A 57,671-nucleotide genomic window follows, 5' to 3' on the forward strand; every position below is an offset into this window, starting at 1 on the left:
GATCGCGCAACGACTCAACCGCAGACCACGCATGACACTGGGCTGGGACAACCCAGCCCAGCGCATGCATACGCTCCTGGCCCAGCATCGCTAGCCCACCGTGACGCAACAACCGCTAGAAACCACCTTGTCGTACACAGTGTTGGCCGTTGTGGGTACTCGGCGTCCATGTTAGAACACACGCTTACCTGACAAACGCCTGAGTCAGTTGGTTAGCGTCCCCCTTGTCATGTCGCCAGGGGGGAAATAAATGGATTTCAAATACAAGCGGGTGGGTGCGCTGGTGGTCGGTTTGGCTGCCGCCATCGCGGTAAGTGGCCAGCCGGCCTCCGCTGCGACCCCGCCAGGCGGGGCCCAGCGAGCGGGTAATCTCAAGACTTGTCAGGGCGGACTCGTTCCCGGCGGGCAAGGCGTGTCCACTCCGAATGTCGAACAGGCCACCTTCGCCAGGAAGGTCGCGGCCAAGACACGGACGGTGGCGGAGCTTGCCGTTGTCCGCCAGGAGTCCCCTGAACAGCTGATTGGCTCCTCGACGCTGTCCCTTGTCCGGAATGGTGGGAAGTCGGCCGTTCAGGTCGGCTTCCCTCAAGACGGCAACAGTCGGATCAATAGTGGCGGCGTGGTCGTGGAACTGGGCAGCGGCGCGGTCATTGTCGAGAAGTCCATGGTGGCGTCCACTTCGGAACAGGAGTTGCGCGCAGGACACGGCCAGGTCGACGTCAAGACCAACCGCACCGTGGTTGTGGTGTCTGGCGAGAAGATCGCACGGGAGTTGTCCAAGTTCGAACACGCCGTGTCCGGAGACATGGGTGGACAGGTCGTACTCTATGGTGGCGTGGACGATTTCCAATCATGTCTGGCTGCCGCCGGATTCACCATTGGTTGGATCGCGCTCATCGCGGCGGTTGTCGGCTGTGGGACCATCTGTGCTGCCATCATCTCCGGGGGTGTCACATCGGCGGCAGCGCCGTGGGTTTGCGCCGGATGTATCACGGTCGCCACCGGAGTTCCGGCGTACGTGATCACCGAGTGTATCAATAGATTCTGGAAATGAGTGTGATGCCAGGTTTCGCTCGTGAGTGAGATCGGTTGGATGGCGGTCATGTTCGAGCTGCTGGCCATCGCTGCGACAATCGCGCAATCGCGATCATTGGCCCGAACATTGCCCAGGACGCCTGCCCGCACGAAGGCTGTTCTGTGGCCGGGTGTCGGTATGTTCTGCTTCCTGAGCATGGCGAGTGCGGCATTGGTCGGTGCGGCCTGGTCTGTAGCCGTTGGTCTGGGCCTTTTCGCGCTGTGTCTGGCCGGTTTGCTGCTCGCGATAGTCATGGGCGGGTTGGCGGTGGTTTCCCGGCGGCGTCACCACGGTTGAGCCGGGCGTTCGCGTACGCCACGCTGGCCGCGGGCCGTCCGTAACGGCCAACGTGCCGTACGAGTTCGGCCAACACTCGGGGTGGGTTGGGTTGGGTTAGCCGACTGTGGCGTGGATGAAGCACCAGCGCCATTTTTCGCCGGGCTCGAAGCTGCGCATCACGGGGTGCTGGCTGTCGCGGAAGTGGGCGGTGGCGTGCTGGCTGGGGCTGGAGTCGCAGCAGGCGACGTGGCCGCAGGTCAGGCAGAGGCGGAGGTGGACCCAGTTGGTGGTGCCTTCGGCCAGGCAGTCCTCGCAGCCTTCCTCGCTGCCAGGGGGGACGTGGTACGGGGCGGACTTGAGGTGTTTGCAGACCAGCGTGCTGCTGGGGGCCTTGAGCCAGCCGGTGCCGGGGTCGGTGACCAGCTGCGTGGAGCGGTCCAGCATGGATTCCTCGATGGCGAGCATGTCCAGCACCCGGCGCAGCACGATGTCGTCCGCTGCCTTGCGGTCGCGTGCGTCCAGCAGAGTGTCCATTTCGGACTCCAGCATGGCGCGGCGGAGTCTGCGGTAGGCGAAGCTGGGGGTTTCCAGGTCGTCGTCGGGGCGGCCGAGGGTTTCCCAGGCGGCGTTGACCCGGTTGTTCAGGCGGGTGCGCAGGCGCTCCAGGACTTCGGGGGTGTCCTCGGGGCGGGTTTCCTTTTCCAGGCGCTCCAGTGCCGCGGTGGTCATGGCCTGGAGCAGGACCGCTTCCTGCAGGGCGTCCTGGGCTGGGTCGGGGGCGGGGAGTTTGAGTTTGCGCACCAGCCAGGGCAGGGAACCGCCTTGCAGCAGCAGGGTTCCGGCCACCACCACGAACGCGGCGAGCACCAGCACCGGGCGTTGGGGGGTGTTCTCGGGCAGGACGAACACCGCGGCCAGGGTCACCACGCCGCGCATGCCGGCCCAGGCGGTCACCGCCGAGTACCGCCAGCGCCAGGACTTGCGGCCGAAAGCCTTGCGCAGCAACGTGATGCCGACCATCCACAGGATCCGGGTGAGGATCGTGGCGGCCAGTACCAGGCCGCAGGCCAGGACCAGGGTGCCCAGGGACAGGTCGGTTTCGGCGACCTCGGTGAGGATGCGGCGCAGTTGCAGGCCGATGAGCAGGAAGACGACGTTTTCCAGCAGGAACTGGATGGTCTGCCAGTTGACCGTGCTGGCGATGCGGGCCGCGCCGTTGAGCATCCGGGGTTCCCGGTGGCCCAGCATCAGGCCGGCGATCACCACGGCGAGCACCCCGGAGCCGTGCACGGCCTCGGCCGCGACGTAGGCGGCGTAGGGCACGACCAGGGACACGCCGGTGTCGAACACCGGGTCCTGCAGCCGGGTGCGCAGGAATCCGGCCACGTAGCCGACGATCAGGCCGAGCAGCACCCCGGCGCCTGCGGCGAGCAGGAAGTTGCCGCCGACCTGCCAGAAGGTGACCGCCCCCGCCATGGCCGCGATCGCGGTGCGCAGCGCGACCAGCGCGGCCGCGTCGTTGACCAGGCTCTCGCCCTCCAGCACCCGCACGATCGTGCGCGGCAGGCCGACCCGCCGGGCCACCGCGGTCGCGGCCACCGCGTCGGGTGGGGCGACCACCGCGCCGAGGGCGAAGGCGGCGGCCAGGGGCACGCCGGGGATGGCGAGCCAGGCGACCGCGCCGACGCCGAGCGTGGTGAACACGACCAGGCCGACCGAGAGCAACCCGATCGGGCCCCGGTTGGCCCGGAAGTCGATCAGCGAGGTGCGGATCGCGGTGGCGTAGAGCAGCGGCGGCAGCAGGCCGATGAGCACCACGTCCGGGTTGAGCGCGTAGTCGGGCACCCCGGGGATGAAGGACACCGCGACGCCGACCACGATCAGGCACAGTGGCGCCGACAGGTTCAGCACCTTCGCCAGGAAGGTCACCGCGAGCACCGCGACGACCAGCCCGATGATCTCCAGCGCGATCTCCATGGCGCACAGCATCCCGCACGACTGGCCTGGTCACCGCATGAGCCACGGCTTTTGTCGGTGGGCGTGGCTAGGTTTGCGTACGTGCTCCGAACGCTCGCGATCGAGAACTACCGCTCCCTGCGTCACCTGGTGCTGCCGTTGCGCCAGCTCAACCTGGTCACCGGCGCCAACGGCAGTGGCAAGTCCAGCCTGTACCGGGCGTTACGGCTGCTCGCCGACGCCGCCCGCAACGGCGCGGTCACCGCGCTGGCCAGGGAGGGCGGGTTGCAGTCCACGTTGTGGGCGGGACCCGCGGTGATCGGCCGGGGTGTGCGCGAGGGCCGGTACGCGGTGCAGGGCACGGTGCGCAGGGAGCCGGTCGGGTTGCGGCTGGGCTTCGCCGGGGACGACTTCGGATACTCGCTGGATCTGGGCCTGCCGCAGCCGGGGGAGACCGCGTTCGCGCTGGACCCGGAGATCAAGGGCGAGGCGGTGTGGCGCGGGCCGGTGTACAAGCAGAACGGGCTGTTCGCCGAGCGGCGCAACGGCGCGGTGCTGCTGCGCGGGGCGAGCGGGGCCTGGGGCGAGGACACCTTCCGGATCCGGCCGTATGACAGCCTGCTCAGCGAGTTCACCGATCCGCGGGTGGCGCCGGAGGTGATGGTGCTGCGCGAGCGGATCCGGTCCTGGCGCTTCTACGACCACTTCCGCACCGACGCCGACGCCCCCGCCCGGCAGGCCCGCCTGGGCACCCGCACCCCGGTGCTCAGCCAGGACGGCGCGGACCTGGCCGCCGCGGTGCAGACGATCACCGAGATCGGCGACACCGACGCGCTGGATCTGGCCATCGAGGACGCCTTCCCCGGTTCCCAGGTGACGGTTGGGCATGCGGACGGGCGGTTCGAGCTGTCCCTGCGCCAGCACGGGTTGTTGCGGCCGTTGCGCGCGGCCGAGCTGTCCGACGGCACCCTGCGCTACCTGCTGTGGGTGGCCGCGCTGCTCAGCCCGCGCATCCCGGAGCTGTTCGTGCTCAACGAGCCCGAGACCAGCCTGCACCCCGATCTGCTGCCCTCGCTGGCCCGGCTGATCGTCACCGCGGCGAAGAACACCCAGGTCGTGGTGGTCTCGCACGCCCGCCCGCTGATCGCCGCGATCGAGGCGGGCGCGGCGGAGATGGGCACCGACCTCGGTGCGGTGCGGCTGGTCAAGGACCTGGGGGAGACCACGATCGAGGGACAGGGCCGCCTGGACCAGCCGTCCTGGCACTGGCCCAAGCGGTAGCCCGGTCACCAGCGGTCGGGCGTTCGTACCAGTTGGGCCAACTCGTACGCCCGTTTGGGCAAAACCGGCGTACCAGTTGGGCCAACTCGCCGGAAGAGGGGTGGGGCGGGGGTGTCTGGCGAGGTGGGGGTGGGTGGTGGACAGAATGGGGGCATGTCGACTTTGTTCTCCCGGATCATCGCCGGTGAGCTGCCTGGGCGGTTCGTGTGGCGCGAGGCCGGGGTCTCCGCGTTTCTGAGCATCGCGCCGTTGCGGCCGGGGCACACGCTCGTCGTGCCGCATGCCGAGATCGACCAGTGGACCCAGGCCGAGCCGGAACTGCTCGGTCGCTGTATGGCAATCGCACAGGTCATCGGGCAGGGTGTGCAGCGTGCGTGGGCGGCGCCGCGGGCCGGGCTGATCGTGGCCGGGTTCGAGGTGCCGCACCTGCACGTGCATGTGTCGCCGGTGTGGGACATGGACGACTTCGACTTCACGCGGGTAGAGATGGAACCGGACGGCGCGAAGTTGGACGACGCTCTGCACCGGCTGCGGGTGGCCCTGCGCGAGCTGGGTCACGAGGAACACGTGCCCGCCGACTAGGCGGGCGGACAGGGGGAACCCGGTGCGGCGGATGTTCTGGAAGCTGCTGCGTGGGAAGGCCGAGCGGGCGCGGACCCGGTCGGCCAAGCTGGTCACGGCCTCGGGCGCGCACGCGGAGTGGGCGGCCGGGTTCACCGACGCCGAGCTGACCGCGGCCGCCGCCGAGCACGTCGACGACCTGTTGAAGTTCCTGGCGCTCGCCCGCGAGGCCGCCGACCGCGCCCTGGGTGAGCGGCCCTTCGACGAACAACTGCTCGGCGCGGCCCGGCTGCTGGCCGGGGACGTGGTGGAGATGGCCACCGGTGAGGGCAAGACCCTGTCCGGGGCCATCGCCGCGGCCGCCTTCGCGCTGCGCGGCCGCACCGTGCACGTGGTCTCGGTCAACGACTACCTGGCCCGCCGCGACGCCGAGTGGATGGCGCCGCTCTACGCGCTCTTCGGCGTCACCGCGGGCTGGGTCGGATCGGTGTCCACCAAGGCCGAGCGCCGGGAGGCCTACGCCGCCCAGGTCACCTACGCGCCGGTCAGTGAGATCGGGTTCGACCTGTTGCGCGACCGGCTGGCCACCTCGGTGGCAGCCCTGGTCGCGCCGGAGAACGATGTCGCGATCGTGGACGAGGCCGACTCGGTGCTCGTCGACGAGGCCAGGGTGCCGCTGGTGCTGGCCGGCGCCGCCGAGGGCGTCGCGCCGTCGCGCTCGATCACCGAACTGGTCCGCACGCTGCGACCCGGGGTGGACTTCACCGGCGACCAGGAGGGTCGCAACGTCGCGCTCACCGATGTCGGCGCGGCCGTGGTCGAGGCCTCCCTGGAGATCGACCTCTACTCCGAGGAGCACATCTCGAGCACGCTGACCCTGGTCAACCTGGCGCTGCACGCCCGAGTGCTGCTGATCAAGGACGTGCACTACCTGGTCAAGGACGGCCAGGTGCACCTGATCAACGAGTCCCGCGGCCGGGTGGCCAACCTGCAGCGCTGGCCGGACGGCCTGCAGGCCGCGGTGGAGGCCAAGGAGGGCCTGGCGCCGAGTGAGTCCGGCGAGGTGCTGGACACCATGACCGTGCAGGGCCTGATCCGCCGGTACAAGACCGTCTGCGGCATGACCGGCACCGCCGTGGTCGCCGCCGAACAGCTCCAGACCTTCTACAACCTGGAAGTCGCCAAGATCCCGCCGCACCGGCCGTTCGTGCGGGTGGACGAGCCGGATCGCCTCTTCGACACCGTCGAGGAGAAGGAGACCGCGATCGTCGAGCACGTGCTCGAAGTGCACGCCACCGGCCAGCCGATCCTGCTCGGCACCCTGGACGTGGCCGAATCCGAGCGGCTGGCCGAACGGCTGCGCGCGGCGGGCGTGGAGTGCACCGTGCTCAACGCCAAGAACGACGCCAAGGAAGCCGCGATCATCGCCGAGGCAGGCACCTACGGCACGGTCACCGTGTCCACCCAGATGGCGGGGCGCGGCACCGACATCCGCCTGGGCGGCGCGGACCAGCACGACGCCGAACGAGTCCGGGAGACCGGCGGCCTCTACGTCATCGGCACCGGCCGCCAGCTCAGCCGCCGCCTGGACGACCAGCTCCGCGGCCGCGCCGGCAGGCAGGGCGACCCGGGTCGCTCGGTGTTCTTCGTCAGCCTCACCGACGAGCTGGTGCTGCGCTACGGCCCGGTGCGCAACCCCAGGATGATCGACCACCTGCAGCGGGTGGCCGACGCGGAGATGCTCACCACGCACAGCAACACCTGGCGCTACAACCAGCTCCTGGAACACCAGCGCGACCAGCTGGCCAAGGACCGCGACGAGGTGCTGCGCACCGACCGGGCGCTCAAGGACCTGGAAGAGCCCTGCGCCGAGCGGCTCAAGGAACTGCGTGCCGCGGACATCCCGGAGGACGTGCTGACCGAGGCGGCCCGCCGGGTCACCCTGCACCACATGGACCGCTGCTGGGCCGACCACCTCGCGCTGCTCGCCGAACTCCGCGAGACCATCCACCTGCGCGCGCTGGCCAGGGAGAACCCCCTCGACGAGTTCCACCGGGTGGCCATCCCGGCCTTCCGCCAGGAACTCCCGGCCGAACTGACCGCGCGCACCGTGGAGACCTTCGACGCGCTGCCGATCACCGCCGAGGGCGCCGACCTGCCAGCCGCCGGGATCATCCGCCCCACCTCCACCTGGACCTACATGGTGCAGGACAACCCCAGCGGCTCCGGGCTGAGCCGCACCATCGACGGCATCGCCAAGCTGGTGCGCCGTCGCTCCGGCGGGAAGGTCAGCGCACCGGCCGATACCTGAGCTGCACCACCCCGGACGCGCTGAACTCCCGGCTGCCCAGGAACTCCAGCGCCTCCGGGGCCGGCCGGAACACCGGCCGCCCCGCCCCCAGCAGCACCGGGTAGACCAGCAGCCGGTATTCGTCCACAAAGGACGCCAGCTCGCGTGCGGTCTCCGCTCCCGCGAAGACCGCGATATCCTTGCCCGACCCGGCTTTCAGCTCCCCGATCTCAGCCGCCAGGTCCGCGCCGATCCGCCGCGCGGGCGTCCAGTGCAGCTCGGGATCGCCGCGGGAGAGCACCAGCTTGGTGATCGAGTTCATCAGCCGGGTGTGCTCCCGGTCCACCGGCTTCCCGGTCGGCCCGTCCATCCAATACTCGGCCAGGTCCCGGTACGCGGTGTGCCCGAAGATCATCGCGTCGATCCCGCGCAACTGCTCGGCCATCAACTCGGCCATCTCCGGATCGTCCACCATGATCCAGTCCAGCTGACCGTCCGGCCCGGCCGCGAAGCCGTCCAGCGTCATCATGATCGACAGATACAGCTTCCGCATAAGTCCTCCTGATAGTTGTCCTCACCAGTTATGACTGTGATCGCGGGCAAAACTAATCGGTGCTACCATAACTTTTATTCTGGGGATGCATTGTCGCAGCTCAGAGGGCATGCGAAATAGACAATACGTGATTGGGGGAATTCCGTTGGCGACACAGATCGAGGCTTCAACCGAAATTCTGGAATACGTCCGCGCGGTCTCTTCGCGGGAGGATGACATCCTGCGGGAACTGCGCGAGGAGACCTCGGCCCTGCCTGGGGGCGGGGCTATGCAGGTGCTCGCGGAGGAGGGCCAGCTGCTCGGCCTGCTGGCCCGGCTGACCGGCGCGCGGGAGGTGCTGGAGATCGGCACCTTCACCGGCTACAGCACGCTGTGCCTGGCCAGGGCGCTGCCGCCGGGCGGGCGGGTGGTGACCCTGGACATCACCGACCGGTGGCCGAACTTCGGCGCGGCGTACTGGCGGCGGGCCGGGGTCGACGACCGGATCGAGCTGCGGGTGGGCCCGGCGGTGGACACGCTGGCCGGACTGCTCGCCGAACGCGGTCCGGGCACGGTGGACCTGGTGTTCATCGACGCCGACAAGGCCAGCTACGTGCGCTACTACGAGGCGGCGCTGGCGCTGGTCCGGCCCGGCGGGCTGATCCTGGTGGACAACACGCTGTTCTTCGGCCGGGTGCTCGACCCCGCGGCGCAGGACCCGGACACCGTGGCCATCCGGGAGCTGAACGAGTTGCTCCGGGACGACGAGCGGGTGGACATCTCGCTGCTGCCGGTGGCCGACGGGCTGACCCTGGCCCGCAAACGGGACTGAACCAGGCAGGTCGCCGGCGCCGCGATGGGAGGCGGCCGCCGGCGACCTGGTCCCGGCGACCAGCGGCCGGGGTTCAGGCGGTGCCGACACGGCCGGCCAGCTCCGGCGCCCGCAGTCGCATGGTGGCCGGGGCGGGCTGCCGGGCAGGCACCAGGTGCAGGCGTTGCAAACCGTCCAGTGTGGACGGTTCCACTGTGGACAGACAAACGCACGGGTCGGTGGTGAAACCGGCGAACCGATAGGCGATCTCCATCATCCGGTTGCGTTCGGTGCGCCGGAAATCGGCCACCAGGTGCACCCCGTTGCGCGCGGCCTGGTCGGCCAGCCAGTTCAGGATCACCGCGCCCGCGCCGAAGGAGACCACCCGGCAGGAGGTGGCCAGCAACTTGAGGTGCCAGGCCGCCGGACCGGTGCGCAGCAACAACACCCCGATCGCGCCGTGCGGGCCGAACCGGTCGGTCAGGGTGGCGGTGAGCACCTCGTGCCGCGGATCGGCGATCAGCCCGCGCAGGGTCTCATCGGAGTAGTGCACGCCGGTGGCGTTCATCTGGCTGGTGCGCAGGGTCAGCTCCTCCACCCTGGCCAGCTCGGCCGCGTCCGCCCGGCCGATGTCCATCCGCAGCTCCAGCGAGCGCAGGAAGTCCTGGTCTGAGCCGGCGAACTCGGCCTGCCCCGCCTCCCGTTTGAAGCCCGCGTCGTACATCTCGCGGCGGCGACGGGAGTCCGCGGTGATCGTGGCCGGGGTGAACTCGGGCAGCTCGGCCAGCCCCGTCGCGGCCTCGGCCGGGTAACAGCGCACCGTGGGCAGGTGGTGGTTGACCTCGGCGCGTTCGGTGGGCTGGTCGTCGATGAAGGCGATGGTGTCGTGGGCGAAGCGCAGCCGGTCGGCGATCTCGCGCACCGACACCGATTTGGCCTGCCAGCCGATCCGTGGCAGCAGGAAGTACCCGGCCAGGCCCAGCTCCTCGAGTTTGGCCCAGGCCAGGTCGTGGTCGTTCTTGCTGGCCACCGACTGCAGGATGCCGCGGGCGTCCAGGGTCTTGATCACGGTGCGGAGTTCCTCGGAGACTCCGACGTCGTCGCCCTCCAGCAGGGTGCCGTTCCAGAGTGTGTTGTCCAGGTCCCACACCAGGCACTTCACCGTCGACATCGGTCCTCCTCATGACACCGTGGCCAGCGCGTGGCCGGCCAGGATCAACTGGCAGATCTCGGTGCTGCCCTCGATCAGCTCCATCAGCTTCGCGTCGCGGTGCGCGCGCGCGACCACGTGCCCGTCCCTGGCCCCGGCCGAGGCCAGCACCTGCACCGCGGTGGCGGCGGCCTCGGCCGCCCTGGCCGCGCTGACGTGCTTGGCCAGCACGGTGGCGACCACCTGTTCCGGCGAGCCGCGGTCCCAGCAGTCGCTGGCGTGCTCACACGCCCTGGTCGCGATCTGCTCGGCCACCAGGAGTTCGGCCAGGTGCCGGGCCACCAGCTGGTGCTCGGCCAGCGGCACGCCGAACTGGACCCGGGTGCGGGCGTGCCGCACCGCGGCGTCCCGGCAGGCCCGCACGATCCCGGCGCAGCCCCAGGCCACCGACATCCGGCCGTAGGCCAGCGCGGTGGTCACCAGTAGCGACAACGGTTGCCCGCCGCCGCCGAGCAGATGGTCGGCGGGCAGCCGGACCTGGTCCAGGCGCACATCGGCGTGTCCGGCCGCGCGACAGCCCAGCGGATCGGCCACCAGCTCCACCGTGACGCCAGGCGCCGAGCGGGGCACCACGACCACGGCCCCGTCCTCCCCGAAGCGGCCGACGATCACCAGCAGGTCGGCGTAGGCGGCCGCGGTCATCCACACCTTCTGCCCGTCCAGCACCACCGAGTCCCCGTCCAGCCGGATCTCGGTGTCCATTGTGGACAGATCACTGCCCGCGCCAGGCTCGCTGAAGCCGACCGCCGCGCGGGCGCCCGCGGTCAGCCGGGGCAGGAAGTGCCGTCGTTGCGCGGCATCGCCGAGTCGCTGGACGGTCCAGGCGGCCATGCCCTGGGAGGTCATCACACTGCGCAGCGAACTGCACAGGCTGCCGGTGAACGCGGTCAGCTCACCGTTGTCCCGGCTGGAGAAACCCAGTCCGCCGTAGCCGGCGGGCACTTGCGCGCAGAGCAGGCCCCTGGCGCCCAGTTCGTCCAGGACCTTCTCCGGCAGTTCCCCGGCCAGGTCCCAGGCCTCGGCCTCGTCCCCGACCAGCCCGGCCACCCTGGCGCATTCCGCGGCCAGTTGCTCAGGCACGGTCGCTCACCGGCTCGGCCTGCCGCAACCGCAGCACCAGGCCGGTCATCCGGTCCACCGTGCGGAAGTTGTCCAGCTTCAGGTCGCCGCCGACGATGGCCACCCCGTAGGTCCCCTCCAGGTGCACCACCAGCTGCATGGCGAACATGGAGGAGACCAGCCCGGAGGCGAACAGGTCGTGGTCGGGGGCCACCGTGGTCTTCAGGGTGGCCGCCAGGTGCGCGGTCAGTTCCGCCGCGACGATCTCCGCGGTCTGCTCGGTGCTCACGGCTGCGCCTCTCCGTAGTCGTAGAATCCCTGGCCGCTCTTGCGGCCCAGTCGTCCCGCGCGCACGTGCGCGAGCAGGGTCTCGCAGGGCTGGTAGCCCGGGTTGCCGGTGCGCTCGGCCAGCACGGTGAGCGCGTCGGCGAGGTTGTCCAGGCCGATCAGGTCCGCGGTGCGCAGCGGACCGGTCGGATGACCGAGGCAGCCCTGCATCAGCGTGTCCACGTCCTCGGCCGAGGCAGTGCCCGCGCCGACGATCCGGGCCGCGTCGTTGATCATCGGGTGCAACAGGCGGCTGGTGACGAAGCCGGGGGAGTCCCCGACCACGACCGTGCGCCTGCCCAGCACCGACAGCAGCGTCTGCACCTTGGCCAGCACCTCGGGTGCGGTGCGTGGGCCGCGCACCACCTCGGCCATGCCGATCAGGTACGGCGGGTTCATGAAGTGGGTGCCGACCAGCTCGCCCGGCCGCAGCGCCGCACCGGCCAGCTCGTCGATCGGGATGCCGGAGGTGTTGGACACCAACGGGGTGCCGGGCCGGGTCAGCGCGGAGACCTCGGTGAGCACCTTGGCCTTGACCGCGGGGTCCTCGGTGATCGCCTCGATGACCACCCCGGCATCGGCCGTCGAGTCCAGGGTCAGGCTGGTGCGCAGTTCGGCGGTGGCGCGTCCGGTTGGCAGCGCGTCCATCAGCCGGGCCAGCCGCAGCTGGTGCCCGATGCTCGCCCTGGCCCGGTCGAGCACCGTCGCCGAGACGTCGACCAGGGTGACCGGGACGCCGTGCCCGATCGCCAGCGCGCTGATGCCCGCGCCCATAGTGCCTGCCCCGAGCACGGTGAGCCGGGTGGCGGATGTGGTTGTGGCCAAAGCGGGTTCCTCCGTGCGGTCCGGGTGCGCACAACCTCGCGTGCCGACCCCGCGCGGCAACACGACGTTGGCGCGACGTTGTCCCCACGCTGCGCCGCGCATCCGGCGAACGTGGGTCAAACGTCGAATCGGCGACCTGTCCCGCTCGGGTCTCCGGCGGCCACGCTCTGCCCGACCCGCTTGACATCCGGCACGGAGAGGACCCCTGCCATGACCGCGTTTCGCACCGTCTGGGTGCTCGGCCTGGGCACGGTCGGCGCCGAGCTGGCCGCCCTGTTCGCCCAGCACGGGCACCAGGTGATCGGCATCGAGGCCGACCCGGTCGCACTGGCCCACGCGGTGGAGCGGATGCCGGCCGTGGACGGGAACCTCGGCCTCACCGTCGAGCCGGCCGGCGCGCCGCCGCCGGACCTGGTGATCGAGGCGTTGCCCGAGCAGGCCGAGCTGAAACTCGCGATGTTGCGGCGGGTCAACGAACTCTGCGGCCCGGACACCGTCTTCGCCACCACCACCGCCGGGTTCTCGGTCACCGAGCTGGCCCTGGAGAGCGGGCGGCTGACCCGCACCGTCGGCCTGCAACCCGGGGCCGAGGTGCTGGAACTGGTGTGCACCCCGGTCACCGAGGAATCCGTGCGCCAGGCCATGCGCGCGCTGATCACCTCGCTCGGCCGGACCCCGGTGCTGGTCAGCGATCACCCCGGCTTCATCGGCAGTTCGCTGCTGCTGCGCTACCTCAACCGCTCGGCCGCGCTGTGCGAGGAGGGCTACGCCAGCCCCGCCGACGTCGACGTGGCGATGACCCTGGGCTGTGGCCTGAAAATCGGCCCGATGGCCCAGCTGGACCGGATGGGCCTGGACGTGGCCGCGGCCGGTCTGCGCGCGCTGGCCGAGCGCACCGGCGACCGGTCCTACCTGCCGGCCCCGATCCTGGACCGCCTGGTGGCGCAGGGCAGGCTGGGCCGCAAGTCCGGCAGCGGCTTCCACAACTACGAGTCCACAGTGGACGACGCCCCGCCGCCGCTCGCCGCGCGGGCTCGCCCGGTGCGGCGGATCGGTGTGGTCGGCTCGGGCACGATGGCCACCGGCGTGGCCGAGGTGAGCGCGGCCGCGGGGTATGACACCGTGCTCATCGCCCGCACCGACCTGCGTGCCAAACAGGTCACCGCGGCCGTGGAACGCTCGCTGGACCGCCGGGTGCGCAAGGGAAAGCTCACCGCGGAACAGCTCTCCGCCATCATGGACAGGCTGGTCTGCGGCACCGAGATGGACGCGCTGGCCGACTGCGATCTGGTGGTCGAGGCGGTCGCCGAGGACCTCGCGGTCAAACAGGCCGTCTTCGCCGAACTGGACCGGGTGGCCCGGCCCGGCGCGGTGCTGGCCACCATCACCTCCAGCCTGTCGGTGACCGACTGCGCCGCCGCCACCAGCCGCCCGCAGGACGTGATCGGCCTGCACTTCTTCAACCCGGCGCCGGTGATGCGCCTGGTCGAGGTGGTGCACACCAATCTCAGCGCGCCCGATGCGGTGGCCACCGGGATCAGCCTGGCCACCGCGCTGGGCAAGCGCCCGGTGTGCTGCGGGGACCGGGCCGGGTTCGTGGTGAACCGATTGTTGTTGCCCTACCTCAACGACGCGGTCGCGCTGGCACACCGGCAGCACCTGGCCATCGCCGACGTCGACCGGGTCATGGCCGGTGCACACGGTTTCCCGCTGGGCCCGTTCCAGTTGCAGGACATGATCGGCCTGGATGTCTGCCTGGCCACCGTGATCCGGCTGCACGAGGTCTTCCGCGACCCCGGCCTGACCCCCGCCGAACCGCTGCGCCAGCTGGTCGCGGCCGGTCACCTCGGCCGCAAGACCGGCCGGGGCTTCTATCCGCACGAGTCCGCCTGACCGCACCCGATTCGAAACAGCTTGGGGGACAACAGCATGACCTCCGTCCACACCGAGGACCTGCCCGAGCAGGACATCCCGGAGCACTACACCGCGGCCCATCTGCGCGCCGAGGACGTCGGCATGTTCGCCGGCCAGCCGGACAAGGACGTGCGCCGCTCGCTGCGGGTCGGCCAGGTGCCGATGCCCGAACTGGCGCCGGATGAGGTGCTGGTGGCCATGATGGCCAGCGCCATCAACTACAACACCCTGTGGTCGGCGACCTTCGAGCCCGTCTCCACCTTCGGGTTCCTGCAGAAGTACGCCAAACAGGGCCGCTGGGAGAGCAGGCACGACCAGCCCTACCAGGTGGTCGGTTCCGACGGCGCGGGCGTGATCGTCAAAGTGGGTGACGGGGTGCGGCGCTGGCAGCGCGGCAACCACGTGCTGATCAGCCCGGTCCAGGCCGACGACCAGGACCCGGTCACGCACGCCGACGCGATGATCAGCGGGCAGCAGCGGGTGTGGGGCTTCGAGACCAACTTCGGCGGACTGGCCGAGTACGCGGTGGTCCGGGCCTCTCAGCTGATCCCCAAGCCGGGGCACCTGTCCTGGGAGGAGGCCGCGAGCATGCCGCTGTGCAACAGCACCGCCTACCGGATGCTGGTCAGCGAGCGCGGCGCCCGGATGAAGCAGGGCGATGTGGTGCTGGTGTGGGGCGCGGCGGGCGGCCTTGGCGTGCACGCGGTACAGATGGTCAAGAACGGTGGTGGCATCGCGGTCGCGGTGGTCGGCTCGGCGCGCAAGGCCGAGGTGGTGCGCAAGCTCGGCGCCGATGTGGTGATCGACCGGACGGAGATCGGTCTCGGCGAGGGCGACGGGCACGACCCGGCCGCGGTGCTGGCCGCGGGCAAGCGACTGGGCGGGTTGATCCGCAAGCACACCGGCGAGGACCCGCACATCGCCTTCGACTACGTCGGCCAGGCCACCTTCGGCACCTCGGTGTTCGTGGTGCGCCGCGGTGGCGTGGTGGTCACCTGCGGCTCCAGCACCGGGTACCAGCACCAGTACGACAACCGCTACCTGTGGATGAAGCTCAATCGGGTCATCGGCAGCCACGGCGCGAACCTGCAGGAGCAGTGGGAGGCCAACCGGCTGGCCGAACTGGGCCAGGTGGTGCCGGTGCTCAGCGGGGTCTACCCGCTCGGCGAGGTCGGCGAGGCGGCCCGGCTGGTGCAGCGCAACCAGCACATCGGCAAGGTCGGCGTGCTCTGCCAGGCAACGGAACCAGGGCAGGGGATCACCGATCCGGCGGCCAGGGCACGCATCGGCGAGGCGCGGCTGCGGCCGCTGGAGGGCTGAGCCGTGACCGCGGCCGGCATTCTCTCGATGGGCGCCTGCGTGCCCAAGGACGAGATCCGCAACGAGGACATCGCGGATCGGTTCGGCGTCACCCCGGACTGGTTCGTCCAGCGCACCGGCGTGCGCACCCGGCGCTACGCGGCCCCGGACGAGGCGGTCTCGGACCTGTCCATCCGCGCCGCCGAACAGGCCCTGGAACGTGCCGGGGTGGCCGCGGACCGGGTGACCCACCTGATCATGGCCACCTCCACCCCGGACGCCCCGTTGCCGCCGACCTCCAGCCTGGTGCAGGACGCGATCGGCGCGCGTAACACCGCGGCCTTCGACCTCAACGCCTCCTGCAATGGGTTCCTGCACGGTGTGGCGCTGGCCCGCAATCTGGTGCGCGGCAACCCGGACGAGCTGGTGCTGGTGATCGGCGCGGACATCTACTCCCGGTTCATCGACCCCAACCACCGCGGCACGGTGGCCCTGTTCGGCGACGGCGCGGGCGCGGCTCTCATCGGCGCGGTGCCCGACGGTCTCGGGTTGCAGGACATCGAACTGCGCAGCCACGGCGAGGCGGCGTCCATCCTGGGTATCGACGCAGGCGGCAGCAGGCTGCCAGCCACCCCGGCCACCCTGATCGGCCGCAAGCACTTCGTGCGGATGGACGGCAAGGCGGTGGCCCAGTTCGTGCTCGGCGAGGTCCCCGGCCTGGTCGCCAGGGTGCTCGACCAGGCGGGCGTCGACCCGGCCACCATCGACCATTTTGTGCCGCACCAGGCCAATGGCGTGGTGATCGAGGAGCTGGTGCGGCAGGTCGGCTTCACCGGGCAGACCCACCTGACCCTGGACCGCTACGGCAACCTCGGCAGCGGTTCGATGCCGGTGACCCTGGAGGACGCCTGGCGGCGCGGCGCCTTCGCCGTGGGCGATCTGGTGCTGCTGGCCGGTTTCGGCAGCGGCATGAACCTCGGCGCGGGCCTGTTGCGCTGGAGCGCGCCCCCGATCGGCGTTGCCGAGACCAGCGATCCCAAGGAGATCAGATGACCGAGACCATCCACCTGGGCAACGGATTGCCCACCGCCAGGGACACCCCGCTGGATCCGCCCGAGGTGATCAGCAGGCTGCGCGCGCAGGCGCCGATCGCCCGGTTCACCTACCCGGACGGGCACGAGGGCTGGATCGTCACCGGCCACGCCCAGGCGCGGGCGATCCTGGCCGATCCGCGGTTCAGCTCCCGGCTGGAGTACGTGCACGCGCCGGTGGCCGGGGACCGGGCGGCCAACTTCAACCCGGCCGATGTGCCGCCGGGCATGTTCAACAAGATGGACGCGCCCGAGCACACCCGCTTCCGCAAGCAGCTGGCAGGCCAGTTCACCGCCCGCCGGATGAACCAGCTCACCGAGCGCGTCACCGAGATCGCCGAGGAACACGCCAAGGCCATGCTCGCGCAGGGCCCGCCTGCCGATCTGGTCAGCGGGTACGCGCTGCCGATCCCGTCGCTGGTGATCTGCGAGCTGCTCGGGATTCCTTACGGCGACCGGGAAACCTTCCAGGCCGACATCTCCAAGTTGATGGACATGGAGAACGGCCACGAGGAGGCGATGGCCGCGGTCGGCCGCACCTGGGGCTACGTGGCCGGACTGGTGCACCGGCGCAAGAGCGAACCGGCCGGCGACCTGCTCAGCGACCTGGTCGCCGCGGGCGACCTGACCGACCCGGAACTGACCGGGGCGGCCATCGCGCTGCTCATCGCCGGGTACGAGACCAGCTCGAACATGATCGCGCTGGGCACCTACACCCTGCTCACCCAGCCCGACCAGCTGGCCGCGCTGCGCGCTGATCCGTCCCTTGTGGACGGTGCGGTGGAGGAGCTGCTGCGCTACCTCACCGTGCTCCAGGTCGGTACCGAACGCGCGCCGCTGGAGGACGTGGAGATCGACGGGGTGCTGATGAAGGCGGGGGAGACCGCGCTGATCCACCTGCCCGCGGCCAACCGGGACCCGGCTCGCTTCGCCGACCCGGACCGGCTGGACATCACCAGGACCGACGCGGGCGGGCACCTCGCACTCGGCCACGGCATCCACCAGTGCCTGGGCCACCAGCTGGCCCGGATCGAGCTGCGCATCGCCTACTCGACCCTGCTGAGCCACTTCCCCGACCTGCGGCTGGCCGTGCCGGCCGAGGAGATCGAACTGCGACCGGGCGCGGGCGTCTACGGCGCGGTTCGCCTGCCCATCACCTGGTAGCACAAGGAGAATCCCATGACCGAGACCATCCACCTGGGCAACGGGCTGCCCCCGACCCGGGAACGCCCGCTGGACCCCTCCGACGTGCTGGCCCGGATCAGGGCGCAGGCGCCGATCGCGCCGTTCACCTTCGCCGACGGGCATGCCGGCTGGCTCGTCACCGGCTACGCCCAGGCCAAGGCGATCCTGACCGACCCGAGGTTCAGCGCGCGCGCCGAGTACTCGCACCCGGCCATCGCCGGTGAGCGCGCGCAGAGCTTCAACCCCGCGGACTACCCGCCCGGCATGTTCAGCAAGATGGACGGCGAGGAGCACTCCCGCTTCCGCAAGCTCTTCGCCGGGCAGTTCACCGCCCGCCGGATCAACGAGCTGACCGACCGGATCACCGAGGTGGCCGAGTCACACGCCAAGGCCATGCTCGCCGCGGGCCCGCCGGCCGACCTGACCACGGACTTCGCGGTGCCGGTGTCCTCCATGGTGATCTGTGAGCTGCTTGGCGTGCCGTATGCGGACCGGGACCGGTTCGAGCAGGACACCGCCACCTTCCTCAACCACGCCAGCAGTTACGAGGACAGCAAGACCGCCATCGGCAGCATCTACATGTTCCTGGCCGAACTGGTGCAGCGGCGCGCGGCCGACCCGGCCGACGATGTGCTCAGCGCGGTGGTGGCCAGTGGCGAACTGTCCGCGCCGGAGGTGATCGGGGCCTGTCTGGGCATGCTGATCGCCGGGTTCGAGGGCTCGGCGAGTCAGCTGGCACTGGGCATGTACGCGCTGCTGACCAACCCCGAGCAGCTGGCCGTGCTGCGCGCGGACGAGTCCATTATGGACAACGCGGTGGAGGAGCTGCTGCGGTATCTGAGCGTGGTCAAGGACGGCACCCAGCGTTGTCCGGTGGAGGACCTGGAGATCGACGGGGTGCTGCTCAAGCAGGGTGAGACCGCGCTGGTGCACGTGGCCGCGGCCAACCGGGATCCAGCCCGCTTCGCCGATCCGGACCGGCTGGACCTGCGCCGGACCGACGCCGCCGGACATCTCGCGCTGGGCTACGGGCCGCACATCTGCCTGGGCCAGCAGCTGGCCAGGGTGCAGATGCGGGTCGGTTACGGCACGCTGCTGCGCACCTTCCCCGATCTGCGGCTGGCCAAGCCGGTCGCGGAGATCCCGGTCGGCGTCGGCATGGCGTTGCAGGGTGTGCGCAACCTGCCGGTCACCTGGGGGCGGTGATGGGGCGTGGTGAGGTGATCGCCGGGCTGCGCGCGGAGTACGCCGAAGCGTTGGCCGGTGGCACCGCTCGGTTCTTCGAGCCACGCAGGCGGGAGTGCCCGTGGTGCGATTCGCCCAAGCTGACCACCCGGTTGCGCACGCCGGATCTCATGCAGCACAAGCCAGGCCGGTTCCTGCTGGATGAGTGCGGTGGCTGCGGGCACGTGTTCCAGAACCCGCGGCTGACCGAGGAGGGCCTGGACTTCTACTACCGCGACTTCTACGACCGGCTGGGGGAGAAGGCCACCGCCGGCCGCTTCCGCAGCCAGCAGGGCGCGTACAAGGACCGGGCCGGGATGGTGCGGCCGCACACCGAACCCAAAGCTTGGCTGGACGTGGGCACCGGTCACGGCCACTTCTGCGGCACGGCGGCCAAGCTGTTCCCGCACACCGATTTCGACGGTGTGGACATGACCGACGGGGTGCTGCTGGCCGAGGGTGAGGGCCGGATCCGGCAGGCGCACCAGGGCCGGTTCACGGCGTTGTCGGGTGGGCTGGCCGGGCAGTACGACGTGGTCAGCATGTTCCACTACCTGGAGCACAGCGTGGAACCGCGCGAGGAGATCGCCGCGGCCAGGGAAACCCTGCGCTCCGGCGGACATCTGGTGATCGAGGTGCCTGATCCGGAGTGCAGACTGGCCAAGGTGCTCGGCCGGTACTGGCTGTCCTGGTTGCAGCCACAGCACCTGAACTTCGTGCCGGTGGGCAACCTCTGCGCGGAACTGGACGAGCAGGGCTTCACCGTGGTCGAGGTGCACCGGAAGAAGGCACACATGCCCTTCGATCTGATGCTGGCCGCCGGACTGTTCGTGGAGAACCTGGCCCCGCGCGGGGACGCGCCGTGGCTGGCGGTGCCGCCGAACCCGCTGGAGCGCCTGGCGCGCGGCGCGGTGGTGGCGGCTGGCATGCCATTGGCGGTGGCCGGTGTGCTGCTGGACCGGCTGCTCACGCTCGCGCCGGAGCGGGCCGGGCTGACCAACACCTATCGGGTGCTCGCCCGGCTCTCGTAAGCCAACAGCCGGAAGTCCGGTCCGCAACCCACTCACCGTCGAGTTGGCCCAAGCCGTACGCCTGGTTTGCCCAACCGGGCGTACCAGTTGGGCCGACTCGACGTTGGGTGCGGGCCGGGGTCTGGCGCCATACGTCGGGCGAACGTCTCCCGCGCGTTGTGTCCCCGCCAGGGGTGCGCGCGGGAGGCTGCGCTCAGCCAAGGGGAACTGGGGACAACATGTCGATGCTGTGGGCGCTGGCCGGCGCTGGTGCGGGATCGTTGCGGGCCAAGGCGGCCCGGCTGCATGCCTACCTGAGCGCGACGCCGGACTGGCGGCCGCAGGACGTGGCCGCGGCGCTGTCCGCGTTGCCGTTGCGGGGTGGCAGGCGGGCCGCGCTGGTGGCCGCCGACCGCGCGGGCTTCCTCGACGGGCTGGCCGCACTGGCCGAGGGCCGTGGCGCCCCCGGGCTGATCGACGGGGTCGCCCGGGATGGCGGCATCGTGTTCGCCTTCCCCGGGCAGGGGCCGCAGTGGCCCGGCATGGCCACCGAACTGCTGACGAGTTCTCCGGTGTTCCGGGCGCACCTGGACGAATGCGTGCAGGCCCTGGAGCCCTTCCTGGACTTCGACCTGCCCGCGTTGCTGCGCGGCGCCACCGACCCCGCGGCCTGGGCGCGGGTGGACGTGATCCAGCCCGCGGTGTGGGCGATGATGGTGTCCCTGGCCGGTTTGTGGCGCTCCTACGGCATCGAACCCGCGGCGGTCATGGGCCACAGCCTCGGCGAGGTGGCCGCGGCCGTGGTCTCCGGCGCGCTCTCGGTGGACGACGGCGCCCGCATCGCCGCGCTGTGGAGCGCGCAGCAGCAGACCCTGGTCGGGCTGGGCGACATGGTCTCCGTGCTCGCCCCGGCCGAAGACGTGCGGCAGCTGCTGACCCGCTGGGACGGGCGGCTGGCGGTGGCCGGGATCCACGGCCCGGCCTCCACCGTGGTCTCCGGCGACCTGGACGCCGCGGCCGACTTCCTGACCGAGGCCCGCGCGGCGGGCTGGCAGGCCCGGCGGGTCGCGGTCGGCCTGGCCGCGCACTCCGCGCACATCGACCTGATCACCCCGGCCCTGCGCGAACTGCTCGCCCCGATCCGCCCGCGCGCCGCGGACATCCCATACTACTCCGGCCTGCACGGGTCCACTGTGGACGGATCAACGCTGGACGCGGACTACTGGTGCGCCAACCTGCGCAACACCGTCCGCTTCGCCGAGTCCACCACCGCGGCCCTGGCGGCCGGGCACGGCACGCTGCTGGAGATCAGCCCGCATCCGGTGCTGACTGCGGGCATGCAGGCCACCGCCGAGGCGGCCGGCGCCGAGGTCGCCGTGCACGGCACGCTGTGGCGCGACCAGGGCCACCTGGACCGGGTGCGGCACAGCCTGGGCGAGTTGTTCACCAGCGGCGCCACCCTGGACTGGACCGCGGTGCACGCCGAGCTGGACGCGGAACCCCTTGCCCTGCCCGCGGAACTGGCCGCCGAGGAACTGCCCGGCGTGGAGGAGGCCGACCGTGAGTCGGTGCTGCGCGCCGAACTGGCCGGGATGACCGAGGCCGGCCAGCACGCGCTGCTGCTGGCCGTGGTCCGCCGCGAGGTGGCCGCGCTGCTGGGCAGGCCCGAGGCCGAGGTGGACGGCGAACTGCCTTTCCGGGAACAGGGCTTCGACTCGGTGACCGCCCTGGAGATCCGCCGCAGGCTCACCGCCGCCCTGGGCATGACCCTGCCCGCCACCATGGTCTTCGACCATCCGACCCCGGACGCGGCCGCCCGGTTCATCCGCACCGAACTGCTCGGACTGTCCACAGTGGATGAATCGGTGCCGGAGATCGTGGTCGGCGACGAGGACGACCCGGTGGTGCTGGTCGGCATGGGCTGCCGCTTCCCCGGCGGGGTGCGCGGACCGGAAGACCTGTGGCGCCTGGTGCTGGCCGGAACCGACGCGGTCACCCCGTTCCCGGCCGACCGCGGCTGGGACTTCGCGGGCGCGTTCAACACCGAACTGGACGAGCCCGGCCAGTTCAACCAGGGCCAGGGCGGGTTCCTGCACGACGCGGACCTCTTCGACGCCGAGTTCTTCGGCATCGCCCCGCGTGAGGCCGCCGCGATGGACCCGCAGCAGCGGCTGCTGCTGGAAACCTCCTGGGAGGCACTGGAACGCGCCGGCATCGCGCCCGGCTCGCTGCGCGGCCGCCGGGCCGGGGTTTTCGTCGGCGCCTACACCATGGACTACGGCCCGCGGATGGACGAGGGATCCGCCTACGAGGGCTACGTCTTCACCGGCAACACCGGCAGTGTGATGTCCGGCCGGATCGCCTACCTGCTCGGTTTGGAGGGCCCGGCGGTCACCGTGGACACCGCCTGCTCCTCCTCGCTGGTCGCGCTGCACCTGGCCGTGCAGTCGGTGCGCCGAGGGGAATGCGAGCTGGCCCTGGCCGGCGGCGTCACGGTGATCCCCAGCGTGGGCATGTACGTGGAGGTCTCCCGGCTCGGCGGGCTGGTCCCGGACGGGCGGTGCAAGGCATTCTCCAGTAGCGCCAACGGCTTCGGCCTGGCCGAGGGCGCCGGTGTGGTCGTGGTCGAGCGGCTCTCAGTCGCCCGTGAGCATGGACACCCGGTGCTCGCGGTGATCCGGGGCAGCGCGACCAACCAGGACGGCGCTTCCAACGGCCTCACCGCGCCCAGCGGCACCGCCCAGCAGAAGGTGATCCGGCAGGCACTGGCCAACTCCGGGCTGCGACCCTCCGATGTGGACGTGGTGGAGGCGCACGGCACCGGCACCCCGCTGGGCGACCCGATCGAGGCCACCGCGCTGCTGGCCACCTACGGCCAGGACCGGGACATCCCGCTGTGGCTGGGGTCGGTCAAGTCCAACATCGGGCACACCCAGGCCGCCGCCGGCATGGCCGGACTGATCAAGATGGTCATGGCCATGTGGCACCGGGTGCTGCCGCGCACCCTGCACGTGGTCGAACCGACCCCGCACGTGGACTGGTCGGCCGGCGCGGTCGAACTGCTCACCGAGACCCGGCCCTGGCCCAAGGAGGACGGGCCGCGCCGCGGCGGGGTGTCCTCCTTCGGCGTCAGCGGCACCAACGCGCACATCATCGTGGAGGAGCCGCCGCTGGCCGCCCTCGCCGAGGACACCGCGCACGACACGCTGGTGCCCTGGGTGGTCTCGGCCCGCTCTGAGACCGCGTTGCGGGCCCAGGTCGAGCAGCTGGTGTCCTTTGTGCGGGATCGCCCGTGGCTGCGGCCGGTCGACGTGGCCGCCTCGCTGCTGCGCGACCGCACGCCGTTCGAGCACCGGGCCGTGCTGCTGCCCGCCGGGCCGGACGGGGAGCGCGCGATCGTCACCGGTCAGGCCGGCGAGCGCAAGCCGGTGTTCGTCTTCCCCGGCCAGGGCTCGCAGTGGCTGGGCATGGGTGTCGAGCTGCTGGAGACCTCGCCGGTGTTCGAGGCCCGCTTCGCCGAGTGCGCCGAGGCCCTCGCGGAGTTCCTGGACTGGGATCTGACCGCCGGACTCCGCGACCAGGAGTCCCTGCGCACGCTGGACCGGGTGCAGCCGCTGCTGTGGGCGGTGATGGTCTCCCTGGCCGAGGTGTGGCGCTCGCACGGCGTCGAGCCCGCGGCCGTGATCGGCCAGTCCCAGGGCGAGGTGGCCGCCGCCTGTGTGATCGGCGCGCTGTCCCTTGTGGACGGTGCCCGGATCATCGCCGAGCGCAGCAAGCTGATCAACGAGCTGATGATGGGCCACGGTGGCATGGCCTCCGTGCTCGCCCCGGCCGAGGCGGTCCGGGAACGGCTCACCGACGGTCTGGTGATCGCCGGGATCGCCGGGCCGCGACTGGTGGCGGTGGCCGGTGAACTGACCGAGCTGGACGCCTTTGTCGCCGCCTGCGAACGGGATGGCGTCCGGGCCAAGATGAACCGGCCCACCGCGGCCTCGCACAGCCCGCACATCGCGGTCATCCGCGAGCCACTGGCCGCCGCGCTGGCCCCGCTGAGCGCGCGCTCGGTGGAGATCCCGTTCTACTCCACGGTGTCGGCCACCCCGAGGGACGGCGCGGCGCTGGACGCGGACTACTGGTTCGAGAACGCGATCGAACCGGTCGCCTTCCAGGACACCATCACCGCACTGGCCCAGGCAGGGCACCAGGTGTTCATCGAGGTCAGCCCGCACCCGATCCTCGCCGTGGCCATCCAGGACACCCTGGACGAACTGGGCGCCGAGGCCACCGTGCTGGGCACGCTGCGCCGGGATGAGGGCGGCGAGCACCGGATGCTGACCGCGCTGGCCGAGGCCTACGCACACGGCGTCGAGGTCGACTGGGCCGCCATGGCCGAATCCGGACAGCGAGTCGAACTGCCCACCTATCCGTTCCAGGGCAGGCGGTTCTGGGTCGAACGCACCAGGCAGGCCGGCATCGCCGGACCGGACGCGGCCGGGCATCCACTGCTCGGCGCGGCGGTGGAACTGGCCGACGGCGATGGCTGGGTGGCCACCGGCCGGGTCTCCCTGGCCACGCACCCCTGGCTGGCCGATCACGCGGTGTCCGGCGTGGTGCTGCTGCCCGGCGTCGCGGTGGTCGAGATGGCTGCCCGCACCGGCAGCGAAGCCGGCTGCCCGGTGGTCGAGGAACTGGTGCTGGAATCGCCGTTGCTGCTGCCCGAGGAGGGCGCGCTGCGGCTGCAACTGGTGCTCGGCGCGGAGGACGGCGCTGGCCGCCGTTCGCTCGCGGTGTACTCCCGCCCGGCCGAGGACGCCCAGGGCTGGACCCGGCACGGCGGCGGCCTGCTCGCCCCGGAGTCCACTGTGGACTCACCCGAAACCATGGACTGGCCGCCCCTGGACGCCGAGCCGGTCGAGCTGGCCGGACTGTACGAGGAACTCGCGGCCACCGGCATCGAGTACGGCCCCGCCTTCCAGGGCCTGCGGGCCGCCTGGCGGCGGGACGACGAGGTGTTCGCCGAGGTCGCGCTGCCCGCCGAGGTCGAACCGGGCCGCGGCTGGTTCGGCGTGCATCCGGCACTGCTGGACGCCGCCCTGCACCCGCTCTGGCTGGCCGGGCTCGGCACCGACTCCGGTCAGACCCTGCTGCCCTTCTCCTGGGGCCAGGTCGCCCTGCACTCCGGCGGCGCCGACACCCTGCGGGTGCGTGCCCGCAGGCTCAGCCAGGACACCATCGCCCTCGATCTGTCGGATGTGGACGGACGTCCGGTGGTCTCGGTCGGCTCGCTGGTCATGCGGCCGGTCGACCTGCGCCAGCTGCGGCCCGCCGCGGCACACGCGGTATTCGGCGTGCACTGGCCGGAACTGCCCACGCCCGCGGAGATCGCGGAGTCCACGGTTGAGCTGTGGCAGGTGCCGGAGCCGACCGGAACCGGCCTGGCCGAGCGGGCTCTGGACGCCACCCAGACCACCCTGATCCGGTTGCAGCAGTGGCTGGCCGAACCGGGCGACGCGCGGCTGGCCGTGTGCACCCGGGGCGCGATCGCCACCGCCGAGGGCGAGACGCCCGACCCGGCGCTGACCGCGGTCTGGGGTCTAGTGCGCTCGGCGCAGACGGAAAACCCCGGCCGGTTCACCCTGATCGACACCGACGACCCCGCCACCGAACTGCTCGCCGCCGCACTGGCCACCGGCGAACCCCAGGTGGCCATCCGTGACGGTGGCCTGCGCAGGCCCGCCCTCGCCCGGCTCGACCCGCCCGCCGCGAGCAGCTCGCTCGGCGCGGATGACACCGTGCTCATCACCGGCGGCACCGGCACCCTCGGCGGCGAACTCGCCCGCCACCTCGTGACCGCCCACGGGGTAGGCCGCCTGCTGCTGATCAGCCGCCGCGGCCCGGACGCCCCCGGCGCGGACCGACTCGCCGCCGACCTGACCGAACTCGGCGCGCAGGTCACCGTCGCGGCCTGCGACGCCGCCGACCGGACCGCGCTGGCCGAGCTGCTCGCCGAGCACCCGGTGACCGGTGTGGTGCACGCGGCCGGGGTGCTGGCCGACGCGGTGATCGAGGCGCTCACCCCCGAACAGGTCGAGCAGGTCCTACGGGTCAAGGCCGAGGCCGCGGTCAACCTGCACGAGCTGACCGGCGAGCTGAAGCTGTTCGCGCTGTACTCCTCGGTCGCCGGCACCCTGGGCACCCCCGGCCAGGGCAACTACGCCGCGGCCAACGCCTTCCTGGACGGCCTGGCCGGGCAGCGGCACACCGCCGGTCAGCCGGCCACCTCGCTCGCCTGGGGCTACTGGTCCCAGGTCAGCGAACTGGGCGCGCACCTGGCCGAGGCGGACCTGGCCCGGCTGGCCCGGCTCGGCATCGGACCTATGTCCACAGTGGACGGTCTGGCGTTGTTCGACGCGGCCTGCGCCTCCGGGCTGCCCGCGCTGGTCCCGATGAGCCTGGACGTCGCCGCGTTGCGCCGCCAGGCCACCGAGGGCACCGTGCCGCCGCTGCTGCGCCCGCTGGCCCCCGCCGTCCGCCGCCGGACCGCGAGCGGTGGCGGCGAGCTGGCCCGCCGATTGGGCGGACTGGCCACCGCCGACCAGGAACGGATGCTGGCCGACCTGGTCCGCGGGCACGTCGCTGCCGTGCTGGGTCACGACTCGGCCGAGCGGATGCCCGCCGGGCGGGCCTTCCGCGAACTGGGCTTCGACTCGCTCACCGCGGTCGAACTGCGCAACCGGCTCAACGCCGACACCGGCCTGCGCCTGCCCTCCACGGTGATCTTCGACTACCCGACCCCGGCCGCGCTGGCCGGATTCCTGCGCACCGAACTGGGTGGCCGCCTCACCGCCACCCCGGCCGCCCGCCGCCCGGCCCGCACCGCCGCCGTGGACGAGCCGATCGCGATCATCGGCATGTCCTGCCGCTTCCCCGGTGGCGCCGCCTCACCCGAAGAGCTGTGGCAGCTGGTGACCGAGGGCCGGGACGCCATCTCCGGCCTGCCCGAGGACCGCGGCTGGGTGACCGGCCGCCTGGACGAGGACCCCGGCTACGCCCGCAGCGGCGGCTTCCTGGACGGGGCCACCGACTTCGACGCCGGATTCTTCGGCATCTCCCCGCGGGAGGCCCTGGCCATGGACCCGCAGCAGCGGATCCTGCTGGAGACCGCCTGGGAGGCCCTGGAACGCGCCGGCCTCGACCCGACCTCGTTGCGCGGCTCCGACACCGGCGTGTTCGCCGGGGTGATGCACAGCAACTACGTCGGTCGCGAGGCCGAGGCCCCGCCCGGACTGGAAGGGCACATCGTCACCGGCAACTCCAGCAGCGTCGCCTCCGGTCGCCTGTCCTACACCTTCGGCTTCGAGGGCCCGGCGCTGACCGTCGACACCGCCTGTTCCTCCTCGCTGGTCGCCCTGCACCTGGCCGCGCAGTCGCTGCGCAACGGCGAATGCGGTCTGGCGCTGGCAGGCGCGGTGAGCGTGGTGACCAACCTGGACCGCTACATCGGTCTCACCTGGCAGGGCGCGCTCGGCCCGGACGGCCGCTGCAAGCCCTTCTCCGCGGGCGCCAACGGCGTCGGCATCGCCGAGGGCGCCGGGGTGGTGCTGCTGGCCCGGCTCTCCGAGGCGCGGCGGCGGAACCTGCCGGTGCTGGCGGTGATCCGGGGCAGCGCGGTCAACCAGGACGGCGCCAGCAACGGCCTCACCGCCCCCAACGGCCCGTCCCAGCAACGGGTGATCCGGCAGGCACTGGCCAACGCGGGCCTGCGACCGTCCGAAGTGGACGCCGTGGAGGCACACGGCACCGGCACCCCGCTGGGCGACCCGATCGAGGCCCAGGCGCTGATCGCCACCTACGGCCAGGACCGGGACGAACCCCTGCTGCTCGGCTCGGTCAAGTCCAACCTCGGCCACACCCAGGCCGCGGCCGGTCTGGCCGGACTGATCAAGATGGTCATGGCCATCCGGCACGGCGTGCTGCCGCGCACCCTGCACCTGGACGAGCCCACCCCGCACGTGGACTGGTCGGCGGGCGCGGTCTCGCTGCTCACCGACGCGGTGGACTGGCCGCGGACCGGGCGGCCCCGGCGAGCGGCGGTGTCCGCCTTCGGCATCAGCGGCACCAACGCGCACGTCATCGTCGAACAGGCCCCGGCCCGGGCCGACACCCCACTGGGCACGGAACTGCCGCTGACCCCGTGGCCGCTTTCCGGTCGCAACCAGGACGCGCTGCGCGGCCAGGCGGACCGGTTGCTTGCCTTGCTGGACAACGACCCCGAGCTGTCCCCGGCTGCGGTCGGCCACGCGCTGGCCGCCACCCGCACCGGGTTCGAGCACCGGGCCGTGGTGCTCGGCGCGGACCACACGGAACTGCGGCACGGCCTGGAACTGCTGCGGGCCGGGGAATCCGGCCCGGCGGTGGTCAACGGCACGGTCGCCACCGAGGGCGGCCGGGTGGTGTTCGTCTTCCCCGGCCAGGGCTCGCAGTGGCTGGACATGGGGGTGGAACTGCTGGCGAGTTCGCCGGTGTTCGCCGCCCGCTTCGCCGAGTGCGCCGAGGCGCTGGCGTCCTTTGTGGACTGGGACCCGGCTGCGGAACTGCGCAACCCGGAGTCGTTGCAGGCCATCGAGATGATGCAGCCGCTGCTGTGGGCGATGATGGTCTCGCTGGCCGAGGTGTGGCGCTGGCACGGGGTGGAACCCGCCGCGGTGGTGGGTCAGTCGCAGGGTGAGATCGCCGCCGCCTGCGTGGCCGGGGCACTCTCCCTTGTGGACGGAGCCCGGCTGATCACCCAGCGCAGCAGGCTGTTCGCTGAGCACATGGCCGGACACGGCGCCATCGCCTCGGTGGTGGCCCCGGCCGAACAGGTGCGCACCCGCCTGGCCGCGCACCCGGAACTGGCCCTGGCCGGGATCATCGGTCCCCGGCTGGTCACCGTGGCCGGTGCGCTGGCCGAGCTGACCGAGTTCGTCGCGGCCTGCGAGCAGGACGGCGTGCGGGCCCGGATCTCCCCGTCCACCGTGGCCTCGCACAGCAGGCACAGCGAGGTGGTGCGCGCGGAACTGGCCGAGGTGCTGGCCCCGCTGACCGCCCGCGCCGGTGAGATCCCGTTCTACTCCACGGTGACCGGCGGCCTGCTGGACGGCGCCGCCCTGGATGCCGGGTACTGGTGGGACAACTGCCGTGAGCCGGTGGCCTTCCAGGACACCGTGCAGGCCCTGCTGACCGCGGGGCACGAGGTGTTCATCGAGGTGAGCCCGCACCCGGTGCTCACCGTCAGCATCGAACAGACCGCCGAGGCATTCGGCGTGCCCGCCGCGGTCTGCGGCACCCTGCGCCGGGACGAGGGCGGCCCCCGCCGGATCCTGGCCGCGCTGGCCGAACTGCACACCCGCGGCGGCCGGATCGACTGGACCGGACTGTTCGGCCCGACCTCCCGGGTCGACCTGCCCACCTACCCGTTCCAACGGCAGCGGTACTGGCTGGAACCGGCCGCCACCGGAGCGCTGACCGCCACCCTGCCCGGCCTCAACGATGTGCCTGCCCCCGGCACCGACCTGGGTCGCAGGCTCGCCGAACTGCCGGAAACCGAGGCCCGCCAGGAACTCCTGGACCTGGTCCGGACCAACCTGGCCGCCGTGCTCGGCCACGACACGGCCGACACCGTGCCCGCCAACCGGGCCTTCCGCGACCTGGGCCTGGAATCGATCACCGCGGTCGAACTGCGCAACCGGCTCGGCGCCGCCACCGGCCTACTGCTGCCGACCACCCTGATCTTCGACCACCCGACCCCCGGCGTGCTCGCCGAACACCTGCGCGCACTGCTCACCGGTGCGGGCCAGGACATCAGGGTGCGCGCCACCACCGCCAGCGACGAACCTCTGGCGATCGTGGCGATGGCCTGCCGCTTCCCCGGCGAGGTCAACACCCCGGAACAGCTCTGGGCCTTCCTCGGCGCGGACGGCGACGCGATCACCCCGTTCCCCGCCGACCGCGGCTGGGACCCTGCGGTCTACCACCCCGACCCTGAGCGCTACGGCCACTCCTACGTCCGCGAGGGCGGATTCCTGCGCGGCGCGGCCGATTTCGACGCCGGTTTCTTCGGGATCTCCCCGCGAGAGGCCCTGGCCATGGACCCGCAGCAGCGACTGCTGCTGGAAGTCGCCTGGGAGACCCTGGAACGCGCCGGACTCGACCCGGACACCCTGCGCGGCAGCGACACCGGTGTGTTCGCCGGACTCGCCCCCACCGGCTACGCCGCCCGCCTGGCCGAACCACCGGAAGGCATGGAAGGCCAGCTGCTGACCGGAAACCTCGGCAGCGTGGCCTCCGGCCGCATCTCCTACAGCCTCGGCCTGGAAGGCCCGGCCGCCACCGTCGACACCGCCTGCTCCTCCGCGCTGGTCGCCCTGCACTGGGCCTGCCAGGCGGTCCGGCTGGGCGAATGCGCCATGGCACTGGCCGGTGGCGCGCACGTGATGCCAACCCTGGAACCGTTCATCGCCTTCAGCCGCCAGCGCGGCCTGGCCGCCGACGGCCGGTGCAAGCCCTTCGCCGCCGCCGCGGACGGCACCGGCTGGAGCGAGGGCGCGGCCATGATCCTGGTCGAACGGCTCTCCGACGCTCGCCGCAACGGCCACCCGATCCTCGCGGTGATCCGGGGCAGCGCGGTCAACCAGGACGGCGCCAGCAACGGCCTCACCGCCCCCAACGGCCTGGCCCAGCAACGCGTCATCCGCCAGGCCCTGGCCAACGCCCGGCTCGCACCGTCCGAAGTGGACGCGGTCGAGGCGCACGGCACCGGCACCACCCTCGGCGACCCGATCGAGGCCGAGGCGCTCATCGCCACCTACGGCCGCGAACGCGAGGAACCGCTGTGGCTGGGCTCGATCAAGTCCAACATCGGGCACACCGGGCCGGTGGCCGGTCTGGCCGGGGTGATCAAGATGGTGCTCGCCCTGCGCCACGGCCGGCTGCCCAGGACCCTGCATGTGGACCAGCCCTCACCGCACGTGAACTGGTCGGCCGGCACGGTCGAACTGCTCACCGAGCCCAGGGACTGGCCGGCGACCGGACGGCCCCGCCGGGCCGCGGTGTCCGCCTTCGGCGTCAGCGGCACCAACGCGCACCTGGTGCTGGAACAGGCCCCACTGCCCACCGAAGCACTCGTCGAGGCCACCGCGCCGCCGGTGCTGCCCTGGGTGCTCTCCGCCCGCACCGGCCCCGCGCTGGCCGCCCAGGCCGCCCGGCTGCTCACCCACCTGGACAGCGACCCTGACCTGTCCACACTGGACCTCGCGCACTCGCTGACCGCCCGCACCGCCTTCCCGCACCGCGCCGTGCTGCTCGGCGGCGACCGGGACGAGCTGCGACACGGACTGGAGCTGCTGCGCGAGGGCAGACCCGGACCGGCGGTGCTCACCGGCGTCGCGGGCGAGGCGCCCGACCGCGTGGTGTTCGTCTTCCCCGGCCAGGGCTCGCAGTGGGCGGGCATGGGCGTGGAACTGCTGGCCGCCTCCCCGGTGTTCGCCGCCCGGATGGCCGAATGCGCCGCCGCGCTGGAGTCCTTTGTGGACTGGCGACTGCACGAGGTGCTCGCCGACGAGGACGCGCTGCGCCGGGTCGACGTGGTGCAGCCGGTGCTGTGGGCGGTGCTGGTTTCCCTGGCCGAGGTGTGGCGCTCGCACGGGGTCGAACCGGCCGCGGTGATCGGCCACTCCCAGGGTGAGATCGCCGCCGCTTGCGTGGCCGGCGCACTCTCCCTTGTGGACGGCGCCAGGGTGGTCGCCTTGCGCAGCAGGGCGTTGGTCGCCCTGGCCGGGCACGGCGGCATGATATCGGTCGCCCTGCCCGTGGGCACCCTGCGACCCCGGCTGGCCGCGCACGGGCTGTCCGTGGCCGCGGTCAACGGCCCATCCTCGGTGGTCGTCTCCGGCGCCCCGGAAGCGCTGGCCGCGCTCAAAGACGAGCTGGAGGCCGAGAACGTGCGGGCCCGGCTGGTCCCGGTGGACTACGCCTCGCACTCCGCCCAGGTCGAGCAGATCCGGGACGAGATCCTCGACCTGCTCGCCCCGATCGCCCCGCGCGCGGCCGAGATCCCGCTGTACTCCACGGTCACCGGCGAACTCCTGGACACCACGACCATGGACGCCGGGTACTGGTACCGCAGCCTGCGCGAAACCGTCCGGTTCGAGACCGCCACCAGGGCCCTGCTCGCCGACGGGCACCGCGCGTTCATCGAGACCAGCCCGCACCCGGTGCTGACCACCGGCCTGCAGGAAACCCTCGACGACACCGGGACCTCCGGCCTGGTGCTGGGCACCCTGCGCCGGGAGGAGGGTGGCCCGCGCCGCCTGCTCGCCTCGCTCGCCGAGGCCGCGGTGCGCGGTGTCCAGCTCGACTGGCGCCCGCTGCTGACCGGTGGCCGACGCCTGGACCTGCCCACCTACGCCTTCCAGCACCAGCGGTTCTGGCTGGACGTGCCGCCCGCGACCGCCGCAGACCCGGTGGACGGCACCTTCTGGGCCGCCGTCGACCGCGCCGACCTGGCCGCGCTCGGACTCGCCGCCGACCAACCGGTAGGCGAAGTGCTGCCCGCGCTGTCCCGCTGGCGGCGGGACCGGCACGAACTGGCCACCCTGGACTCCTGGCGCTTCCGCATCCACTGGCGTCCCGTGCCGCCCCGCCCGCAGGCTGGCCCGCTGGGCGCCTGGCTGGTCGCCGTGCCCGCCACCGCGAATCCCGACGTGGCCAAGGTGCTGGACACCCTGCTCGCCGCCGGCGCCCAGGTGCGTCCAGTCCAGGTGGACACCGACCGGATGACACTCGCCCGTGAACTCGGCGCCCTGCTCGCCGAGGCGCCCAGCCGGGTGCTGTCCCTGCTGTCTCTGGACACCTGCCCGCACCCCGAGCACCCGGCGGTGCCGCGCGGACACGCCGCGACCGTGACCCTGGTGCAGGCCCTGGCCGACACCGGCGCGGAGGTCCCGCTGTGGTGCCTCACCCAGGGCGCGATGGCGGTGGCCGACCCGGCCGAGGTGACCAACCCGGACCAGGCCCTGGCCTGGGGCTTTGGCCGGGTGGTCGGACTGGAGCACCCGGCCCAATGGGGCGGACTGATCGACCTGCCCGCCGAACTGGACGACCCCGCGCTGGCCCGGCTCTGCGAGCTGCTGGCCGGATCCGCTGGCGAGGACCAGCTGGCCATCCGCCCGGCCGGGGTGTTCTGCCGCCGGTTCGGCCACGCCGACCGCGGTGACGCGGTGGAACCCTGGCGCCCCAAGGGAACTGTGCTGATCACCGGCGGAACCGGCGCACTCGGCGGGCACGTGGCCCGCCGACTCGCCGAAGCCGGCGCCAGTCACCTGGTGCTGCTCAGCCGTCGCGGCCCGGACGCGCCCGGCGCGACCGAGCTGGCCGCCGACCTGACCGCCACCGGCGTCCAGGTCACGCTCCGGGCCTGCGATGTGGCCGACCGGGACGCGCTGGCCGCGGTGCTCGCCGAGGTCGGCCCGCTGGACGCGGTGGTGCACACCGCCGCCGCCCTGGACGACAGCATGATCAGCGCGCTGACCGCCGGCCAGCTGGCCGGCGCGCTGTCGGTCAAGCTCGCCGCCACCCGGCACCTGCACGAGCTGACCAGCGAGATGGACCTGTCCGCGTTCGTGCTGTTCTCCTCGATGTCGGCCACCGTCGGCATCACCGGCCAGGGCAACTACGCGCCCGGCAACGCTTTCCTGGACGCCTTCGCACAGTGGCGGAGTGCCCAGGGCCACCCGGCCACCGCCATCGCCTGGGGCCTGTGGGACGGCGCCGGTCTGGGCGCGGGCGAACACGACACCGCCCGCAGCCACGGCCTGCCGCCGATCCCGCCCGCCCTGGCGGTGCGCGCGCTGGAACAGGCGGTCGGGCGCGGGGACGTCACGGTCACCCTGACCGAGATCGACTGGCCGCGGTTCCACACCGCCTTCACCGCGACCCGGCCCAGCCCGCTGCTCGCCGACGTGCCCGAGGTCCGCGCCCTGCTCGCGGAAACCCCGGCCCCCGCCGAGAACGGCCTGGCCGCCCGGCTCGCCGGACTCGCCGAGCCCGATCGGCTGCGCGCGCTCACCGACCTGGTGCGCGCCCAGGTGGCCACCGTGCTCGGCCACGACAGCGCCGAGAATGTCGAACCCGGCCGTGCGTTCAAGGACCTCGGCTTCGACTCGGTCGGCGCGGTCGACCTGCGCAACCGGCTACGCGCCGACACCGGCCTGACCCTGCCCGCCACCGTCGTCTTCGATCACCCCACCGCCAAGGCGCTGGCCGAGCACCTGCACGCCGAACTGTTCGGCGCGGCCGCACCGATGACCGCGGCCCCGGTCGCGCTGGCCGCGGTGGACGAGCCGATCGCGATCGTCGGCATCGGCTGCCGCTTCCCCGGGGCCAGTAGTCCCGAGGAGCTGTGGCGGCTGCTGGCCGAGGGCGCGGACCTCATGTCCGACCTGCCCGCCGACCGCGGCTGGGACCTGGACGGCCTCTACCACCCCGAACCCGGCACGCCCGGCAAGTCCTACGCCCGCGAGGGCGCTTTCCTGGCCGACGCCACCGGTTTCGACGCGTCGTTCTTCGGGATCTCTCCGCGCGAGGCGCTGGCCATGGACCCGCAGCAGCGGCTGTTGCTGGAGACCGCCTGGGAGGCGGTCGAACGCGCGGGCATCAACCCGGATTCCCTGCGTGGCAGCGCCACTGGCGTGTTCGTCGGCACCAACGGCCAGGAGTACGGCGCGGTGCTGGCCACCGATCCGACCACCGACCACGAGGGCTACCTGGCCACTGGCAACGCGGCCGCCGTGCTCTCCGGCCGACTCGCCTACACCCTCGGCCTAGAGGGCCCTGCGGTCACCGTGGACACCGCCTGCTCGGCCTCCCTGGTCGCCCTGCACCAGGCCGCTCAGGCCCTGCGCTCCGGCGAATGCACCCTGGCCCTGGCCGGCGGGGTCACCGTGATGGCCACGCCCAGCCTGTTCGTGGAGTTCTCCCGGCAGCGCGGCATGGCCGCCGACGGCCGCTGCAAGTCCTTCGCCAACGCCGCCGACGGCACCGGCTGGGGCGAGGGCGCCGGTGTGCTGGTGGTAGAACGACTCTCCGACGCACTGCGCAACGGACACGAGGTGCTCGCCGTGGTGCGCGCCTCGGCGGTGAACCAGGACGGCGCGTCCAACGGCCTGACCGCGCCGAACGGACTGTCCCAGCAGCGGGTGATCCGGGCGGCACTGGCCACCGCGGGTCTGCGACCGTCCGAAGTGGACGCGGTCGAGGCGCACGGCACCGGCACGGTGCTCGGCGACCCCATCGAGGCGCAGGCGGTGCTGGCCACCTACGGCCAGGACCGGGAAACCCCGCTGTGGCTGGGTTCGATCAAGTCCAACCTGGGCCACACCCAGGCGGCCGCGGGTGTCGCCGGTGTGATCAAGATGGTGCTGGCGCTGCGTCACCAGGAGCTGCCCAGGACCCTGCACGTGGACGAGCCGTCCACGCACGTGGACTGGTCGGCCGGGGCGGTGTCGCTGCTGACCGAGTCGGTGCCGTGGCCGGAGAACGGGCGTCCGCGCCGGGCCGGGGTGTCCTCCTTCGGCATCAGCGGCACCAACGCGCACGTGATCATCGAACAGGCACCGTCCGTGCCGCCGGTTGAGCCTGCCGAGCCTGCGGTGGTGCCATGGGTGCTGTCCGCGCGCTCCCCGGAAGCGTTGCGGGAGCAAGCCGAGCGACTTCTGTCCACTGTGGACGACGATGTGGTGTCGGTCGGGTTCTCCCTGGCGACCGGGCGGGCCGGGCTGGAGCGACGGGCCGTGCTGGTCGGCGCGGAGGTGGCCGAGTTCAGGGCAGGGCTGGCCGCGCTGGCCGCCGGGCAACCCGCCCCCGGACTGACCGAAGGCGTGGCGGGCTCCGGACGACTGGCCTTCCTGTTCTCCGGTCAGGGTTCCCAGCGGCTGGGCATGGGTCGCGAGCTGTACGACCGGTTCCCGGTGTTCGCCCAGGCTTTTGACGCGGTCCTCGCCGAGTTGGCCCAACTGGTACGCCCGGTTGGCTCAATCGGGCGTGCGAGTTTGCCCAAGTGGGACGGGCTGCGGGAGGTGATGTGGGCCGAGGCCGAGGCGCTGGATCGGACTGAGTTCACTCAGCCTGCGTTGTTCGCGGTGGAGGTCGCGCTGTTCCGGTTGTTTCAGAGCTGGGGTGTGCGACCGGACTTCCTGCTCGGGCACTCTGTCGGGGAGATCGCCGCCGCGCATGTGGCGGGGGTGTTCTCGCTGGCCGGTGCCTGTCGTCTGGTGGCTGCGCGGGGTCGGTTGATGCAGGCGTTGCCTGAGGGTGGCGTGATGGTGTCGGTGCGGGCCGGGCTGGATGTGGTCGAGCCGTTGCTGACCGACCTGGTCAGTGTGGCGGCGGTGAACGGGTCGGAGTCCGTGGTGATCTCCGGCGCCGAGGCCGAGGTGCTCGCGATTGCCGAGACCCTGGCTGAGCGTGGGGTGCAGACCAAGCGGTTGCGGGTCTCGCACGCCTTCCACTCGCCGCTGATGGAGCCGATGCTGGCCGAGTTCCGGGCCGTGGTGGACGGGCTGACCTTCGCTCAGCCCGAGATCCCGATTGCGTCCACTGTGGATGGTGATCCGGCGACGGCGGACTACTGGGTGCGGCACGTCCGGGAGACCGTGCGGTTCGCCGACGGCCTGACCCGGTTGCACGAGCAGGGAGTGCGGACCTTCCTGGAGGTCGGCCCCGGTGGGGTGCTGACCGCGATGAGCCAGGCCGCGCTGCCCGGTGCGCCGGTGCTCGCCCCCGCGTTGCGCCGGGACCGGGCGGAGGAACGCTCGGTGTTCGAGGCGCTGGGCCGGTTGTTCACCGCAGGGGTGTCGCCGGACTGGGCCGCGGTGTTCGCGGGCCGGGGCACCCGGCGGGTGGAGCTGCCCACGTATGCCTTCCAGCACCAGCGGTTCTGGCCGGCGAGCGGCGTCCGGCCAGGCGATGCCACCGGACTCGGCGTGGCCGCGGCCGACCACCCGCTGCTGGCCGCGGCCCTGCTGCTGCCCGACGACGGTGGCCTGGTGCTCACCGGACGGCTGTCGCTGAGCACCCAGCCCTGGCTGGCCGAGCACCGGTTCGGCGGCACCGCGCTGTTCCCGGGCACCGGGTTCGTGGAACTGGCGATCCGGGCCGGGGACCAGATGGACTGCCCGGTGCTGGACGAGCTGACCATCGAGGCCCCGCTGGTGCTGCCCGAACGCGGCGGCGTTCAGCTGCGGGTGATGGTGGGCGCGGCCCAGGACGGCCGCCGCGGCGTCGCGGTACATGCCAGGGCCGAGGGCGCGGACTGGATCTGCCACGCCCGCGGCACGCTGTCCGCCGCGCTCACGCCCGCTCGCCCCGGTGAGCCGGAATGGCCGCCCAGTGGAGCCGAACCTGTTGCGGTGGAAGGTGTTTACGCCGAGTTCGAGGACGCCGGACTGACCTACGGCCCGGCCTTCCGCGGGCTGCGTGCTGCCTGGCAGCGAGGCGAGGAGCTGTTCGCTGAGGTGGCCTTGCCCGACGCGGACACCGGCTTCGGCCTGCACCCGGCACTGCTGGACGCGGCCCTGCACGTCTTCGCCCTGCGCGGCATCGGCGGCAGCTGGCTGCCCTTTGCCTGGCACGACGTGCGGTTGCACGCCACCGGCGCGACCAGCCTGCGGGTGCGGATGCGGGTGCTGGCCGAGGACACGGTGACCATCGACGTGGCCGACGGCCTCGGCGAACCGGTCGCCACCATTGGCGGCCTGCGCTCCCGCCCGGTGTCCGGGGATCACCTCGCCGCCCGTGCGCCCGGTGTCGCGGACGCCCTGTTCCAGGTCGACTGGACCGAGGTGCTCGCGCCGGAATCCGCTGAGCTGTCCGTGGTTTCCCTGGGTGACGGCGGCCTCGCCGAGCTGGCCGAGGTGCCGGACGCGGTGGTGCTGTCGGTGTCCGCCGGATCGGGCGAGATGCCGGATCAGGTCCGGGCGGCCACCGGTCAGGTGCTGGCGGTGCTGCACGAGTGGCTGGCCGAGGAGCGGTTCGCCGCGGCCAGGCTGGTGGTGCGTACCGACGGTGCGGTTTCCGTTGCGGGCGAGGAGATTTCCGACCTGGCCGGCGCCGCGGTCTGGGGTCTGGTGCGGTCCGCGCAGAGCGAGCACCCCGGCCGGTTCGTGCTCGTCGACGCACCCGAGATCGCACCCGCGGTGCTGGCCACCGGGGAAGCGCAGCTCGCGGTGCGGGACAACACGATCCGGGTGCCGAGACTGACTCGCGCGGTGGCCGGGTCCGCGCCGGACTGGGGTGACGGCGCGGTGCTGATCACCGGCGGCACCGGATCCCTCGGCGTCGCCGTGGCCCGGCACCTGGTCGCCGAACACGGCATCCGGCAGCTGATCCTGGCCAGCCGCCGGGGCCTGGACGCGCCCGGCGCGGCCGAACTGGTGGCCGAGCTGGCCGCCGAGGTCACCGTGCTGGCCTGCGATGTCGCCGACCGGACCGCGCTGGCCGCACTGTTCGCCGCGCACCGGATCACCGCGGTGGTGCACGCCGCCGGGGTCCTGGACGACGGCGTGGTCGAATCACTGAGCCCCGAACGGCTGGACACCGTGTTGCGGCCCAAGGCCGAGGCCGCCTGGCAGTTGCACGAGCTGACCCGCGAGCTGGACCTGGCCGCGTTCGTGCTGTTCTCCTCCGCTTCCGGCCTGCTCGGCGGACCCGGCCAGGGCAGCTACGCCGCCGCGAACGCCTTCCTGGACGCCCTCGCCGAACACCGTCGCGCCACCGGTCTGCCCGCGCACTCCCTTGCCTGGGGCGCCTGGGCCGAGACCGGCGGCATGGCGGGCAGGCTCACCGAGGCCGAAACGCGCCGGATGGCCCGCGAAGGCGTGCGGCCACTGGCCACCGCCGAGGCACTGGCCCTGCTCGACGCGGCCGTGGCCACCGACCGGGCCGTGCTCGCCCCGCTGCGCCTGGACCTGCCCGCACTGCGCGCCAACGGCGCCCCCGCCGCCCTGTTGCACGGCCTGCTGCACCACCGCCGCCGCGCCCAGGCCGGGACCGCGCACACCGCGCCGCTGCGGCAGGAACTGCTCGCGCTGCCCGCCGCCGACCGGGACAGCCGGCTGCTGACACTGGTGCGCGGCCAGGTCGCGGTGGTGCTCGGCTACGGCCAGGCCACCGCTATCGAACCGGAACGGGCCTTCAATGATCTTGGTTTCGACTCGCTCACCGCGGTCGAACTGCGCAACGGCCTCACCGCCGCCACCGGCCTGCGCCTGCCCGCCACCCTGGTCTTCGACTACCCGACCCCGCTGGCGCTGACCCGCTACCTCGCCACCGAACTGCTCGGCGCCGCCGAAGAACCCGGCACGCCCGCACCGGTGCGCACCAGCGTGGACGAGCCGATCGCGATCGTCGGCATGGCCTGCCGCTACCCCGGCGGGGTCAGCTCGCCGGAGGAACTGTGGCGACTGGTCGCCGCCGGCGGCGACGCGATCTCGGTGTTCCCGGACGACCGCGGCTGGGACGTGGACGGCATCTACAACCCCGAACCCGGCCTGCCCGGCAAGACCTACACCCGGGAAGGCGGCTTCCTCTACGGCGCGGCCGAGTTCGACCCCGGCTTCTTCGGCATCTCCCCGCGGGAAGCCCTCGCCATGGACCCGCAGCAACGGTTGTTGCTGGAGACCTCCTGGGAGGTCTTCGAGCGGGCCGGGATCAGCCCGAAGTCCTTGCAAGGCAGCCAGACCGGGGTGTTCGCCGGTGTGATGTACCACGACTACGGCACCCGGATGTCCGCGGTGCCACGGGATTTGGAGGGCTACGTCGGCACCGGCAGCGCGGGCAGCGTGGTCTCCGGCCGGATCGCCTACACCTTCGGCCTGGAAGGCCCGGCGGTCACCGTCGACACCGCGTGTTCCTCCTCGCTGGTCGCCCTGCACTGGGCGGTGCAGGCACTGCGCTCCGGTGAATGCGATCTCGCGCTGGCCGGTGGCGTCGCGGTGATGGCCACCCCGGACACCTACGTCGAGTTCTCCCGCCAGCGCGGTCTGGCCGCCGACGGGCGCTGCAAGTCCTTCGCCAAGGCCGCCGACGGCACCAGCTGGTCCGAAGGCGCGGGCATGCTACTGGTGGAACGGCTCTCCGACGCGGTGCGCAACGGACACGAAGTCCTGGCCGTGGTGCGGGGGAGCGCGGTCAACCAGGACGGCGCGTCCAACGGCCTCACCGCGCCCAACGGGCCGTCCCAGCAGCGGGTGATCCGGCAGGCACTGGCCGCGGCCGGGCTGCGACCGTCCGAAGTGGACGCGGTGGAGGCGCACGGCACCGGCACGGTGCTCGGCGATCCCATTGAGGCGCAGGCACTGCTGGCCACCTACGGGCAGGACCGGGACGAGCCGCTGTGGCTCGGCTCGATCAAGTCCAACCTCGGGCACACCCAGGCCTCGGCCGGGGTGGCCGGGATCATCAAGATGGTCATGGCCATGCGGCACGGCCTGCTGCCCAGGACCCTGCACGTGGACGAGCCCTCGTCGCACGTGGACTGGTCGGCGGGCGCGGTCGAACTGCTCGCCGAGGCCAGGGACTGGCCGGAGCAGGGCCGTCCGCGGCGCGCCGGGGTGTCCTCCTTCGGGATCAGCGGCACCAACGCGCACGTGATCATCGAGCAGCCCGCCGCGGTGGCGCCCGTGATCCGGCGGATCGAACCAGGGGTCACGCCCTGGCTGCTGGCAGGCAAGAGCGAGCAGGCCCTGCGGGACCAGGCCACCCGCCTGCTGTCCGTGGTGGACGGCAACACCGGGCTGGAACCGGTGGACGTCGCGGTGTCGCTGACCCAGCGGCAGAACTGGGAGCACCGCGCGGTGCTGGTCGGTGCGGAGAGCGCCGAGCTGCTCGACAGCCTGCGCGCACTCGCCGCGGGCGAACCGGCCACCGGCCTGGTGACCGGCTCGGTCCGGCCCGGCGGTCTCGCGTTCCTGTTCTCCGGTCAGGGTTCCCAGCGACTGGGCATGGGCCGCGAGCTGTACGACACCTACCCGGCCTTCGCCACGGCCTTCGACGCGGTCTGTGCCGAGCTGGACCCGGAACTGCGGGCGGTGATCTCCGCGGACGAGGAACGACTCGCCACCACCGAGTTCACCCAGCCCGCGTTGTTCGCGGTGGAGGTCGCGCTGTTCCGGCTGCTGGAGAGCTGGGGCCAGCGCCCGGACTTCGTGCTGGGCCACTCCATCGGCGAGATCGCCGCCGCGCACGTGTCCGGGGTGCTCTCCCTTGCGGACGCCTGCCGTCTGGTCACGGCACGCGGCCGGTTGATGCAGGCGCTGCCCGCCGGTGGCGTGATGATCGCGGTGCAGGCGGCCGAGGCGGATCTCACCCCGCTGCAGGCCGAGTACCCGCTGGTCGGTCTCGCCGCGGTCAACGGACCCGAATCCGTGGTGCTCTCCGGCGATGAGGACCAGGTCCTGGCGCTGGCGCAGACCCTGGCCGACCAGGGCAGGCGTACCCGGCGGCTGCGCGTCTCGCACGCCTTCCACTCGCCGCTGATGGAGCCGATGCTCGCGGAGTTCCGGACCGTGCTCGAAGGACTGTCCTTCGAGCAGCCGGAGATCCCGATGGTATCCACTGTGGACAGTGACCCGGCGACGGTGGACTACTGGGTGCGGCAGGTGCGCGAGACCGTGCGCTTCGCCGATGCCGTGCGGACCCTGGCCGACCGGGGCGTGCGCCGGTTCCTGGAGATCGGACCCGGCGGCGTGCTCTCCGCCATGGTCGAGGACTGCCTGCCCGAACCGGTGACCGCCGCGGCCCTGCGCAAGGGCCGGGCCGAGGCCGCCGCACTCATCGAGGCACTGGCCCGGCTGCACGTCAGCGGCCAGACGGTGCCCTGGCCCACCCTGCTCGCCGGTCGCGGTGGCAGGCGGATCGACCTGCCCACCTACGCCTTCCAGCACCAGCGCTACTGGCTGGCGGCCGGCAGCGCGGGCGGCGATGTGGCCGTGCTGGGCCAGCAGGCCACCGACCACCCGCTGCTCGGCGCGGCCGTGCCACTGCCCGACTCCGGCGGTCTGCTGCTGACCGGCCGGCTGTCCCTGGCCGCCCAGCCCTGGCTGGCCGACCACCGGGTCGGCGACCTGGTCCTGTTCCCCGGCACCGGGTTCGTCGAACTGGCATTGCGGGCCGGCGCCGAGGCGGACTGTCCGACGCTGGACGAGCTGACCGTGCAGGCCCCGCTGTCCCTGCCCGCCAGCGGCGCGGTGCAGATCCAGGTCGCCCTCGGCCCGGAAACCGACGGCCGCCGGGAACTGAGCGTGTACGCCCGCCCCGAGCAGACCCCGGACGAAGCACCGTGGCTCTGCCACGCCAGCGGCACCCTGAGCACTTCGTTGACTGCCACCGGTTTCACCGAGGACGTGTGGCCACCGGCCGATGCCGAACCGCTCACCGTCACCGGCTGGTACGACCAGCCCGGCGCAGCACTGGGTTACGGCCCCGCCTTCCAGGGCCTGCACACCGCCTGGCGGCGCGGCAGCACCCTGTTCGCCGAGGTGGAACTGCCCGCCACGGTGGCCGATCCGAGCCGGTACGGCCTGCACCCAGCCCTGTTCGACGCGGCCCTGCACGTGCTCGGCCTCTGCCGGGACACCGCGGAGACCGCGCTGCCCTTCGCCTGGTCCGGCGTACGCCTGCACGCCTCGGGCGCGGGCGCACTGCGGGTCCGGATGGACCTGGACGGCGCGGACGCGGCCATCGAACTGGCCGACGCCGAGGGCGGCCCGGTCGCCTCGGTCGGCTCGCTCGCGGTGCGCCCGGTGACCACCGCGCAGCTGGCCGCCGCGCACACCGGCCACCACGACGCGCTGTACCGGCTGGACTGGCCGCCGGTCGCGGCAGGCACCGCCACCACGCTCACCCACACCCGGCTCGGCCCCGGCGGCCTGGACGGGCTCACCGAGGTCCCCGACCTGGTCGTGCTGCCCTGCCTGCCCGAACCCGGCCCGGACCTGCCCAGCTCGGCCCGGGCCACCACCGGCGCGGTGCTGGCCGTGCTCCAGCAGTGGCTGGCCGAACCGCGCTTCGCCAACGCCCGCCTGGTCGTGCACACCCAGGGTGCGGTGTCCATTGCCGGCGAAGGGATTTCCGACCTGGCCGCGGCCACCGTCTGGGGTCTGGTCCGCTCGGCGCAGTCCGAACACCCGGGCCGGTTCGTGCTGCTGGACACCGACGGCGAGCTGGATTCCCCGGCCACCGCGGTGGTTCCCGGCGAACCCCAGCTCGCCGTGCGCGACGGCGTGGTGCGGGTGCCCCGGCTGGTCCGCGCCCGCACCGGCGCCACCCCGGCGAGTTCGCCATGGGGCACCGGCACGGTGCTGGTCACCGGCGGCACCGGCGGTCTCGCCGTGGACGTCACCCGGCACCTGGTGGTCACCCACGGGGTCCGCGACCTGGTGCTGGTCAGCAGGCGCGGCATGGACGCGCCCGGCGCGGCCGAACTGGTCGCCGACCTGACCGAGGCAGGCGCCCAGGTCGAGGTGGTCGCGGCCGACCTGGCCAACCGCGCCGAGGTGGTCGCCCTGCTCGCCGAACTCGGCCCGGACCGGCTCTCCGCGGTGGCGCACGCGGCCGGGGTGCTCGACGACGGGGTGCTGGAATCCCTTACCCCGCAACGCCTGGACGCCGTGCTGCGGCCCAAGGTGGACGCGGCCTGGCACCTGCACGAGCTGACCCGCTGCCAGGATCTGTCCGCGTTCGTGCTGTTCTCCTCGGCCGCAGGCACCCTCGGCGCACCCGGCCAGGGCAACTACGCCGCGGCCAACTCCTTCCTGGACGCACTGGCCGAGCACCGCCGCGCCAACGGTCTGCCCGCGCAGTCGGTGGCCTGGGGCCTGTGGGCCGAGGCCGGTGGGATGAGCGGCGACCTGGCCGAGATCGACCGGCGCAGGCTGGCCCGCGACGGCGTCGCGCTGTCCACCGAACACGCCCTGGCTCTGCTGGACGCGGCCCCCGGCACCGGCGATCCGGTGCTGGTCGCCGCCCAGCTCGGCTCCTACATCCACAATGGACAGACACCAGCGGTGCTGCGTGGCCTGCGCCGCGGCGGGCAGCGCGCCGAACCCGCGGTCCGGGCAGGCACCGGTGTGCGCCGCCTGGCCGGACTCACCGCCGCCACCCAGCGCGCCGGGCTGCTGGACCTGGTCACCGCCCGCACCGCCACCGCGCTCGGCCATCGCTCCGGCCAGGACGTCCGGACCGCGAGCACCTTCCAGGAACTCGGTTTCGACTCACTGACCGCGGTCGAACTGCGCAACGGCCTGGCCGCCGCGACCGGGTTGCGGCTGCCGGCCACCCTGGTCTTCGACCACCCGACCCCGCAGGCACTGGCCGAGCACCTGTTCACCGAACTCTTCGGCGCGCAGCAGCCGGCCGCGCCGGAACCGGTGGCCGCACAGGCGAGCGAGGAGCCGATCGCGATCGTGGGCATGGCCTGCCGCTACCCCGGCGGGGTGAGTTCGCCGGAACAGCTGTGGCGGCTGGTCGCCGAGGGCGCCGACGCCATCTCCGGATTCCCCGCCGACCGCGGCTGGGACGTGGAACGGATCTTCGACCCCGAACCCGGCCTGCCCGGCCGCACCTACGTGCGCGAAGGCGGATTCCTGTACCGCGCGGCCGAGTTCGACCCCGGCTTCTTCGGGATCTCCCCGCGGGAGGCCCTGGCGATGGACCCGCAGCAGCGGTTGCTGCTGGAGACCTCCTGGGAGAGCTTCGAGCGCGCCGGGATCGACCCGTCCTCGTTGCGCGGCAGCCGGACCGGGGTGTTCACCGGTGTGATGACACACGACTACAGCAGCCGGATCACCACCGTGCCGGAGGAGGTCGAGGGCTACTTCGGCACCGGCAACTCCGGCAGCGTGGCCTCCGGCCGGATCGCCTACACCTTCGGCCTGGAGGGCCCGGCGGTCACCGTGGACACCGCGTGTTCCTCCTCGCTGGTCGCGCTGCACCTGGCCGCGCAGGCCCTGCGCTCCGGCGAATGCGAGCTGGCGCTGGCCGGTGGCGTCACCGTGCTGGCCACCCCGGACTCCTACGTGGAGTTCTCCCGTCAGCGCGGCCTGGCCCCGGATGGTCGGTGCAAGTCCTTCGCCGAGGCCGCCGACGGCACCAGCTGGTCCGAGGGCGCGGGTGTGCTGCTGGTGGAACGGCTTTCCGACGCCCAGCGGCTCGGCCACCCGATCCTGGCCGTGCTGCGCGGCAGCGCGGTGAACCAGGACGGCGCGTCCAACGGCCTGACCGCCCCCAGCGGCTCGGCCCAGCAACGGGTGATCCGGGCCGCACTGGCTGCCGCCGGCCTGCGACCGTCCGAAGTGGACGCGGTGGAGGCGCATGGCACCGGCACCACGCTCGGCGATCCCATTGAGGCGCAGGCGTTGCTGGCCACCTATGGGCAGGACCGGGCCGAGCCGCTGTGGCTGGGGTCGATCAAGTCGAACATGGGCCACACCCAGGCCGCGGCCGGGGTCGCGGGCGTGATCAAGATGGTGATGGCGTTGCGCAACCAGGAGTTGCCGCGCACGTTGCACGTGGACGAGCCCTCGGCGCACGTGGACTGGTCGGCCGGCGCCGTCGCGCTGCTGACCGAGCCGGTGGCCTGGCCGGAACTGGACCGGCCCCGCCGGGCCGGGGTGTCCTCCTTCGGGATCAGCGGCACCAACGCGCACGTGATCATCGAGCAGGCCCCGGCGACCGAACCCGCCCGCCCGGTCGAACCCGCGCTGGTGCCCTGGGTGCTCTCCGGAGCCACCGAGGACGCCCTGCGTGCCCAGGCCGAACAGCTGCTGTCCACTGTGGACGAGGATGTGGTGTCGGTCGGCTACTCCCTGGCCACCGGACGCGCGGCACTGGAACGCCGGGCGGTGGTGGTCGGCGCGGAGGCCGCCGAGTTCCGGGCCGGACTGGCGGCGCTGGCCGCCGGTCAACCCGCCGCCGGACTGGCCGAAGGTGTTGCGGGAAAGGGTAAACTGGCCTTCCTGTTCGCCGGGCAGGGCTCGCAGCGGCTGGGCATGGGCCGGGAACTGCACGAGACCTACCCGGCCTTCGCCGCGGCCTTCGACGCGGTGTGCGCGGAGCTGGACCCGCGGCTGCGTGAGGTCGTCTGGTCGGACGAGAAGCAGCTGAGCGAGACCGAATTCGCCCAGCCCGCGCTGTTCGCGGTCGAGGTGGCACTGTTCCGGCTCCTGGAGAACTGGGGAGTGCGGCCGGAGTTCGTGCTCGGCCACTCCATCGGCGAGATCGCGGCCGCGCACGTGGCCGGGGTGTTCTCCCTCGAAGACGCCTGCCGCCTGGTCACGGCACGCGGCCAGTTGATGCAGGCGCTGCCCGACGGCGGCGTGATGGTGTCGGTGCGGGCGGCACTGGCCGAGGTGGAGCCGTTGCTGACCGGGCTGGTCAGTGTGGCCGCGGTGAACGGACCGGATTCGGTGGTGCTCTCCGGAGCCGAGGACGAGGTGCGGGCGATCACCGAGGCACTGGGGCGCAAGTCCCGGCGGCTGCGGGTCTCGCACGCCTTCCACTCGCCGCTGATGGAGCCGATGCTCGACGAGTTCCGGACCGTGGTCGAGCAGATCGCGTTCAGCGCGCCGGAGATCCGGGTTGTGTCCACTGTGGACGGCGAATGGGACACGCCGGAGTACTGGGTGCGGCACGTGCGGGAGACCGTGCGCTTCGCTGACGGCGTCACCGCACTGGCCGCCGAGGGCGTCACCGCGTTCCTGGAGATCGGACCGGGTGGCGCGCTGACCGCGCTGGCGCAGGAAATCCTGGCCGCGGACGAGATCCTGGTGCCGGGCCTGCGCAAGGACCGGACCGAAGCACGATCGATCACCGAGGCGCTGGGCCGGTTGTTCGTCGCCGGGATCACCCCGGACTGGACCGCGGTCTTCGCGGGCCACCAGGCCCGCAGGGTCGACCTGCCCACCTATCCCTTCCAGCGTCAGCGCTACTGGCTGGACGCGGCAGGCGCCGCCAGGGACGCCGCAGGGATCGGCCAGCAGGCCATGGACCACCCGTTGCTGGGCGCGGCCGTGTTGCTGCCCGAGGGCGCGGGCGCGGTGCTCACCGGCCGGCTGTCCCTGGACGCCCAGCCCTGGCTGGCCGACCACGCGGTCGGCGAGCTGGTGTTGTTCCCCGGCACCGGATTTGTCGAACTGGCCCTGTGTGCAGGTGAGCAGGTGGACAGCCCGGTGCTGGCCGAACTCACCCTGGAGGCCCCGCTGGTGCTGCCCGCCAGCGGCGGCGTCCAGGTGCAGGTCTCGGTCGGCGCGGGGGAGCAGGGCAGGCGCCCGGTCACCGTGCACTCCCGGCCCGAGCACGCGCGCACCGAACCGTGGACCTGCCACGCCCGCGGCCTGCTCAGCGCAGAGTCGACCACCCCGGACGTACTCGGCGACTGGCCGCCCGCGGATGCGGAAACCCTTGCGGTGGAAGAGTTGTACGACCGCCTGGCCGAGGCCGGGCTGCACTACGGGCCGGTGTTCCGCGGCCTGCGCGCGGCCTGGCGGCACGGCGGCGAGCTGTACGCCGAACTGGCCCTGCCCGACTCGGCCAACGCCCGCTTCGGCTTGCACCCGGCCCTGCTGGACTCGGTGCTGCACGTGCTGGCCGCCCAGGGCGAATCGAATGGCGGACCTGGCCTGCCGTTCGCCTGGACCGGCGTGCGCCTGCACGCCACCGGCGCGACCTCCTTGCGTGCCAGGCTGATCCCCGAGGGCAGCGGCGTGCGCCTGCACCTGGCCGACGACAGCGGACTCCCGGTGGCCGAGGTCGACTCGCTGGTGCTGCGCACGGTGTCCCCGGAACAGCTCGCCGCGGCCAACAGCACCGCGGACGATGCGCTGTACCAGGTGGACTGGCCGGTGCTCGCCACCCCGGCGACCGGCGAAGTGTCGGTGGCCTGGCTGGGTGACGGCGGCCTCGCTGAGATCGTCGAGGTGCCGGACGCGGTGGTGCTGGCCGTGCGCGCCGAACCGGGCGAGGTGCCAGCCGCGGTGCGGACGGCGACCGGCCGGGTGCTGGCGGTGCTGCAGGAGTGGCTGGCGGATGAGCGGTTCGCCGCCGCCCGGCTGGTCGTGCACACCCAGGACGCGGTCTCCGTCGCCGGTGAAGAAGTGCGCGACCTGGCGGGCGCCGCGGTCTGGGGCCTGATCCGCTCGGCCCAGACCGAACACCCGGACCGGTTCGTGCTGGTGGACGCGGCCGAGTTGCCGACCTCGGCACTGGCCACCGGCGAACCCCAGTTCGCCTTGCGGGACAACGAGATCCGGGTGCCCCGGCTCGCCGCCGCCACCAGCTTGGGCGCCGACGCGCCGCGCTGGGACACCGGCGCGGTGCTGATCACCGGCGGCACCGGCGCACTGGGCGCGCTGCTTGCCCGCCACCTGGTCGCCGAACACGGGGCCCGCCAACTGGTCCTGGCCAGCCGGCGTGGCCCGGACGCGCCGGGCGCGGCCGAACTGGTGGCCGAACTGGACGCCGAGGTCACCGTGGTGGCCTGCGATGTCACCGACCGGGACGCCCTGGCCGGACTGCTCGCCGCGCACCCGGTCACCGCGATCGTGCACACCGCGGGCGTGCTGGACGACGGCGTGGTCGAGTCGATGACCCCCGAGCGGCTGGACACCGTGTTGCGGGCCAAGGCCGATGCCGCCTGGCACCTGCACGAACTGACCCGCGAGCTGGACCTGACCGCGTTCGTGCTGTTCTCCTCGGCCGCCGGGGTCACCGGCGCGCCGGGCCAGGCCAACTACGCCGCGGCCAACGCCTTCCTGGACGGTCTCGCCGCGCATCGCCGCGCCACTGGACACCCCGCGCACTCCCTCGCTTGGGGCCTGTGGGCGGACACCGGCGGCATGGGCGGCCGGACCCCGAAGGACGGGGTGCGCCCGCTGGCCACCCCGGAGGCGCTCGCGCTGTTCGACCGCTCGCTCACCCTGGCCACCCCGGCCCCGGTCCCGCTGCGGCTGGACCTGGCCGGACTGCGCACCCACGAACACCTGCCCGCCCTGCTGCGCGGCCTGGTCCGCACCCGGCGCACCGCCCAGCGCGGCGGCGGCGCGGCGGCCTTGCGGCGGCGGCTGGCCGGCCGATCCCCGGCCGAATCACTGGCCGTGCTGCTGGAACTGGTGCGCGGTCAGGTCGCCGCGGTGCTCGGCCACTCCGGTGGGCACGCGGTCGACCCGGAACGCGCCTTCACCGACCTCGGCTTCGACTCGCTGAGCGCGGTGGAACTGCGCAACGGCCTGGCCGCCGCCACCGGTCAACGGCTGCCGGCCACGCTGGTCTTCGACCACCCCACCGCGGCCGCACTTGCCGCGCACCTGCACACCGTGCTGGCCCCGGACACCAACGGGCACCACCCGGACACCGAGGAGACCGAGGTCCGCCGCCTGCTCGCGGCCATCCCGGTCAGCCGCCTGCGCCAGGCCGGACTGCTCAACGTCCTGGTCCAGCTGGCAGGCGAGAGCGACACCGCACCGGCGGGCGCGAACGGCGCGCCCTCGATCGACGACATGGACGCGGAAAGCCTGCTGCGCCTGGCGATGGGAGAGTCATGAGCACGCCACCCAAGGAGTTCGTCGAAGCGCTGCGGTCCTCGCTCAAGGAGGTCGAGCGGCTCCGGCAGGTCAACGAGCAGCTGGTCGCCGCGAGCACCGAACCGGTCGCCATCATCGGTATGGGCTGCCGGTACCCAGGCGGCATCAGCTCCCCGGCCGACCTGTGGCGGCTGCTCACCGCGGACGGCGACGCCATCTCCGGCTTCCCCACCGACCGCGGCTGGGACCTGGACGCGCTGTTCGACCCGGACCCGGACAACTCCGGCACCAGCTACGTCCGCGAGGGCGGATTCCTGTTGGAGGCAGCCGAGTTCGACGCCGCCTTCTTCGGCATCTCGCCGCGGGAGGCCCTGGCCATGGACCCGCAGCAGCGGTTGTTCCTGGAGATCTCCTGGGAGGCCCTGGAACGCGCCCGGCTGGACCCGACCTCGCTGCGCGGCAGCCGGACCGGGGTGTTCGCCGGGTGCAGCAGCCACGACTACGCCACCGGCCTGCACGAGCTGCCCGAGGCGGTCGAAGGCCACCTGATCACCGGCAACTCGGCCGCGGTGCTCTCCGGCCGGGTCTCCTACACCCTCGGCCTGGAGGGCCCGGCGGTCACCGTGGACACGGCGTGTTCTTCCTCGCTGGTGGCGTTGCACCTGGCCGTGCAGGCGCTGCGCAACGGGGAATGCGATCTGGCGCTGGCCGGTGGCGTCACCGTGCTGTCCACCCCCGGCGTGTTCATCGAGCTGTCCAGGGGTGACGCGCTGGCCACGGACGGCCGCAGCAAGGCATTCGCCGCCGCCGCGGACGGGGCGGGCTGGGCCGAGGGCGCCGGCGTGCTCGCGGTGGCCCGGCTCTCCGACGCGCAACGCCTGGGCTACCCGATCCTGGCCGTGCTGCGCGGCAGTGCGGTCAACCAGGACGGCGCGTCCAACGGCCTGACCGCACCCAACGGCCCGTCGCAGCAGCGGGTGATCCGGGCCGCCCTGGCCAACGCGGGCCTGCGACCGTCCGAAGTGGACGTTGTGGAGGCGCACGGCACCGGCACCGCGCTGGGCGACCCGATCGAGGCCCAGGCCCTGCTCGCGACCTACGGGCAGGACCGGGACACCCCGCTGTGGCTGGGCTCGGTCAAGTCCAACTTCGGCCACACCCAGGCCGCTGCGGGCGCCGCCGGGGTGATGAAGATGGTGCTGGCCTTGCAGCACAACCGGTTGCCGCGCACCCTGCACGTGGACGCGCCGACCCCGCACGTGGACTGGACCGCGGGCCAGGTCGAGCTGCTCACCAACCCGGTGGACTGGGCCGACGGCGACCGGCCGCGCCGGGCCGGGGTGTCCTCCTTCGGGATCAGCGGCACCAACGCGCACCTCATCCTCGAAGCAGCGCCACCGGTCACCGAGCCGGAATCCATGCCACCCAACGGTCTGCTGCCCTGGGTTCTGTCGGCCAGGAACCCGGCCGGACTGCGCGCCCAGGCAGCCCGACTTCTGTCCACTGTGGACAACTTGCCGAATCTCGAAGCCGCTGAGGTCGGGCACGCGCTGTTGCGTACCAGGGCCGCCTTGGAACAGCGCGCGGTGCTGCTCGGCGCGGACCGGGTCGAGCTGCGCGAGGAGCTGGCCGGACTCGCCGCCGGTCGTCCGGCCGCCGAGGTGGTGCAGGGCCGGGTGGTCAAACCCGGTCAGATCGTCTTCGTCTTCCCCGGTCAGGGCGGGCAGTGGGCCGGGATGGCGGTCGAGCTGATGGCCGCCGACCCGGTGTTCGCCGCCCGGATGGCCGAGTGCTTCGCCGCGCTGGAGCCGTTCCTGGACTGGGATCCGCTGCCGATGCTCGCCGATCCCGTTGCCATGCGGCGGATCGAGGTGCTCCAGCCGCTGCTGTGGTCGGTCATGGTGTCACTGGCCGCGGTGTGGCGGGCGCACGGCGTGCACCCGGCCGCCGTGCTCGGCAGCAGCCAGGGCGAGGTGGCCGCGGCCTGCGTCGCCGGTGCGCTCTCGCTGCGCGACGGCGCCCGGATCATCGCACTGCGCAGCCAGTTGTTCGCCGACGAGCTGGTCGGCAACGGCATGGTCGCCTCGGTCGCGCTCACCGCCGAGGAGGTCCGGCAGCGGCTGCTCGGCTACCCGGGACTGGTGCTGGCCGGGGTCAACGGGCCGCGTGCGGTGGCGGTGGCCGGGGAAACCGGGTTGCTGACCCGGTTTGTCGAGGACTGCACCCGGGAGGACGTGCGGGCCCGGATCGTGCCGGACACGGTCGCCTCGCACACCGGCCAGGTCGACCCACTGCGAGACCGCCTGATCGACGCGCTGTCCCCGGTCCAGCCCGCCGACGGCGAGATCGCCTTCTACTCCACCGTCACCGCCGGACCCCTGGACGGCTCGGCGCTGGACGCCGGGTACTGGTTCGAGAACGCCCGCAGGCCGATGGCCGTGCGGGACACCCTGCGCGCGCTGCTGGCCGACGGACACGGGGTGTTCATCGAACTGGGCGCGCACCCGGTGCTGACCACCGCGGTGGCCGCCACCGCGGAGGACTTCGGCGCCGAGGCCGTGGTGGTCGGCTCGCTGCGCCGCGAGGACGGCGGCCCGCGCCGCATGCTCAGCGCACTCGCCGAAGCCTGGACCCAGGGCGTGCCGGTTGACTTCACCGCGCGGTACGGCCAGGTGCGGCCGGTGGACCTGCCCACCGCGGCCTTCCAACGGCAGCGGTACTGGCTGGACAACACCGGCCTGCCCGCCGGGAGCGACCCGGTGGACGAGAAGTTCTGGCGCGCGGTGGAACGCGCCGACCTCACCGAACTGGCCGGCACCCTCGGTGTGGCCGAGGAAGAGTCCCTTCATCAGCTGGTGCCCATGCTCTCCGCCTGGCGCCGTCGCCGCCGCGAGGACCAGCTCGCCGACGGCCTGCGTTACCGGATCGACTGGCAGCGCGCCGAACCGGCCGAACCCGCGCTCACCGGGACTTGGCTGGTCCTCGCTCCGGCGAACCAGTCCGTGGACCTGGAACCCTTCGGCGCCACCGTGATCCGGATCGAGGCCGAGCCCGCCGCCGGCCGCGCGCTGCTGGCCGAACTGCTGCGTCCACTCGCCGGGCAGTCCTTCGCCGGAGTGTTGTCGCTGCTCGCACTGCCGCCGGGCGCCGGACCGGCCGGTACCCTCAGCCTGTTCCAGGCCCTGGCCGACACCGGCATCGAGGCGCCGCTGTGGTGCCTGACCCGCAACGCGGTCGCCGTCTCCGCCGAGGAGACCGCCGACCCGGTGGCCGCCCAGGTCTGGGGCCTCGGCCGGGTCGCCGCGGTGGAGGAGCCACGCCGCTGGGGCGGCCTGATCGACCTGTCCGCCGAGGATGCCGATCGCCTGCTCGCCGCCGCACTGTCCACTGTGGATGGTGAGGACCAGGTCGCGCTCCGGCCGGGCGGGATGTTCCTGCGCAGACTGGTCCGCGCCACCACCGGCCCGGTCGATCCGGACGCCTGGCAGCCTGCCGGCACGGTGCTGGTCTGCGCGAGCGACCCGGACAAGGGCGCGGCCATCGCCGCCTGGCTCACCGATCGGGGCGCGCGGCCGGTGACCCTGCCCGCCCCCGCCGACCGGGACACCCTGGCCGCACTCCTCGCCGAGCACGGCCCGGTGCGCGCGGTGGTGCACGACGTGCTCCGGATGGACCTCACCCCGCTCGCCGACCTGACCCCGGATCGGCTGGCCGAAGTGGTCAGCGCCACCGCCGACAGCCTGGCCGCCCTGGACGAGCTGCCCGACCTGGACGCGGTGCTGTGCTTCTCCTCCATCGTCGGCGTCTGGGGCAGCGCCGAACACGCCGCGATGGCCGCTACCAGCGCCTACGTGGACGCTCTCGCCACTGACCTGCGGCGGCGCGGGGTCCGGGCGACCTCGGTGTCCTGGGGCCTCTGGCAGCCCGGCGGGAATCCCTCCGCCGCCGGGGAACGGGTGCGCGGGCATGGGGTGAACGTGCTCAGCGCCGAGGTCGCCTTCACCGCACTGCGCCAGGTCCTGGACCGGGACGAGATCAACCCCACGGTGGCCGACCTGGACTGGACCCGATTCGCGCCGGTGTTCACCGTGGCCCGCCCCAGCCCGCTGATCGCCGCCATCCCCGAGGTCCGGCGACTCGCCGAGGCAGCCGCGGCAGGCGGCGGTTCCGCGCTGCGCCAACGGCTTTCCGGACTGGCCGCGGCCGAACAGCACCGGGTGCTGCTGGAACTGGTGCGCACCGAGGTCGCCGCCGCGCTCGGCCACCAGGGCAGCGCCGGGATCGCCCCGGACCGGCAGTTCAAGGAACTCGGCTTCGAGTCGCTCACCGCGGTCGAACTGCGCAATCGGCTCACCGCCGCCACCGGCCTGAAACTCCCGACCACCCTCGTCTTCGACCACCCCACCGCCACCGCGCTGGCCACCCACCTGCGGGCCGAACTGCTCCGCGAACCCGCCACCGCGACCGCACCCGTGCGCGCGGCGGTCGACTCCGGCGACCCGATCGCGATCGTCGGCATGGCCTGCCGCCTGCCCGGCGGCATCACCGCGCCGGAACACCTGTGGCAGCTGCTCGCCGAGGGCCGGGATGCGATCTCCGGCTTCCCGGCCGACCGCGGCTGGGACCTGGACGCCCTCGCCGACGGCGGATCAGCCACCCAGCAGGGCGGATTCCTCTACCAGGCCCCGGAGTTCGATGCCGCCTTCTTCGGCATCAACCCGCGCGAGGCCGCCGCGATGGACCCGCAGCAACGACTGCTGCTGGAGACCTCCTGGGAGGTGTTCGAGCGGGCCGGGATCGACCCGAAGTCGTTGCCGGGCAGCGCGACCGGGGTGTTCGTCGGCACCAACGCCCAGGACTACGCCACCGGCGCCTACCAGGCCCCGGACGCCGACGCGGGCTACGTGGGCACCGGCAGCGCGGCCAGCGTGCTCTCCGGCCGGGTGGCCTACACCCTGGGTCTGGAGGGACCGGCGGTCACCATCGACACCGCCTGCTCGGCCTCCCTGGTGGCCCTGCACCTGGCCGCCCAGGCCCTGCGCTCCGGCGAATGCGATCTCGCGCTGGCCGGTGGCGTCACCGTGATGGCCACCCCCGGCATGTTCGTCCAGTTCAGCAGCCAGCGCGGCCTCTCCGCCGACGGCCGCTGCAAGGCCTTCGCCGCCGAGGCGGACGGCACCGGTCTGGGCGAGGGCGCGGGCGTGCTGCTGGTGGAACGGCTATCCGACGCACTGCGCAACGGGCACGAAGTCCTCGCTGTGGTGCGGGGGAGTGCGGTCAACCAGGATGGCGCGAGCAACGGCCTGACCGCACCGAACGGGTTGGCCCAGCAGCGGGTGATCCGGCAGGCACTGGCCAACGCGGGCCTGCGACCGTCCGAAGTGGACGCTGTGGAGGCGCACGGCACCGGCACCGTGCTGGGTGATCCGATCGAGGCCTCCGCGGTGCTCGCCGCCTACGGGCAGGACCGGGACACCCCGCTGTGGCTGGGTTCGCTCAAGTCCAACCTCGGGCACACCCAGGGCGCGGCCGGGGTCGCCGGGGTGATGAAGGTGATCCTCGCCCTGCGGCACAACCTGTTGCCGCGCACCCTGCACGTCACCGAGCCCTCCCCGCACGTGGACTGGTCCGCAGGGTCGGTCTCCCTGCTCACCGAACCGGTGTCCTGGCCGGAGAACGGGCGTCCGCGCCGGGCCGGGGTGTCCTCCTTCGGCATCAGCGGCACCAACGCGCACGTGATCATCGAACAACCGCCCGCCGTCCCGGTCGCCGAGCGCGCCACCCAGCCGGGCGTCACCCCCTGGCTGCTCTCCGGCCGGACCGTCAACGCCCTGCTCGCCCAGGCCGGGCAGCTGGCCGAGTTCCTGGCCGAGCGGCCCGAACTGGACCCGGTGGACATCGGCTACTCCCTGGCCACCACCCGCTCGGCGTTCGAGCACCGCGCGGTGCTGGTCGGCGCGGACCGGGCCGAACTGGATCAGGCGCTGAGCACAGTCACCGGCGAGGCCGCGGCCAACCCGGTCGCCGGACGGCTGGCCTTCCTGTTCTCCGGCCAGGGCGCGCAGCGACTCGGCATGGGTCGCGAGCTGTATGACGCGTACCCGGCCTTCGCTGAGGCGTTCGACGCGGTCTGCGCCGAGCTGGACCCCGAACTGCGCACGGTGATCTGGTCGGACGAGGAACGCCTGGGGCAGACCGAGTTCACCCAGCCTGCGTTGTTCGCCGTCGAGGTCGCACTGTTCCGGCTCCTGGAAAGCTGGCGGCTGCACCCGGACTTCGTGCTCGGCCACTCCATCGGCGAGATCGCCGCCGCGTACGTGGCCGGAGTGTTCTCCCTGGCCGACGCCTGCCGCCTGGTGACCGCGCGCGGTCGCCTGATGCAGGCGTTGCATGAGGGCGGCGTGATGGTCTCGGTGCGTGCCGGACTGGACGTGGTCGAGCCGCTGCTCACCGGCCTGGTCAGCGTGGCCGCCGTGAACGGTCCGGAGTCGGTCGTGATCTCCGGTGCCGAAGCCGACGTCCTGGTGATCGCGGGAACCCTGACCGGACAGGGCATCAAGACCAAGCGGCTGCGGGTCTCGCACGCCTTCCACTCGCCGCTGATGGACCCGATGCTCGACGAGTTCCGGAGCGTGGTCGAAGGATTGTCCTTCGGTCAGCCGGAAATCCCGATTATGTCCACTGTGGACGATGATCCGGCGACGGCGGACTACTGGGTGCGGCAGGTGCGGGAGCCGGTGCGGTTCGCCGACGGTATCCGGCGGTTGGCTGCCGAGGGCGTCACCGCCTACCTGGAGGCCGGTCCGGGCGGCACGCTCACCGCGCTGGCCCAGGAAAACCTCACCGCGGGCGAGATCGTGCTTCCCGGACTGCGCGGTGACCGGGACGAACCGCGCGCGGTGCTCGCCGCGCTCGGCGGACTGCACGTGGCGGGGCAGCCGGTGGACTGGGCCGCGGTGTTCGCCGGACGTGACGCCCGGCGGGTCCAGCTGCCCACCTATGCCTTCCAGCGCACCAGGTTCTGGCCGGCCGCGGGCGCGCCGGCCGGGGATGCCGCGGGCTTCGGCGTCGAATCGGCCGAGCACCCGCTGCTCGGCGCGGCGGTCGCGCTGCCCGACTCCGGCGGATTGGTGCTCACCGGCCGGGTCTCGGTGGACACCCAGCCCTGGCTGGCCGATCACGTGGTCGGCGAGAGCATCTTGTTCCCCGGCACCGGTTTCGTCGAACTGGCCCTGCACGCGGGCGAGCGGGTGGACTGCCCGGCGCTGGCCGAACTGACCCTGGAATCCCCGCTGGTGCTGCCCGAACGCGGCGCCGTGCAACTCCAGGTCGCGGTGGCCGCGCTGGAGGACGGCCGACGCGCGCTGAGCGTGTACTCCCGGCCGGAACGCGCGGTGACCGCGGACGCCTGGACCTGCCACGCCCGCGGCCTGCTCACCACCGACTCCGCCACCCCCGCACCCGAATCGGACTGGCCACCGGCCGACGCCGAACCGGTGTCCCTGGACGGGCTGTACGACCGGTTCGCCGAGGGCGGCTTCGGCTACGGCCCCGCCTTCCGCGGTCTGCGCGCGGTGTGGCGGCGGGACACCGAGGTCTTCGCCGAGGTCGAACTGCCCGAGGCGGCCAACCCGGCTGGCTTCGGCCTGCACCCGGCCCTGCTCGACGCGGCCCTGCAGAGCGCCGCGCTGACCGGGGGCGCCGAAGGCGCGCAACTGCCCTTCGCCTGGCGCGGGGTGCGCCTGCACGCCACCGGTGCGACCGCGCTGCGGGTCCGGCTGTCCCGGCCCGCCGAGGACACCGTCTCGCTGACCGTAGCCGACCCCGGCGGCGCCCAGGTCGCCTCGATCGAAGCCCTGATCTCCCGGCCGGTCTCGGCCGAACACCTCGCGCTGGGCCGGGGCGGCGTGCACGACTCGCTGTTCCGGATCGACTGGACCGAGGTCTCCGGACCGGAACCCGCCCCGGTCACCGCGGTCTGGCTGGGCGAAAACGGACTGGCCGAACTGACCGAGGTGCCGGACGTGGTGGTGCTGCCCTGCACCACCGACCCGGACACCGACGTGCCCACCGCTGTGCGCGCCGCCACCGGCCGCGTGCTCGGCGTGCTGCGCGGCTGGCTCGCGGACG

Annotated in this window: 20 protein-coding genes (1 of these 20 running past the window's edge); 14 read left to right on the forward strand and 6 right to left on the reverse strand. The window is 72.6% G+C overall.

Annotation, left to right across the window (positions count from 1 at the left end):
- The first annotated feature begins 250 nt into the window (after window positions 1-250).
- Together ACTOWY_RS38830 and ACTOWY_RS38835 are read left to right on the forward strand one after the other, a co-directional pair.
- Complete coding sequence (locus tag ACTOWY_RS38830) at window positions 251-1,054, forward strand: hypothetical protein (protein WP_441314588.1); 804 nt, start codon at window positions 251-253, stop codon at window positions 1,052-1,054.
- A 21-nt stretch (window positions 1,055-1,075) separates the two neighbouring features.
- Window positions 1,076-1,372, forward strand: coding sequence for a hypothetical protein (locus ACTOWY_RS38835; protein ID WP_441314589.1), 297 nt, complete (start codon window positions 1,076-1,078; stop codon window positions 1,370-1,372).
- A gap of 96 nt (window positions 1,373-1,468) precedes the next feature.
- Here ACTOWY_RS38835 and ACTOWY_RS38840 read toward each other — a convergent pair whose 3' ends face one another.
- Window positions 1,469-3,331: a Na+/H+ antiporter gene (locus ACTOWY_RS38840; protein ID WP_441314590.1), complete on the reverse strand. Its 1,863-nt coding sequence runs from the start codon at window positions 3,329-3,331 to the stop codon at window positions 1,469-1,471.
- Between the two features lie 81 nt (window positions 3,332-3,412).
- Here ACTOWY_RS38840 and ACTOWY_RS38845 point away from each other — a divergent pair, with 81 nt between their 5' ends.
- The 3 genes from ACTOWY_RS38845 (at window position 3,413) to secA2 (ending at window position 7,463) form a co-directional block, all read left to right on the forward strand.
- Complete coding sequence (locus ACTOWY_RS38845) at window positions 3,413-4,591, forward strand: AAA family ATPase (RefSeq protein WP_441314591.1); 1,179 nt, start codon at window positions 3,413-3,415, stop codon at window positions 4,589-4,591.
- Window positions 4,592-4,744: 153 nt separating this feature from the next.
- Complete coding sequence (locus ACTOWY_RS38850; protein WP_441314592.1) at window positions 4,745-5,173, forward strand: HIT family protein; 429 nt, start codon at window positions 4,745-4,747, stop codon at window positions 5,171-5,173.
- Window positions 5,174-5,204: 31 nt separating this feature from the next.
- Window positions 5,205-7,463, forward strand: a complete 2,259-nt coding sequence (secA2, locus tag ACTOWY_RS38855) for an accessory Sec system translocase SecA2 (RefSeq protein WP_441314593.1) — start codon at window positions 5,205-5,207, stop codon at window positions 7,461-7,463.
- Here the strand turns inward: secA2 and ACTOWY_RS38860 are convergent.
- The gene (locus ACTOWY_RS38860) at window positions 7,441-7,995 is read right to left on the reverse strand and encodes a dihydrofolate reductase family protein (protein WP_441314594.1); all 555 of its coding nucleotides are present in this window, start codon (window positions 7,993-7,995) and stop codon (window positions 7,441-7,443) included. The two genes, secA2 and ACTOWY_RS38860, sit on opposite strands and share 23 nt — an antisense overlap.
- A gap of 145 nt (window positions 7,996-8,140) precedes the next feature.
- On the opposite strand from ACTOWY_RS38860, the gene ACTOWY_RS38865 reads away from it, so the two are divergent.
- Entirely contained in the window at window positions 8,141-8,806 is a 666-nt protein-coding gene (locus ACTOWY_RS38865) for an O-methyltransferase (protein WP_441314595.1), read from the forward strand.
- Between the two features lie 73 nt (window positions 8,807-8,879).
- On the opposite strand, the gene ACTOWY_RS38870 is transcribed toward ACTOWY_RS38865, so the two are convergent.
- Genes ACTOWY_RS38870 through ACTOWY_RS38885 form a run of 4 tightly spaced genes read right to left on the reverse strand, consistent with a single transcriptional unit; the run spans window position 8,880 to window position 12,206 of the window.
- Complete coding sequence (locus ACTOWY_RS38870; protein ID WP_441314596.1) at window positions 8,880-9,956, reverse strand: HAD-IIIC family phosphatase; 1,077 nt, start codon at window positions 9,954-9,956, stop codon at window positions 8,880-8,882.
- A gap of 9 nt (window positions 9,957-9,965) precedes the next feature.
- Window positions 9,966-11,075, reverse strand: a complete 1,110-nt coding sequence (locus ACTOWY_RS38875; protein WP_441314597.1) for an acyl-CoA dehydrogenase family protein — start codon at window positions 11,073-11,075, stop codon at window positions 9,966-9,968.
- Window positions 11,068-11,343: an acyl carrier protein gene (locus tag ACTOWY_RS38880; protein ID WP_441314598.1), complete on the reverse strand. Its 276-nt coding sequence runs from the start codon at window positions 11,341-11,343 to the stop codon at window positions 11,068-11,070. Before ACTOWY_RS38880 ends, ACTOWY_RS38875 begins: the two co-directional genes overlap by 8 nt.
- Complete coding sequence (locus ACTOWY_RS38885) at window positions 11,340-12,206, reverse strand: 3-hydroxyacyl-CoA dehydrogenase family protein (RefSeq protein ID WP_441314599.1); 867 nt, start codon at window positions 12,204-12,206, stop codon at window positions 11,340-11,342. Before ACTOWY_RS38885 ends, ACTOWY_RS38880 begins: the two co-directional genes overlap by 4 nt.
- Before the next feature lie 210 nt (window positions 12,207-12,416).
- Here ACTOWY_RS38885 and ACTOWY_RS38890 point away from each other — a divergent pair, with 210 nt between their 5' ends.
- The 8 genes from ACTOWY_RS38890 to ACTOWY_RS38925 all read left to right on the forward strand — a co-directional run.
- The gene (locus tag ACTOWY_RS38890) at window positions 12,417-14,099 is read left to right on the forward strand and encodes a 3-hydroxyacyl-CoA dehydrogenase family protein (RefSeq protein ID WP_441314600.1); all 1,683 of its coding nucleotides are present in this window, start codon (window positions 12,417-12,419) and stop codon (window positions 14,097-14,099) included.
- A gap of 36 nt (window positions 14,100-14,135) precedes the next feature.
- A complete protein-coding gene (gene ccrA, locus ACTOWY_RS38895) occupies window positions 14,136-15,440 on the forward strand; it encodes a crotonyl-CoA carboxylase/reductase (protein ID WP_441314601.1) in 1,305 nt (434 codons plus the stop codon).
- A gap of 3 nt (window positions 15,441-15,443) precedes the next feature.
- Window positions 15,444-16,472: a 3-oxoacyl-ACP synthase III family protein gene (locus tag ACTOWY_RS38900; RefSeq protein WP_441314602.1), complete on the forward strand. Its 1,029-nt coding sequence runs from the start codon at window positions 15,444-15,446 to the stop codon at window positions 16,470-16,472.
- Window positions 16,469-17,674: a cytochrome P450 gene (locus ACTOWY_RS38905; RefSeq protein ID WP_441314603.1), complete on the forward strand. Its 1,206-nt coding sequence runs from the start codon at window positions 16,469-16,471 to the stop codon at window positions 17,672-17,674. Before ACTOWY_RS38900 ends, ACTOWY_RS38905 begins: the two co-directional genes overlap by 4 nt.
- Before the next feature lie 15 nt (window positions 17,675-17,689).
- Complete coding sequence (locus ACTOWY_RS38910) at window positions 17,690-18,901, forward strand: cytochrome P450 (protein WP_441314604.1); 1,212 nt, start codon at window positions 17,690-17,692, stop codon at window positions 18,899-18,901.
- Complete coding sequence (locus ACTOWY_RS38915) at window positions 18,901-19,950, forward strand: class I SAM-dependent methyltransferase (protein ID WP_441314605.1); 1,050 nt, start codon at window positions 18,901-18,903, stop codon at window positions 19,948-19,950. Before ACTOWY_RS38910 ends, ACTOWY_RS38915 begins: the two co-directional genes overlap by 1 nt.
- A 218-nt stretch (window positions 19,951-20,168) precedes the next feature.
- A complete protein-coding gene (locus ACTOWY_RS38920; protein ID WP_441314606.1) occupies window positions 20,169-49,562 on the forward strand; it encodes a type I polyketide synthase in 29,394 nt (9,797 codons plus the stop codon).
- Window positions 49,559-57,671 carry the 5' portion of a type I polyketide synthase gene (locus ACTOWY_RS38925; protein ID WP_441314607.1) on the forward strand. 6,023 nt of this gene lie beyond the right edge of the window, so the window shows 8,113 of its 14,136 coding nt (coding positions 1-8,113); the start codon lies at window positions 49,559-49,561; the stop codon falls past the right edge of the window. The genes ACTOWY_RS38920 and ACTOWY_RS38925 overlap by 4 nt, the downstream gene beginning before the upstream one ends.

Origin of the sequence: Crossiella sp. CA198, from assembly GCF_052078295.1 — a bacterium.
In the GTDB taxonomy this organism is placed as follows: Bacteria; Actinomycetota; Actinomycetes; order Mycobacteriales; family Pseudonocardiaceae; genus Crossiella.

Coding starts and splice junctions, on each gene's coding strand:
- ACTOWY_RS38830 (WP_441314588.1), top strand. CDS start 251: ATGGATTTCAAATACAAGCGGGTGGGTGCGCTGGTGGTCGGTTTGGCT.
- ACTOWY_RS38840 (WP_441314590.1), bottom strand. CDS start 3,331: ATGGAGATCGCGCTGGAGATCATCGGGCTGGTCGTCGCGGTGCTCGCG.
- ACTOWY_RS38850 (WP_441314592.1), top strand. CDS start 4,745: ATGTCGACTTTGTTCTCCCGGATCATCGCCGGTGAGCTGCCTGGGCGG.
- secA2 (WP_441314593.1), top strand. CDS start 5,205: ATGTTCTGGAAGCTGCTGCGTGGGAAGGCCGAGCGGGCGCGGACCCGG.
- ACTOWY_RS38860 (WP_441314594.1), bottom strand. CDS start 7,995: ATGCGGAAGCTGTATCTGTCGATCATGATGACGCTGGACGGCTTCGCG.
- ACTOWY_RS38870 (WP_441314596.1), bottom strand. CDS start 9,956: ATGTCGACGGTGAAGTGCCTGGTGTGGGACCTGGACAACACACTCTGG.
- ACTOWY_RS38890 (WP_441314600.1), top strand. CDS start 12,417: ATGACCGCGTTTCGCACCGTCTGGGTGCTCGGCCTGGGCACGGTCGGC.
- ccrA (WP_441314601.1), top strand. CDS start 14,136: ATGACCTCCGTCCACACCGAGGACCTGCCCGAGCAGGACATCCCGGAG.
- ACTOWY_RS38905 (WP_441314603.1), top strand. CDS start 16,469: ATGACCGAGACCATCCACCTGGGCAACGGATTGCCCACCGCCAGGGAC.
- ACTOWY_RS38910 (WP_441314604.1), top strand. CDS start 17,690: ATGACCGAGACCATCCACCTGGGCAACGGGCTGCCCCCGACCCGGGAA.
- ACTOWY_RS38915 (WP_441314605.1), top strand. CDS start 18,901: ATGGGGCGTGGTGAGGTGATCGCCGGGCTGCGCGCGGAGTACGCCGAA.
- ACTOWY_RS38920 (WP_441314606.1), top strand. CDS start 20,169: ATGTCGATGCTGTGGGCGCTGGCCGGCGCTGGTGCGGGATCGTTGCGG.